Origin of the sequence: Streptomyces sp. NPDC086147, from assembly GCF_040702165.1 — a bacterium.
Lineage (GTDB): Bacteria > Actinomycetota > Actinomycetes > Streptomycetales > Streptomycetaceae > Streptomyces.
In genome coordinates this window covers 521,347-569,823 of the sequence record NZ_JBFBJO010000004.1, presented here as the reverse complement: position 1 = coordinate 569,823, position 48,477 = coordinate 521,347, and the positions used below count along the sequence as shown (strand labels likewise).

The 48,477-nt window shown below is 75.1% G+C and carries 38 protein-coding genes, 2 pseudogenes and 2 riboswitches (1 of these 42 only partly in view); of the genes and pseudogenes, 9 read left to right on the top strand and 31 right to left on the bottom strand.

The genetic code is table 11. The annotated features are described in order from the left end of the window. Positions 1 to 62: 62 nt before the first annotated feature. The 14 genes from AB0398_RS13210 to AB0398_RS13145 all read right to left on the bottom strand — a co-directional run bounded on the left by AB0398_RS13210 (position 63) and on the right by AB0398_RS13145 (position 16,720). The gene (locus tag AB0398_RS13210) at positions 63 to 2,024 is read right to left on the bottom strand and encodes an acyl-CoA dehydrogenase family protein (protein WP_366374493.1); all 1,962 of its coding nucleotides are present in this window, start codon (positions 2,022 to 2,024) and stop codon (positions 63 to 65) included. A gap of 66 nt (positions 2,025 to 2,090) precedes the next feature. Then, positions 2,091 to 2,456, bottom strand: coding sequence for a DUF1801 domain-containing protein (locus AB0398_RS13205; RefSeq protein WP_366374491.1), 366 nt, complete (start codon positions 2,454 to 2,456; stop codon positions 2,091 to 2,093). 93 nt (positions 2,457 to 2,549) lie between these two features. Continuing rightward, on the bottom strand, positions 2,550 to 3,035 hold the full coding sequence (locus tag AB0398_RS13200) for a VTT domain-containing protein (protein ID WP_366374489.1): 486 nt from the start codon (positions 3,033 to 3,035) through the stop codon (positions 2,550 to 2,552). Positions 3,036 to 3,408: 373 nt separating this feature from the next. Further along, positions 3,409 to 5,202: an ABC transporter ATP-binding protein gene (locus AB0398_RS13195; protein ID WP_366374487.1), complete on the bottom strand. Its 1,794-nt coding sequence runs from the start codon at positions 5,200 to 5,202 to the stop codon at positions 3,409 to 3,411. Continuing rightward, complete coding sequence (locus AB0398_RS13190) at positions 5,199 to 6,938, bottom strand: ATP-binding cassette domain-containing protein (RefSeq protein ID WP_366374485.1); 1,740 nt, start codon at positions 6,936 to 6,938, stop codon at positions 5,199 to 5,201. The genes AB0398_RS13195 and AB0398_RS13190 overlap by 4 nt, the downstream gene beginning before the upstream one ends. A 164-nt stretch (positions 6,939 to 7,102) precedes the next feature. Continuing rightward, positions 7,103 to 8,332, bottom strand: coding sequence for a SagB/ThcOx family dehydrogenase (locus tag AB0398_RS13185; RefSeq protein ID WP_366374483.1), 1,230 nt, complete (start codon positions 8,330 to 8,332; stop codon positions 7,103 to 7,105). Between the two features lie 101 nt (positions 8,333 to 8,433). Further along, entirely contained in the window at positions 8,434 to 9,813 is a 1,380-nt protein-coding gene (locus AB0398_RS13180; protein ID WP_366374481.1) for a YcaO-like family protein, read from the bottom strand. Continuing rightward, a complete protein-coding gene (locus AB0398_RS13175; protein ID WP_366374479.1) occupies positions 9,810 to 11,327 on the bottom strand; it encodes a CocE/NonD family hydrolase in 1,518 nt (505 codons plus the stop codon). The genes AB0398_RS13180 and AB0398_RS13175 overlap by 4 nt, the downstream gene beginning before the upstream one ends. Next, on the bottom strand, positions 11,324 to 12,310 hold the full coding sequence (locus AB0398_RS13170; protein ID WP_366374477.1) for a hypothetical protein: 987 nt from the start codon (positions 12,308 to 12,310) through the stop codon (positions 11,324 to 11,326). The genes AB0398_RS13175 and AB0398_RS13170 overlap by 4 nt, the downstream gene beginning before the upstream one ends. A gap of 91 nt (positions 12,311 to 12,401) precedes the next feature. After that, the gene (gene amiA / locus AB0398_RS13165; protein ID WP_243900507.1) at positions 12,402 to 12,515 is read right to left on the bottom strand and encodes a streptamidine family RiPP; all 114 of its coding nucleotides are present in this window, start codon (positions 12,513 to 12,515) and stop codon (positions 12,402 to 12,404) included. Between the two features lie 56 nt (positions 12,516 to 12,571). Further along, positions 12,572 to 13,399: an ABC transporter ATP-binding protein gene (locus AB0398_RS13160; RefSeq protein WP_366374475.1), complete on the bottom strand. Its 828-nt coding sequence runs from the start codon at positions 13,397 to 13,399 to the stop codon at positions 12,572 to 12,574. A gap of 20 nt (positions 13,400 to 13,419) precedes the next feature. Continuing rightward, positions 13,420 to 14,427 carry an iron ABC transporter permease gene (locus AB0398_RS13155; protein WP_366374473.1) on the bottom strand — a complete coding sequence of 336 codons (1,008 nt, stop codon included), beginning with the start codon at positions 14,425 to 14,427 and terminating at the stop codon, positions 13,420 to 13,422. Between the two features lie 125 nt (positions 14,428 to 14,552). Next, complete coding sequence (locus AB0398_RS13150) at positions 14,553 to 15,587, bottom strand: iron ABC transporter permease (RefSeq protein WP_366374550.1); 1,035 nt, start codon at positions 15,585 to 15,587, stop codon at positions 14,553 to 14,555. A 128-nt stretch (positions 15,588 to 15,715) separates the two neighbouring features. Continuing rightward, the gene (locus tag AB0398_RS13145) at positions 15,716 to 16,720 is read right to left on the bottom strand and encodes an ABC transporter substrate-binding protein (protein WP_366374471.1); all 1,005 of its coding nucleotides are present in this window, start codon (positions 16,718 to 16,720) and stop codon (positions 15,716 to 15,718) included. A gap of 87 nt (positions 16,721 to 16,807) precedes the next feature. On the opposite strand from AB0398_RS13145, the gene AB0398_RS13140 reads away from it, so the two are divergent. Next, complete coding sequence (locus AB0398_RS13140; RefSeq protein WP_366374469.1) at positions 16,808 to 18,001, top strand: hypothetical protein; 1,194 nt, start codon at positions 16,808 to 16,810, stop codon at positions 17,999 to 18,001. A 36-nt stretch (positions 18,002 to 18,037) separates the two neighbouring features. On the opposite strand, the gene AB0398_RS13135 is transcribed toward AB0398_RS13140, so the two are convergent. Next, the gene (locus AB0398_RS13135) at positions 18,038 to 18,520 is read right to left on the bottom strand and encodes a hypothetical protein (protein ID WP_366374467.1); all 483 of its coding nucleotides are present in this window, start codon (positions 18,518 to 18,520) and stop codon (positions 18,038 to 18,040) included. A gap of 30 nt (positions 18,521 to 18,550) precedes the next feature. Next, the gene (locus AB0398_RS13130) at positions 18,551 to 18,769 is read right to left on the bottom strand and encodes a hypothetical protein (protein WP_366374465.1); all 219 of its coding nucleotides are present in this window, start codon (positions 18,767 to 18,769) and stop codon (positions 18,551 to 18,553) included. 253 nt (positions 18,770 to 19,022) lie between these two features. On the opposite strand from AB0398_RS13130, the gene AB0398_RS13125 reads away from it, so the two are divergent. Further along, positions 19,023 to 20,249, top strand: coding sequence for a metallophosphoesterase (locus AB0398_RS13125; RefSeq protein WP_366374463.1), 1,227 nt, complete (start codon positions 19,023 to 19,025; stop codon positions 20,247 to 20,249). A 60-nt stretch (positions 20,250 to 20,309) separates the two neighbouring features. Here the strand turns inward: AB0398_RS13125 and AB0398_RS13120 are convergent, their stop codons facing one another. Genes AB0398_RS13120 through AB0398_RS13110 form a run of 3 tightly spaced genes read right to left on the bottom strand, consistent with a single transcriptional unit; the run spans position 20,310 to position 24,076 of the window. Further along, positions 20,310 to 21,956, bottom strand: a complete 1,647-nt coding sequence (locus AB0398_RS13120; RefSeq protein ID WP_366374548.1) for a tetratricopeptide repeat protein — start codon at positions 21,954 to 21,956, stop codon at positions 20,310 to 20,312. A 45-nt stretch (positions 21,957 to 22,001) separates the two neighbouring features. Continuing rightward, positions 22,002 to 23,570: a tetratricopeptide repeat protein gene (locus tag AB0398_RS13115; protein WP_366374462.1), complete on the bottom strand. Its 1,569-nt coding sequence runs from the start codon at positions 23,568 to 23,570 to the stop codon at positions 22,002 to 22,004. Positions 23,571 to 23,587: 17 nt separating this feature from the next. Beyond that, the gene (locus tag AB0398_RS13110; RefSeq protein WP_366374460.1) at positions 23,588 to 24,076 is read right to left on the bottom strand and encodes a hypothetical protein; all 489 of its coding nucleotides are present in this window, start codon (positions 24,074 to 24,076) and stop codon (positions 23,588 to 23,590) included. A gap of 278 nt (positions 24,077 to 24,354) precedes the next feature. After that, positions 24,355 to 24,510: riboswitch (cobalamin riboswitch) on the top strand. Between the two features lie 72 nt (positions 24,511 to 24,582). Between AB0398_RS13110 and AB0398_RS13105 the strand changes: the two genes are divergently transcribed. Beyond that, complete coding sequence (locus tag AB0398_RS13105; RefSeq protein ID WP_366374458.1) at positions 24,583 to 25,035, top strand: acyl-CoA thioesterase; 453 nt, start codon at positions 24,583 to 24,585, stop codon at positions 25,033 to 25,035. Positions 25,036 to 25,082: 47 nt separating this feature from the next. Here the strand turns inward: AB0398_RS13105 and AB0398_RS13100 are convergent, their stop codons facing one another. The 4 genes and pseudogenes from AB0398_RS13100 to AB0398_RS13085 all read right to left on the bottom strand — a co-directional run bounded on the left by AB0398_RS13100 (position 25,083) and on the right by AB0398_RS13085 (position 29,380). Next, complete coding sequence (locus AB0398_RS13100) at positions 25,083 to 25,928, bottom strand: ECF transporter S component (RefSeq protein WP_366374457.1); 846 nt, start codon at positions 25,926 to 25,928, stop codon at positions 25,083 to 25,085. Further along, a pseudogene (locus AB0398_RS13095) lies at positions 25,925 to 27,597 on the bottom strand (ATP-binding cassette domain-containing protein). Before AB0398_RS13095 ends, AB0398_RS13100 begins: the two are co-directional and overlap by 4 nt. Continuing rightward, positions 27,594 to 28,556 (bottom strand): annotated as a pseudogene (locus tag AB0398_RS13090) (energy-coupling factor transporter transmembrane component T); the annotation flags it as partial. The pseudogenes AB0398_RS13090 and AB0398_RS13095, both read right to left, overlap by 4 nt. After that, positions 28,540 to 28,676: riboswitch (cobalamin riboswitch) on the bottom strand. (Overlaps the previous pseudogene by 17 nt.) A gap of 110 nt (positions 28,677 to 28,786) precedes the next feature. Continuing rightward, positions 28,787 to 29,380, bottom strand: coding sequence for an MBL fold metallo-hydrolase (locus AB0398_RS13085; protein WP_366374455.1), 594 nt, complete (start codon positions 29,378 to 29,380; stop codon positions 28,787 to 28,789). Positions 29,381 to 29,462: 82 nt separating this feature from the next. On the opposite strand from AB0398_RS13085, the gene AB0398_RS13080 reads away from it, so the two are divergent. From AB0398_RS13080 to AB0398_RS13065, 4 genes are all read left to right on the top strand, one after another. Next, complete coding sequence (locus tag AB0398_RS13080) at positions 29,463 to 30,419, top strand: helix-turn-helix domain-containing protein (protein WP_366374454.1); 957 nt, start codon at positions 29,463 to 29,465, stop codon at positions 30,417 to 30,419. 187 nt (positions 30,420 to 30,606) lie between these two features. Next, a complete protein-coding gene (locus tag AB0398_RS13075; protein ID WP_366374453.1) occupies positions 30,607 to 32,022 on the top strand; it encodes an NAD-dependent succinate-semialdehyde dehydrogenase in 1,416 nt (471 codons plus the stop codon). 172 nt (positions 32,023 to 32,194) lie between these two features. Beyond that, positions 32,195 to 34,036 (top strand): GAF domain-containing SpoIIE family protein phosphatase, encoded by a 1,842-nt coding sequence (locus tag AB0398_RS13070; protein ID WP_366374452.1) that lies wholly within the window; start codon positions 32,195 to 32,197, stop codon positions 34,034 to 34,036. After that, the gene (locus AB0398_RS13065; protein WP_366374451.1) at positions 34,033 to 34,494 is read left to right on the top strand and encodes a response regulator; all 462 of its coding nucleotides are present in this window, start codon (positions 34,033 to 34,035) and stop codon (positions 34,492 to 34,494) included. Before AB0398_RS13070 ends, AB0398_RS13065 begins: the two co-directional genes overlap by 4 nt. Here AB0398_RS13065 and AB0398_RS13060 read toward each other — a convergent pair. The 3 genes from AB0398_RS13060 to AB0398_RS13050 all read right to left on the bottom strand — a co-directional run bounded on the left by AB0398_RS13060 (position 34,455) and on the right by AB0398_RS13050 (position 39,522). Continuing rightward, positions 34,455 to 36,785, bottom strand: a complete 2,331-nt coding sequence (locus tag AB0398_RS13060) for an ATP-binding protein (RefSeq protein WP_366374449.1) — start codon at positions 36,783 to 36,785, stop codon at positions 34,455 to 34,457. The two genes, AB0398_RS13065 and AB0398_RS13060, sit on opposite strands and share 40 nt — an antisense overlap. 81 nt (positions 36,786 to 36,866) lie before the next feature. Continuing rightward, positions 36,867 to 37,760: a YegS/Rv2252/BmrU family lipid kinase gene (locus AB0398_RS13055; protein ID WP_366374448.1), complete on the bottom strand. Its 894-nt coding sequence runs from the start codon at positions 37,758 to 37,760 to the stop codon at positions 36,867 to 36,869. A 166-nt stretch (positions 37,761 to 37,926) separates the two neighbouring features. After that, the gene (locus AB0398_RS13050; RefSeq protein ID WP_366374447.1) at positions 37,927 to 39,522 is read right to left on the bottom strand and encodes an FAD-binding oxidoreductase; all 1,596 of its coding nucleotides are present in this window, start codon (positions 39,520 to 39,522) and stop codon (positions 37,927 to 37,929) included. A gap of 152 nt (positions 39,523 to 39,674) precedes the next feature. Between AB0398_RS13050 and AB0398_RS13045 the strand changes: the two genes are divergently transcribed. Together AB0398_RS13045 and AB0398_RS13040 are read left to right on the top strand one after the other, a co-directional pair. Further along, complete coding sequence (locus AB0398_RS13045; RefSeq protein WP_366374546.1) at positions 39,675 to 40,235, top strand: TetR/AcrR family transcriptional regulator; 561 nt, start codon at positions 39,675 to 39,677, stop codon at positions 40,233 to 40,235. Further along, entirely contained in the window at positions 40,232 to 41,791 is a 1,560-nt protein-coding gene (locus tag AB0398_RS13040; RefSeq protein ID WP_366374445.1) for a glycerol-3-phosphate dehydrogenase/oxidase, read from the top strand. The genes AB0398_RS13045 and AB0398_RS13040 overlap by 4 nt, the downstream gene beginning before the upstream one ends. A gap of 87 nt (positions 41,792 to 41,878) precedes the next feature. Here AB0398_RS13040 and AB0398_RS13035 read toward each other — a convergent pair whose 3' ends face one another. The 5 genes from AB0398_RS13035 to AB0398_RS13015 form a co-directional block, all read right to left on the bottom strand. Beyond that, positions 41,879 to 42,550, bottom strand: a complete 672-nt coding sequence (locus AB0398_RS13035) for a potassium-transporting ATPase subunit C (protein ID WP_366374443.1) — start codon at positions 42,548 to 42,550, stop codon at positions 41,879 to 41,881. A gap of 6 nt (positions 42,551 to 42,556) precedes the next feature. After that, on the bottom strand, positions 42,557 to 44,698 hold the full coding sequence (kdpB, locus tag AB0398_RS13030; RefSeq protein ID WP_366374442.1) for a potassium-transporting ATPase subunit KdpB: 2,142 nt from the start codon (positions 44,696 to 44,698) through the stop codon (positions 42,557 to 42,559). Next, a complete protein-coding gene (gene kdpA / locus AB0398_RS13025) occupies positions 44,695 to 46,359 on the bottom strand; it encodes a potassium-transporting ATPase subunit KdpA (protein WP_366374440.1) in 1,665 nt (554 codons plus the stop codon). The genes kdpB and kdpA overlap by 4 nt, the downstream gene beginning before the upstream one ends. 8 nt (positions 46,360 to 46,367) lie before the next feature. Then, positions 46,368 to 46,457 (bottom strand): K(+)-transporting ATPase subunit F, encoded by a 90-nt coding sequence (gene kdpF, locus AB0398_RS13020; protein ID WP_063885358.1) that lies wholly within the window; start codon positions 46,455 to 46,457, stop codon positions 46,368 to 46,370. A 271-nt stretch (positions 46,458 to 46,728) separates the two neighbouring features. Beyond that, positions 46,729 to 48,477: the 3' portion of a SpoIIE family protein phosphatase gene (locus AB0398_RS13015; RefSeq protein ID WP_366374438.1), read on the bottom strand. Its footprint extends 384 nt past the window's final position; only the last 1,749 of its 2,133 coding nucleotides appear in the window; its start codon lies beyond the right edge, outside the window; the stop codon is at positions 46,729 to 46,731.

Here is a 48,477-nt window from a genome sequence, read left to right as displayed (position 1 = left end):
CCGGCCCGGCCCGACGACGCGGTGCGACACGGCCGGCCGTGTCGCACCGCGTCGTCGGGCCGTCAGCCCACCAGGTCCGGCGCGCGCAGCATCTCCGGCGGGACGCGCCAGGCGTCGACGAGGTCGACCGCGAGGGGGCGGACCTTGCGGCAGAGGTCGTTCACCTCACGGGTGATCGCCTTGGAGCGCTGGACGGTGAGCCGGCCGTGCTCCATGAACCAGGCCCGGTCCGCCTCGATCGTCGAGAGGGCGAACAGGTCGCACAGCAGGCCGAGCGCGTCCTTGTTGCCGCCCTCGGGCATCGCCCGCACCCCGTCGACGAACGCTTCGAGGACGAGGCGTTCGACGTGCGCGTGGGCGAGTGCGATGACGTGGTCCTGGACCTGCGAGAAGACGGCGCCGGGGTCCTGCTTGCGGTCGATGCCGTGCTTGAGCCGCCGGGCGACGCCCGCGAGCATGTGCTCCTCGCGGTAGCGGACCATCGCGAGCTGGTACTCCGGGTCGAGCAGTCCGGCCTCCCGGTCCCACTCGTCGCCGCCGGGCAGCAGGTCGCGGACCCGTTCGAGCAGTTTGTGGGCCGAGGTGCGCTCCATGACCGTCTCGACGGCGAGGCCGGTGACGTAGCGGACCATGCCGAGCTGGTCGAGGTCCTCGAACTCGCTCGCGTGGTCGGTGAGCAGGCCCTTGGCCACGAGCTGGAGCAGGACGTGGTTGTCGCCCTCGAAGGTGGTGAAGACGTCGCTGTCGGCCTTGAGGGCGGCGAACCGGTTGACGGCGAGGTAGCCGGCGCCGCCGCACGCCTCGCGGCACTCCTGGACGGTCCAGGTGGCGTGCCAGGTGCCGAGCGCCTTGGTGCCGGCGGCCCGTGACTCCAGGCGGCGGCGTGCCTGCGGGTCGTCCCCGGTGCCGGAGAAGACGTCGTGGAGCTGTGCGCGGACGACGTCCTGCGCGAAGTGCAGCGCGTACGTGCGCGCGACGAGCGGCAGCAGCCGGCGCTGGTGGAGCCCGTAGTCGAGGAGGAGCTGCTCCTCCGAGCCCGGTGACGCCTCGAACTGCCTGCGCCGTACGGAGTACTTCACGGCGATCGCCAGGGCGACCTTGGCGATGCCGACCCCGGCGCCGCCGATGCTGACCCGGCCCTGCACCAGGGTGCCGAGCATGGTGAAGAAGCGCCGGTTCGGGTTCTCGATCGGGCTGGTGTAGACGCCCTCGGGGCTGACGTCGGCGAACCGGTCGAGCAGCGCCTCGCGCGGCACCCGCACGCCGTCGAACCAGATGCGGCCGTTGTCGACGCCGTTGAGGCCCATCTTGCGTCCGTCGTCCTCGATGCGGACGCCGGGCGCGGTCTCGCCGCCCACCCGGACGGGCACGACGAAGGCGTGCACGCCCTCGGACGTGCCGCCCACCTCCAGCTGGGCGAAGACGACGGCCAGTTCGGCGTGGCGGGCCGCGTTGCCGATGTAGTCCTTGCGCGCCGCGTCGTCGGGGGTGGTGATGACGAACTCCCGGGTCTCGGCGTCGTACCTGGCGACGGTGCCGAGCGCCTGGACGTTGGAGCCGTGTCCGCTCTCCGTCATCGCGAAGGACCCCATGAGCCGCCCGGCGATCAGGTCCGGCAGGTAGGCCTCGTGGTGGCGCTCGGTGCCCAGGTGCAGGATCGCGCCGCCGAAGAGCCCGAACTGCACGCCGCTCTTCACCAGGACCGACAGGTCGCCGAAGGCGAGCGTCTCGAACGCGGCGATCGAGGCCCCGACGTCCCCTCCCCCGCCGTACTCGGCCGGGAAGCCCATGCCGGTCTGTCCCGTCGCCGCCATCTCGACCACGATCTCGCGCACCCGTTCGCGGAACGCGTCGACGCCGAGCTCGTCGGCGTCGTCGAGGACGGAGGCGTGGGTCACCAGGTTGGTCCGGACGAGGTCGCGGATCCCGGCGTACTCGCCGTCGAGCGCCTCGGCCAGTGCCGGGACGTCGATCTCGGGCTGTGTGTAGCCGCTCTCGGAGGGGGATGCGTTGTCGGTGGCCATGCCCCTTCGCTACCCCGCCCCGGGACGATCAAGCGGGGCACCCGGTGGCGCGGGTGCCGGACGGTGTCAGCGGCTCTCGCCGGGCCGGGCGGCGGTGGCCCTGAGCAGGTCCCGCAGCAGGGCGTGGTCGACGCTCTCCGGCTTGCGGAACCGCAGGCAGCCCTTGCCCATGTCCTGACCGGCCAGCCGCTCCTCGAAGGCCTCGCGGACGTCGCCGCGCATCAGGTAGAAGGAGAGGTACTGCTTCTGGGCGGCGAACGCGATCTCGCAGACGCCGTCCCGCTCGTACGCGGGCATCCCGTACGCCATGACCTCGTCGAAGCCCGTCAGCTCTTCGAGGCACAGCCGCCGCACCTCGGCCAGCGCGGCCGCGCGCTCCCCGGACAGCCCGCTCATGTACCCGTCGACGTCGCGGGCCTCGCTGTGCGCCATTCCACGAGGCTATGCCGTGGCCGGGTCCCGCATCAACGGGGAGAGGTCAACGGGGGACCTCGGCGTCCGGCGGCGGTACGGGTGGTTCCGGGCTCAGGCTCCTTCGGGCGCGGCCTCGTCGGTGGCTTGGGCGGCGGCGCGGCGCCTGCGGTACAGCACCGCGCCGCACGCCGCGAGGAGGAGCGCGGCGACCGCGGCGGCCCCGAGGGCCGGCCGCTCGGCGAACAGCCTCGCCAGCACTTCGAGCACCCCGAGCCCGGCCGTCGCGTAGATCAGGGCCCAGGCCGCTCCCCCGACGAACAGCGCGGGGAGGTAGCGCGGCAGGGGCATCCGCATGCTGCCCGCGAGGAAGTTGGCGGCGGTCTGGAAGCCGACGGTCAGGAAGGAGACGGCGACCACCGGAGCGCCCCAGCGCTGGATCGCCCGCTCCGCGCGCAGGAACTTGGCCGAGGAGATCCGTCCGGCGAGCCTGCTGCGCCGGGCACCGGCGCCGGTGAGCCACCCGAGGGTGAAGGTGCCTCCGGCGCGCAGGAGGACGATGACGTACAGGGCGCCGGCCGTGAGCGCGATCTTATCCACGGCGCCCCTTCCCGGACGCCGGGCCGGGACCCGTACGCCCCTGGTCCGCCGGACGGGCCCCGGGGCGGGCGTGCTCCGCCGACCGTTCCGAAGGGCCCGTCCCGGCGTGCCCGTGACGGGTGCGCGCCCGGTCTCCGCTTCTCACCTGAGGTCCGCCTCTGCCCGTTCCGTCTCCGCGTTCCCGCCGTGGCGGCCCGGGGTCCGGGCCCGGCGCCGGGCCGGGCTCCCCGGAACAGCCAGGTTAACCGAACGCCCGTACGCCGGACACACGCATCCGGATGCCGGAAGGGCAGCCTCCCCACCGCCGCCCGGGATCATGCCCGCGCGGCCCGTGTGCCGCACGGCCCGCGACGCGTCCGGGGCACCGCCCTCCTCAGGAGGGCAGGCGGGCGAGGCTGCGGTGGAGGGCGCCGTCGGGGCGGGCGATGAGCTCGTCCCAGGTGCCCTCCTCGGCGATGCGCCCGGCTTCCAGGACAGCGATGCGGTCGGCCCTGCGGATGGTGGCGCGGCGGTGGGCGATGACGACGGTGGTGCGCCCCTCCCGGTGGAGCGCGGCCGCGATCCGGGCGTCGCTCGCGTTGTCCAGGTGGGCGGTGGACTCGTCCAGGACCAGGACGCGCGGCCGGGCCAGGAGCGCCCGGGCGAGGGCGACGCGGGCCCGCTGGCCCCCGGAGAGGGTGGCGCCGCGCTCGCCGACCGGGGTGTCCAGCGGCGCGATCCGGTCGACGCCGCACAGGCGGGCCGTCTCGGCGAGGAGGTCCTCGTCGGCCTCGGGGGCGGCGAGCCGCAGGTTCTCGGCGAGGGTGCCGTGGAAGAGGGGCGCCTCCTGGCCGACCAGCGCGACGGCGCGCCGGAGCTCGGCGTCGGCCAGCTCGCGCAGGTCGACGGCGTCCCCGTCGGCCGGTATCAGCTGCACCTCTCCCACGGTGGGGTCCCAGAAGCGGGCCAGGAGGTGGGCGCAGGTCGACTTCCCGGCGCCCGAGGCACCGACCAGGGCGAGCGTCTCCCCCGCGCGGACGGTCAGCTCGACGCCGTCGAGGACGGGGCCGCCGCCGTAGTCGAACCCGACTCCGCGCAGCCGGACGCCCAGCGGGCCGGGCGGGAGCGGGCGGGGCACGGCGGGCGGCGGGGCGAGCGCGGGGGCCTCGACCGCCGCTCCGACGCGGGCGGCGGCGGCGCGCAGGGACATGGCCCGGCTCAGCGAACGGGCCGATTCCGCGACGGGGCCGAGGACGGCCAGAGAGAGCGCCGTCGCCGCCGGGGCCCAGGCGCCGTGCAGCCGTCCCGAGGCCATGGACTGGGCGGCCACGGCGACCACGCCGAGGACCGCCGCCACGACGAGGAGGTCGCGGACCGCGGCGGCACTGGCCTCCCACGCGGCCTCGGCGCGCTGGGCGTCGCCCAGCCGCCGCCCGCCCTCCGCCAGCCGGCGCCGCCGCCCGGGGAGCGCGCCGAAGGCGAGCAGCTCGCGCAGTCCGTCGACGGTCTCCACCGTGTCGGCCGACAGCTCCGCGAGGGCCGCCCGGGTGCGGGCGCCGCGCGCCGCGCTCCCGCGCGCCTCGGCGAAGGGGGCCGCGGCGAGCAGGGCCGCGACCGGCAGCACGGCCGCGAGGAGCCACGGCTCCACCGCGGCGAGGACCGCCGTGCCGCCGGTGAGGACCGTCCCCGCCGCCAGGAGCTGGGCGGTGGTGTGGGCGTAGAAGAACTCCAGCGCCTCCACGTCGGCCGTGGCGGTGGCCGCGAGGTCCCCGCTGCGCCGTCCGGCGACGCGGGCGGGCGCGCTGCGGGCGAGCCCGTCGAAGACGCGTACGCGCAGGGCGGCGAGGACCCGGTAGGCCAGGTCGTGCGAGAGGTCCATCTCGCGCCAGGTCGCCAGGGCCCGTACGAGGACCAGGGCGACGAGCGCGGCGACGGTGCCGGGCGACGGGGCCTGCGCCGCGATGACGGCCGTTCCCACGGTGTGCGCCGCGAGCGTCACGAGGGCGACGAGGGAGCCCTGTTCGAGCAGGGCGGCGGCGCAGGTGCGGGCCGTCATGGCGCGGTGCCCGGCGAGGGCGGGGAGGAGGGCGCGGAGGGCCCCGGGGGCGGGTACGTCCGCCTCGGGGGCGGGAGCGGTTCCGGTGGTGGGGGCCCCGGCGGTGGCGGCGGTTTCCGTGGTGCTGCTCATGCGGCGCGTTCTCCTCGGTGGGTGTGGCCGGCCTCGACGAGTCGCGTGTAGACGCCGCCGGCCTCGACCAGGCCGGTGTGGTCGCCGACGGCGTCCACCCGTCCCGCGTCGAGGACGACGATCCGGTCGGCGTGGCGGACGGCGGAGAGCCGGTGGGCGACGACCAGGACGGTGCGGTCGCCGGCGGCGTCGAGGAGTTCGCGGACGATGCCGGCCTCCCGGCGTTCGTCGACCGAGCTGGTCGCCTCGTCCAGGACGAGGACCGGGGCGTCCGCGAGCAGGGCCCGCGCGAGGGCGAGCCGCTGCCGCTGTCCGCCGGAGAGGGTGGCGCCGCGTTCGCCGAGGACGGTGGCGTAGCCGTCGGGGAGGGCGGCGATCTCGTCGTGGACGCCGGCGGTGCGCGCCGCCGCCGCAAGCTCGTCGTCCGTGGCGCCGGGGCGGGCCGTGCGCAGGTTGTCGGCGATGGTGGTGTGGAAGAGGTACGTCTCCTGCGACACCACGGCGACGCCCCGCCGGAGCGCGTCGAGGGAGTACGCGGCGGCGGGGCGCCCGCCGAGGGTGACGCGGCCCCCGTCCGGGTCGTGGTGGCGCAGGAGCAGGGCGAGGAGGGTGGACTTGCCCGCGCCGGACGGGCCGACGACCGCGGTGGTGCGTCCCGCCGGTGCGGTGAAGGAGACGCCGTGGAGGGCGGGCGCCGTCGCGCCGCCGTAGGTGAACCGGACGTCCTCGAAGCGCAGCTCAGGGGGTGCCGGCCAGTCCGCGGGGGCCGTCCCGGTGTCGCGGACGCCCGGCTCGGCGGTGCGCAGTGCCGCGATCCCGTCCGCCGCCGACACCCCGAGGTAGCCGGCGTGCCACTCACGGGCCAGGTCGCGGACCGGCCGGAAGCACTCGGAGGCGAGGAGCAGCACCAGATAGGTGCCGGTCGCCGTGGTGGACCCGCCGAGGGCCGCGTGGCAGGCGAGGAGCGCCGCGGCGGCGGTGCCGCCCTGGATCGCGAGGTCCGTGATGCCGGTGTCGGCCAGGGAGACGCGGAGTTTGGCGACGGTCGCCCGGTGCAGGGCCGCCGAGCGCTCCTCCAGGCGGGCGCGGGTGCGGCCGACCGCGCCGGCGGCGCGCAGCGCCGGCATGCCCTGCAGGGCTTCCAGGTAGTCGGCGCCCAGTCCCTCGTACGTGTCCCAGTGCTCCTTGCCCCGGGCGGCCAGGAGGTGGTCCCAGGCGCGCGGGCCGCACAGGGCGAGCAGCAGGGCGGGGACCAGGCCGAGCAGCGCCGGTGGTTCCACGACGGCCAGGACGGCGAGCACCAGGGGCGGCACGGTCAGGGTGACGAGGAGCTGGGGCAGGTAGCGCGAGACGTAGGCGTCGACGCCCTCCACCCCGTCGACGAGGGTCGTACGGACGGCTCCGGCGCGCGCGGTGGTCAGATGCGCGGGCCCCAGGCGTCCCAGGCGGTCGAGGAGTTCGTCCCGCAGCGCCACCCTGACCCGCGCTCCGGCGCGGGTGGCGGTGCTCCGCTGCCACGTGCCGAGCCCGGCGCGGGCGGCGACGGCGGCGAGCACCGCGGCGAGGAGCCAGGGGAGCCGTTCGGCGCGGCCGCGGGCCAGGTCGGCGAGGGCGAGCGCGAGCAGGGCCGCCTGGGCGAGGTGGGTGAGGGCGACGGCGCCCTGCAGGAGGGTGGCGGCGAGCAGGGGGCGGCGTGCGCGCCGGGCGGCGCGGCGCAGTTCGGGGTGGACGATCACGGGGTGTTCTCCTCGTCGGCGTGACGGGTGCCGGGGGTGTCTGACGCATGGGCGCGGGAGAGGGAGCGGCGTCCGGTGCGTGCGATCGCGAGGCGCCGGAGTGCCCTCGTGGCGGAGCCGCGTGGGCGGTTCGGCAACGCGGCCGGGGCCCCGTGCCCGAAGGGTTACGGGGGCGTGCGTGACGGGCGCCGCGACGCCGCGGGCATGTGTCGGACACCCCCGAGGGCCAGGGCGTGGACGATCCAGTCCCGGCCGGGGGCGGCGCCGAGCGCGGCGCCGAGGTCGGCCCGCTGCCAGGAGCCCACGGGCCGGGCGGCCAGGCCGTGCTGTCGGGCGGTGAGGTGGGCGAGGTGGACGGCGAACCCGGCCCGCAGGTGGGTGCGGCGGATGTGCGGCGCGTCGGCGTCCTCGGGGCAGCCGCGGGCGAGCAGGACGGCGCCCGCGTCGGCGATCCACGCCTGGCCCGCCGCCCAGGCCGCGAGCGTCGGGCGGGCCTCGCCCGCCGCGCACCGGCGCGGCGCCGTACCGTCGGGGGCCAGGTCCACGAGGCCGGGCTCCGGCGGGCCCACGGCGGCGCACCACCGCAGGTCGTCGCCGCCCGCGGCGACCGCGGCGGCGAGGACCGCGCGCAGCGCGTCCGGGGACGGAGGTCCCGTCAACGGTGGCGGGGCGCTGCGGCGGGTCAGCAGTTCTTCGTGGGTGGGTGTGCGCGACGACGACCGGGAGGACGAGGAACCGGCCGGGCCGGGCGGGGCGATGCGTACGGCCGCCAACGGGTGCCCGGCGGCTCCGTCCAGGACGGGTTCGGGCTCTCCCGCGCCCGTCGCGCGGGCCGCGAGGAACAGCGCGGCGGCGGCGTGCCCGGTGTCGAGGAGCAGGAGCGGCCGGGCGCGGTGGCCGTAGTGGGAGGCGGTGCGCCGGGCGGTGACGGAGAGTTCGGCGGTCACGCCCGGCGGCGTGCCGTCGGGCTGCCGGCCGAGGCGGTGGACGCGGTGGCGCAGCGGGTCGTAGCCGTAGCGGCCGGGCGGCAGGGAGCAGCCGGTGCCCACGACGAGTTCGGTGTCCACCGGGTGCAGCGCGCCGGCGGAGGCGGTCGGGCGCAGCCGCCCGGAGGCGTCCGAGGCCGCCAGGGAGAGGCGCAGCAGGGTCCCCAGGTCGAGTTCCGCCGGGCCGGGGTCCGGAATCGGGCGCGATGGCCCCGGCCAGGCGGGAACGGCCGGACCGGCGGACGTGTCGGGGCCGGGGGCCAGGGAGGAGCGAGCGAGGGCGAGTTCGGCGGCGAGGTCCTCGGGGCGCCCCTCACCGGGGTGCCGCCCGTCGGCCGGACGGTCGGCGTCGGTCCGAGGGTGTGCCCCGTCCGCCGGACGGCCGACGCGGAGGTGCTTCCCCTCCATGAGGGCTTCGGCACAGGCGTGTTCCCCGCCCGTCGGGCGGTCGCCGCACGGATGTTCCCCGCCCGCCGGGCGGTCGGCGCGAAGGCGTTCCACGGTGTTCCTCACATGTGCGGCGGAGGCGCGAGGGTGAAGTCCTCGGGCGCTTCCGGTGCGGTCGTGCGCCAGCCGCGCCGGACGGCCGCTTCGGCGAGGCGCGGGCAGCCGAAGTAGCCGAAGGCGGCGGGGGCGTTGGGGAGGAGGCCGGAGACGAGGACCCGGGCCACCCGCAGGGACGTCTCGGCCACGTCCTCCGTGGTCAGGTCGAACGTCATGAGGCGGTGGCCGCCCGCGCGCAGCGCGGCGTCCAGCCGTTCGCGGCCGCCGGGCTCGACGGCGTCGACGGAGACGGTCCCGAGGGCGGGTTCGGTGAACCGCCTCGCCTCGCCCGCCATCCGCCCGTCCAGCCACACCTGCACGTGCGCGCCCAGGTCCCGCACGTGCTCGAACCGCTCGCCGCACGCGTCCAGGTACCGGCCGTCGGCGCGGTGGTCCAGATAGAGCCCGCGGGCCAGCAGGCCGGCCTCGACGGCCTGGAAGACCCAGCCGTCGGGGCCGGTCAGGCCCTGGGTGAAGACCCAGGTGTGGACGGCTTCGAGGACCGCCTTGCGGGCGGCCTCGGCCGGGTCGTACTTGCAGGCGAACCCGGCCGCGTACAGGCCGAGGCGCGGGTCGTGGACGAGGGCGGCCATGCACGGGGCGAACTCCGAGGGCATCTCGACGAGGTGGACGTCGAGCGCGGATCCGGCCAGGTCGTCCAGGAGGCCGGGCACAGTGGCCGGGTCGATGCCGCGGGCCGGTCCGTCGAGGTGCCACCACAGTTCCAGGGCGTCGCGCTCGACGGTCTCCAGGAGGCCGCGTTCGACGGCGTCGTCGAAGCCCTGCCCGGTGGCGATGCCCGCGTAGTTGAGGTGGTGGGTGCGGGGCAGGGCGCGCAGGTCGCCCTGGCGCCAGTTGAGGTGGGTGAGGGCGACGGGCGCCCAGACCTCCGTCGTGCGCCCGTCGGGCAGCGGTTCGGTGCCGCGTGTCCACAGGGACGGGGTGTCGGCGGTGAGGGGGCGGTACGGGAACTTCTCCCGGGCGTACTGCCACGGCGCGTAGGCGGGCAGGTCGCCGGGGCCGTAGAGCCGCAGGCCCTTCTCGACCAGTTCGGCGGCGGTGGCGCGCAGGGGTGCGTCGGGGTGGCCGGGCGGGGGCACGCGGTTGCCGCAGTACCGCTCCACGCCCTCGGCTATCGCCGCGACGCGTGCCTGTTCGGGGTCGCCGAAGGTGGTGCCGAGGGAGACCCGGTCGGCCGGCCACAGGCCGAGTCTGCGGGCGTCGGACACCTCGGCGGTGAGCGCGGTGTAGCGGGGCGGGGTGCCCGGGGGGTGTTCGACGGGCTTGACCTTGCGGACGATGCCGCAGAGGGGGTCGACGAGTGTGTCCAGCGGCAGCGCCGTCATCGCGGGATCTCCTGGGAGGGGTCGGTGGGGGTGGGGCGGGAGGCGAGGACGTGCAGGGTCAGCGTCACGCCCTCGGGGTCGACCTCCCGCCGGGAGGGGAGCAGTCGGCGGGCCGTGACCGGGTCGTCGCCGGTGTGGGGGTTGCGGGCGTGCGCGGGGAAGTGGTGTCCGGCGATCTCCAGGCGCAGCCGCACGCCGGCGCGCAGCCGGCGCGCGATCCGGCCGAGGTCGATGGTGAACTCTTCCGCCCGGTCCGCCCGGTCCGCCCGGTCCGCCCGGTCCGCCCGGTCCGCTCTCCGCTCGCGGCGCAGGACGCCGACGGCGAGCCGTTCGGCGGTCCCTTCCGGGGCGAGGGCGACGAGCCGGGCGATCCAGTCGGCGGACGGGGTGTCGGCGGTGGCCCGCAGTCCCACCCGTACGGGCCCCACGGCGTCGAGCGGGCGCGGCAGCGGCGGCGTGGCCAGCAGGCAGCGGGCGGGTTCCCCGTCGGCGGGCACCCGGAGGTCGTCGGAGCGTACGGGACGGTCGGGGTCGGCGGTGAAGACGGAGCCGCGCAGCAGCCGCAGGCCGTACGCGCGCGGTTCGCCCTCCGTGTCCGCGGGCAGCCACACGTCGCCCCCGCCCAGCGCCAGCGCGCCGCGGCGGCCGGGGGCGAGCCCGCCGGTCAGGGCTCGGCGGGCCCAGCTCACGTACAGGTCGCCGAGGTTCACCCGGTGGGCGGGGCCGGCGTCGGGGCCGGGCACGGAGGTGAGGCCGTGGCCCCAGGGGCCGAGGAGCAGGCGGGCCGAGGGCCCGCCCCAGGCGCGCCACAGGGCGACGGTGTCCTCGGTGAAGTGGTCGTGGTGCCCGCCGACCGCGAGCAGGGGCATGCCGGCGTCCACGGCCCGCGCCGCGAGGCGGCCGCGCTCCTGGTGCCGCCACAGCCCCGCCCAGGAGGGCAGGCTCCGGCCCAGCCGGTCGGGGAGGCCGGTGAGCGGCAGGTGGGCGAGCAGGCCGGGGTCGGCCGCCAGGGCCGCGCCCAGCGCGCCCTCGTCGGAGTCGCGCCGGTCGCCGTGGGCGGCCCACCACCCGGCGCGGGACAGCAGCCTCTCCGTCCCCGAGGGCTCGCGCGCCGTCTCGGCGGCGCCGAGCGCGGGCACGGCCGCGACGACGGCGTCCGGCCGTGCCTCCCGGTCCGCTTCGAGGGCGAGGACGAGGGCGCAGTGGGCGCCGTAGGAGCTGCCGACGGCGACGTACCGTCCGTCGCTCCACGGCTGCCGCCGGAGCCACCGCGCCGTCGCCGTCCCGTCGGCGGCCTCGTTCTCGTACGGGCGCCACTCCCCCGCCGAGGCGAACCGGCCCCGTACGTCCTGGACGACGGCGGCGAAGCCCCGGCGGGCCCAGCCGTGCGCCTCGGCCCGGTGCCGGGTGCGGTCGTAGGGGGTGCGGACGAGGACGGCGGGGAAGGGGCCGGGACCGTCGGGGAGCCGTACGTCCGTGGCGAGGCCGTCGACGTGCGCCCGAAGGGACGTCATCCGTCCTTCTCCGGCAGGGGTGCGACGGCGAGCGTCGATGTGGCGGCGGGCGTCGATACGACAGCAAGCGTGGATGCGACGGCGGGCGTCGGTACGGCAGCGGGAACCGGTACGGCGGCAGGCGTCGGTGCGACGGCCGGCACCGGGAGGACCGGGTGTTCGGTGACGGTCAGCGTGCGCAGGTCCACCTGCCGGAGCCGGCGCCGCGCCGGGACGCCCGTCGCGCCCGTCCCGTCCGGGGCTCCGGTGGCCCAGCGGGCGAGGTCGTCGGCGAGGAGGGCCGCGAGCAGCGCGGCGGCGGGGACGGAGAGCGGGACCGGTCCGCCGGACGTGCGGGGTCCGCTCCAGTAGGCGGCCAGTTCGCGGTGGGCCGGGGTGGCGGCGAGCCGGCGGGCCCGGACGTGCGCCGCCGTGACGTCTCCGGGAACGGCGGCGAGCGGTTCGACGTACGCCCGCAGGCCCTCGCGGTGGCAGCGGAGCCAGGCGGTCCCGTGCTCGGGAAGCCGGTCGGCGGCGTCCCAGAGCCCGTCGGGCACGGGTCCGTCGAGGCACCACACGACGGCGGCGGGGTCCCCGTCGAGCAGCTCCTCCGTTCCCGGCGGCGACGCGGCGCTCGCGGCGGACGTCGTGCGAGGGGTGAGGGGCGTCGTCCGGGGAGCGGCCCCCAGGGCGGTCAGGTGGGCGGCCAGCGGGCCGGTCAGTGCCGGGTCGCCGAGGAGCCGGACGTCCCGGCGCGCGGCGGGCCACCGCGGGGGCCGTGCCGCGTCCGCCAGGTAGCCGGCCTCCTCGAAGCCCCGGACCACGCGGCGCAGTTCCTCGTCCGCCGGAGTCCCGGGGGCGCCCGAGAGCAGGGCGAGCAGGGCGTCCTCGTCCGCGCGTCCCGTCCTGACGGTGAGGAACTCTCCCTCGGCCGTGCGGACGGCGAGGCCCCGTCCGGGTACGGCGACGACTTCGACACCGGGTGCGAGCCGGTTGCGGGACACGGCGATCTCCTGACTGCAGGGCTTGTCATGGGCGTGGGCCCGCCCGCGATGCGGCGGGCGGGCCCACGGTCGAGGGTGGTGAGGCCCTCGCTTACTCCTCGGTGTCCTCGAAGGGGTTCTCGACGAGCGCGTTGGAGTGGGAGGCCGAGTCGTGGGCCAGCTGACCCGGGTCGGCGATCGGGGCGAAGATCTGCTCGTTGTCCATGAACTCTCCTTGTTTGTAAGGGAGATGTGGCGTTCGGTCGAGCGCCGTGACCGACACTAATCGAAATGATTTTCATTTTCTACATTGGGCAGGGGGTGATCTGGGTAACACACCGGCCAGCCCCCCTCCGGGTCCCTGCCGACGCGGCCGGCCACCTTCAGCACGTCCGCGAGCAGCCCCGGCGTGACGACCTCCTTCGGCGCCCCGTCGGCCACCACGAGCCCTTCGCGCAGGGCGACGACCCGCTCGGCGAACCGGGCGGCGTGGGCCAGGTCGTGCAGCACCATCACCACGGTGAGCCCGCGCTCCTCGCGCAGGCGGACCACCGTCCTGAGCACGTCGAGCTGGTGGTGCAGGTCCAGATAGGTGGTGGGTTCGTCGAGCAGCAGGACGCGGGTGTCCTGGGCGAGCGCCATCGCGAGCCGCACCCGCTGCCGCTCGCCCCCGGACAGCGCGTCGACGTCCCGGTCGGCCCACCGCTCCACGCCGACGTCGCGCAGCGCCCGGCGCACGACGGGGTCGTCCCCCTCCCGCAGCATGCCCAGCGGGCCGCGGGCCGCGTACCGCCCCTGGCGCACCAGGTGGCGGACCGTCATCCCCGGCACGGCGGGCGCGGACTGGTGCAGCAGCGCCACCCGCGTCGCCGTGGCGCGCCGGGAGAGCCCGGCCAGGTCCTCCCCGCCGAGCAGCACGCGCCCGCGGTCCGGCCGGAGCAGCCCCGCGGCCAGCCGCAGCAGGGTCGACTTACCGCAGCCGTTGAGCCCGATGAGGGCGGTCAGTTCGCCCGGTCGTACGGTCAGGTCGACGCCCCGCAGCACGGGTCGTGCGGGGTAGCCGAAGTGGACCCCCTCGACGTGTATCCCCATGGTCCGGGTCAGGGTCATGCTCTCTCCTCCGTCGGCTTTCAGAACGTACGGCCCGGTGCGCGGCGCACCACGACCAGCAGCAGGACGGCACCAAGGCAGGCGGTGAGCGCTCCGACCGGCAGGGTGAGCCGGTCGGCGTCCAGGGTCAGGGCGAGCAGCCGCGAGGAGAGCTGCGCGACGGCGTCCGCCCCGCAGACCACGACCGCGCCCGTCAGGGCGGCGCCGGGGAGGCTCGTCCGCAGGTCGGCGCCGAAGACGGCCACGGCCAGGTGCGGTACGAGCAGCCCCACGAAGCCCAGTGCCCCGACGGCGGCCACCGCGCCGGCCGTCAGCGCCACCGCGCACACCAGGGCGAGGGTGCGGGCCCGGCGGGCGGAGAGGCCTGCGGCCAGGGCGATGTCGTCGCCGCAGCGCAGCAGGGTCAGGGGCCCGGCGAGCAGCCAGGCCGCGGCACCCCAGGCCAGCGCCCAGGGCCAGAGGAGGTGCCAGTGCTCCCACACCCGGCCCTCCGTGGTGCCCACCAGCCACTGCACGACGCTGCCGAGTTCGCCCGGCTCCACGAGCAGCACCATGGCGGTGAGTCCGCCCAGCACCGCCGACACCAGCACTCCGTGCACGGCGGTACGGGCCGGGTCGCCGTCCCCGCGGCCGGCGAGCAGCCAGAGCAGCAGCGCCCCGGCGCACCCTCCCGCGCAGGCCGCGAGCACCACGGCCAGAGGCGAGTCCCATCCGGCGAGCCCCAGGGCCGTCGCGGTGACGGCCCCGAGGACCGCCCCCGGTGTCACACCGGTCACCTCGGGACCGGCGAGGGGGTTGCGCAGCGCGGACTGCAGGACGAGGCCGGCCACGGCGAGGCAGGCGCCCGCGCCGAGGGCCACCAGCGTGCGGGGAAGCCTCAGTTGGAGGAGGATGTGGCGTTCCGTCGCGTCGCCGCCACCGCCCAGTACGTCCCAGACCGCGCCCGGGGACATGCCGCGCCCGGCCACCAGCTCCGCCGCCGCGCACACCACGGCCAGGGCGGCGAGCACCGCGAAACGCCGGGTCACCGCGCGTCCTCCGTTCCGGCGCGAGGCGCCCCCTCGGCGACGACGGGGAACGGCGTCCGCGGCTCGCCCGGCGGCGCTCGTACTCGTTCCCGCACTCGTACTCGTACTCGTATCCACGCTCTCGTTCACGCTCTCGCTCGCATTCGCGCTCTCGCTCGTGCCCGTGCTCTCGCTCGTGCTCGTGCGAAGGCTTCCTTCGTCGGCGCGCGTCCGGTCGTCCGGCCGCGGCGGCCCGACCGCATCAGGGCGACGCCGGCCGGTACTCCCAGGAGGGCGGTCCAGGCACCGGCCGGCGTCTCCACGGGCGCGAGTGCCAGCCGGGCGGGGACGTCGGCGACCGCCACCACGACGGCGCCCCACGCGGCGGACCAGGGCAGCCAGCGCACCGCTCCCGAGCCGGGGGCGAACCACCGGGCCAGGTGCGGGGCGAGGAAGCCGACCCACGCGACGGGCCCGCACACGGCCGTGACCGGTGCGATCAGGACGACGGCGACGGCCAGCGCGGCCGGCCGTGCCCGCCGGGCGCGCACGCCCAGCGCCTCCGCGTCCTCGTCGCCGAGCCGCATCACCGAGAGCACCGGCGCGCACAGGACGAGGGCGGGCAGCGCGACGAGCAGCCACGGCCACAGGCCCGCGACGTCGTCCCAGGTCCGGGCGGAGAGGGAGCCCAGCAGATAGCGGTAGATGAGCTGGAGGTCGAGCTGGTCGGCCATGACCATCAGGACGAGCAGCGCGGACTGGAGGGCGGCCGCGACCGCGGCGCCGGTCAGCAGCACCGCCGACGGGCTGCGCCCGAGGCCCGCGGCGAGCAGGGTGAGGACGCCGCCGAGCGCGGCTCCGCAGAGGGCGAGCAGCGGTTGGGCCACGGCGGGCAGGGGCAGGGCCAGCACCAGCGGGGCGGCCACTCCGAGCGCCGCGCCCGACGAGACGCCCAGCATCTCCGGCACCGCCAGGGGGTTGCGGAGGGCCTCTTGGAGCACGAGTCCCGCCGCGCCCAGACAGGCTCCAGCGATCAGCGCCAACACCAGGCGGGGGACCCGGAGTTCGGTGACCACGATCCCGGCGAGCGTGGCGTCCCCGTCCAGCAGCGCGGCGGGGAGCCGGTGCGGCGGGACCTGCGGGGTGCCGAGGCAGAGGGAGCAGAGCGCCGCCGCGACCAGTGCCGTGACCACCAGGAGGGGCTGCCACAGCCGCGCGCGGGGCGCGGTCCGCGGTCCGGCGCCCGCCGTGCCGGCTCCGGCGCGGTCCACCGTACGGTCCGGCGGGGCGGGCGCCGGGGAGGGCGTCCTCACCGCAGTGCGGCCGTGGCCTCGTCGAGGACGATGCCCAGCGAACGGGTGCCGCGTCCCTTGGCCCACACCTCCGGGTCCACCTCGTGGACGTGGCCGTTCCGGACCGCCGGGATCTTGCTCCAGAGGGGGTTCTTCGCCAGTTTCTCCGACAGCTTGCCGTTCGCGTCGCCGAAGCTCATCGTCTCGACGAACAGCACGTCGACGTCCCGGGCGAGGATCTCTTCGAGGCTGTAACTGCCCTCCACGCCGCGTGACTTCCACGGGTAGTCGGCGATCGCGGGGAACAGGCTGGCGGTCACGTCGCCCTCGGGAGTCGCGACGCCGAAGTTCTCGTCGCTTCCGTATATGACGAGGGCGGTCTTGTCGCTCGGGGCCTTCCGCGCCTCGGCGAGCTTGGTCCGGAAGGCCTTCTCGGCCTTCTCCCCCTCGGCGGTGCGGCCGGTGAGGGCGGCGGCGTCGCGCAGGTATCCGACGCTGTCCTCCCAGGTCTCGGGCTGCATGGGCCAGAACGTGGTGGCGCCCTTCAGGGCGGGGGCGAGCTTGCCGTGGGTGTCCCCCAGACCGATCACGAGGTCCGGCTCGTGGGAGAGGATCGCCTCCACCTCCGGCGCGATGAATCCGCCCGGGACGACGGCGACCTTTCCGGCCCTCTCCTTCCCCAGGAAACCGGGGTGGGCCAGCAGGGCGCTGTTGGTGGCCGTCGGGACGATGCCGAGCTCGGTCAGGATGTCGTCGCAGAGCGCGAAGAGGCAGACGATGCGCTCCGGCTTCTTCTTCGGGGCGACCTCGACGCCGTTCACGTCGGTCAACTCGGTCGTCGCCCTGATGGGTTCGACGGTGACGGCACCCCCGGCCCCCGCGGCGGACCCGGACTTCTCGTGGAACGGTCCGGCCTTGTCGCTCGCGGGCCCGCCGGCCGACGAGCCGCAGCCGACCAGGACGGAGCCCACCACTGCCGCGGTGAGCCAACTACGGACGAATCTCGACAGTGCGTGCGGCATCGACGCCCTCGCTTCTTCTTCGGAAACCTGGAACGCACCGAACATACATGATAATCGTTTTCACTAAACAGACCATCGGAGGACCCCATGACCGCTGCCGCACTGCTCGTCTCCGACCACGTGGACGGGGCCGTGTACGCGCTGTCCGTGCCGGACGGCACGGTCACGGGGCGCCTCGCCGGACGCCATCTGTCCGAGCACGCGGGGTTCCTGGCGCTGCCGGGGGGACGGGTGGCCTGCGTCGACGACCGCCGGGGAGAGCTCCTGGTGCTCGATCCCTTCGGCGAGGAACTGGTGGAACGCGCGATCCCGGTGGCCGTCCCGGCCGAGCACCTGGCCTGCGACCCGTCCGGACGCCGACTGGCCGTCACCACCGGTCTGGGGAAGAACGGCGAGCCGTGGTCGGACCTGCTGACGGTCGTCGACCTGGCCACCGGGGAGACCGCCCGGGTGCGCACGCGCGTCGGCGAACCGGGCGTGACGGTACTGGGCGGCGGCGACCCGCTCGTCGTCCTGCGGCACCGGGAGCCCGGCGCGCTGGCCGTCCACCGGTTCGCGGACCTGCTGGCCGCGCCGCCGGGCTGCCCGGCGGTCGCGCCGCACGCGCTGCTGCCGCTGCCGGACGACGGGCACGGCGACGCCCAGGACCCGCAGGCGGGGCGGGTGTTCGCGGCGACGGGCGCGGGGGTGCACACGACCCGGAGGAAGGGCGACGGGCTGGTGGCCGGGCCGGTGATCCCCTGGGAATCGCCCGCCCGGGGCTGGTACCTCCGCCTCGACACCCGCCGGCGGGCCCTCTGGAGCACGCTGCGCGGCGGCGACCCGGACCCGCTGCGATGGCCGGACTGGACCAACCACGCGTGGCGCCACGACCTGGGGACGGGCCGTACGGTCCTCACCGGACTCGGCCCCGGCCTGGTCTTCCGGCTGGCCCTCGCCCGCGACCGCACCGCCTTCACCCGCGTCCACCCCGACGGCGACGAACTGGTGCTCCTGGGCGACGACGGCGCCCTTCGCCGCGTCCCCCTCCCGGCCATGTCCGGCGCTCCGAGGCGCGGCGGCACGCCCTGGGAGGGCGTCCAGCGCCGCGCGGTGGCCGCCTCACCGGGCGCCGACTGGGTGGCCGTGACCCGGGGCGGCCACGGGGAGGTGCACCTCGTCGACGCCCGGACGGGCCGGGAGACGGCCCGCCCGCGACTGGACACGCCGCTGCACCACGGCGGTCACGCGGCGCTGTTCACCCGGGACGACGGCGCCGACGGCGACCCCTTGGGCCGCTGAAGGAAACCCTCCGGGGGCCGCGCCCCGGCGAAGCGGCTACCGGTACGCGGGTTCGGCCCGCGCCATCCACTCCTCCAGCTGCTCGCGGGTGGTGCCGGGGTCGGCGACCAGCGCGCCCAGGTCGTCGCCCTCCACGACGGTGGTCGCCACGGCCGGACACCGGCGGCAGCCGTCCACCCCGGTCTGCGCCCACCACTTGCAGTGGGCCCGCAGATGGCACCGCGGCACGTTCCGGTCCTCGTCCGCCGGCGTGGCCGCCACCCGCTCCACCAGGGTGCAGTCGTTGCCCCTGCGGTGCAGGCACTCGCTGACGCAGTGCGACGCGAAGCGCAGGACCCGGGTCGGCTCGACGTCCTTCGGGACGACCGGGAGGACGTCCCGGGCCGGCACGGGATCGGCGAGGTACACGACCTCGCCGTCCCGCCCGGAGCGGACGCCCAGCACCACCGCCTCCGGCGCGTCGGGTCTGCCGCTCGGGCACCAGGTCCTGCTCATCTCGGAACGGTCCGCGGTGCTCATCTCCACCTCCTCGTCGGTCCGTCGCGTCCGCTACACGATCTGTCCGGCGCAGACCGGAAGACAGTCGGCGGCGAGGCGCTCCTGCGCGACGGCCTCGGTGAGGTGCGCCCGCAACTGCGCCGAGCTGATCTGCTGCGGCTTGGGCGACGACGGCTGCGCGGCCGCCGTACCCGATCCGCCGAGAAGGAGCGCGGCTGCGGCGGCTGCCGCCGCGGCGCCGCCGACGGCGGAACGACCCGAGTACGTCATGACGAAACCTCCTGGGTGTGCCCTTGTGGAAAGGGGGTGTACGAGGACGGTAGGGCGCCCCCGCTCCCCCCGGCGGCAGTTCCGGCGGCTGTTCGGCGGTGGCTTCGGGACGGGTTCCGGCACGGAAGGAGCGCGGCACCGGACGCCCCGCCCCGTCCGACGGGACCCGGCCCCCGGCGGACGGTCCTCCCCGCGACGGCGGACAATGGGTTCTCCGAGAGACTCCGCCGGACGGACCCCCAGGAGGGCGAGCGTGACCGAGACCAGCGACACCCGATCCGCCGACGGCGAGGCGCATCAGGCGCCGCGGAGCCGGCTGCAACGCCTGATGCGGTACGTCCCCCTGATCGCGCCCGTTCTGCTGTGGACCGTGCCGTGCTGGATCCTCCTGCACACCGGTCAGCACTGGCCCTCCCCCGTCGCGGCGGTCGGCACCGCGCTGTCCGTCCTGGGCCTGATCGGCATGCCGCTCGCGATGACGCGCGGCCACGGCCGGCGCCAGCAGGACCGGGCGGCGATCATCGGAGACACGCTGCTGGGCGGCGTCTGGGTCCTGTTCACCTGGTCCGTCCTGCTCGGCGTCCTGCTGCGGCCCGCCCTGGCCGTGGCCGGTGTCGGCGACGGCCAGGACCGGGCCCGCGTCGTCACCTGGGCCGTCCTCGGCACGACCGCCGTCCTGCTCGCCTGGGGGTACGCCGAGGCCCGGCGGGTGCCGCGCGTGCGCCGGCTCGACGTGGAACTCCCCCGGCTGGGAGCCGGGCTGGACGGCACCCGGGTCGCCCTGATCACCGACACCCACTACGGCCCGCTCGACCGGGCCCGCTGGTCGGCACGGGTCTGCGAGACGGTGAACGCCCTGGAGGCCGACCTGGTCTGCCACACCGGAGACATCGCGGACGGCACGGCCGAACGCCGCCGCGCCCAGGCCGCCCCGCTGGGTACGGTGCGGGCGACCCGGGCCCTGGTCTACGTGACCGGCAACCACGAGTACTACAGCGAGGCCCAGGGCTGGGTCGACCTGATGGGCGAGCTGGGCTGGGAGCCGCTGCGCAACCGCCACCTGCTGCTCGAACGCGGCGGCGACACCCTCGTGGTCGCCGGCGTCGACGACGTCACCGCCGAGTCCTCCGGCCTCGCGGGCCACCGCGCCCACCTCGACGGGGCCCTCCGGGGCGCCGACCCCGATCTGCCCGTCCTCCTCCTCGCCCACCAGCCCGCGTTCGTCGACCGGGCGGCGGCCGCCGGCGTCGACCTCCAGCTCTCCGGCCACACCCACGGCGGCCAGATCTGGCCCTTCCACCATCTGGTCCGCCTGGACCAGCCGGCCGTCGCCGGTCTCAGCCGCCACGGCGCGCGCACCCTCCTCTACACCAGCCGGGGCACCGGCTTCTGGGGCCCGCCCTTCCGCGTCTTCGCCCCCAGCGAGATCACCCTGCTCGTGCTCCGCGCGCCCGGCGGGCCCGCCGCTCCACGGCCCTGACCCGGCGCTCCGGGCGGACGGTCCTCCCCGGGGGTCCCGGCAAGGCGCGGGACGTGTCGCTCAGCGTCCGCGCCCGGCCCGCTTGGCGGACATCAGGCGCTCGCGCGCTTCTCGCGTCAAGGGGTGGTTCTCGCCGAGGGTGCGACGGCACGTGAGGAAGGTCCGCTTGTAGAGACCCCGGGCCCGGCGCCGCAGTCCGACCGCCAGGCACATGCCGGCCAGGCTCAACTGGGTGGCGAGGGTGTCGGGATGGTCCTCGCCCAGGAACGTCCGCTGCCGCTCGAACGTGTCCCCGAGCAGCGGGAGGGCACGGCCGAAGTCACCGGAGGAGGCCTGGACGACCGCCAGGTTGTGGCGGGCGACGAGGGTGTGCGCGTGGTCGTCCCCGAGGGCGCGGGCGCACGCGGCGGCGTTCTCCTCGTGGAGGAGTACGGCCCGGGGGAGGTCACCCGCGTCCCCGTACGTACCGGCGAGATTGTTACGGACGGCCAACGTCTCGCGGTGGTGGGGGCCGTGCGCCTGCTCCTGCCCGTGGAGCGCCTGCTCGAAGAGGGGCGCGGCCCGGTCGGGCCGGCCCGCGAGCCGGTGGGTGTACGCGAGCATGCCGAGAGCGGCGAGGGTGTCCTCGTGGTGCGCGCCGAGGACCCGGGACCGCGTGCGGAACGTCCTCTCGTACAGCGGGACGGCCCGGTCGAAGTCGCCCGCCTCGCGGTGGGTGTCGGCGAGGTGCCTGAGACTGGTGAGGGTGTCGGGATGGTCCTCGCCCAGGACGCGTTCCCGCACCCGGAGGACCTCTTCGAAAAGAGGGAGGGCCCGCTCGGGAGCGCCCGCCGTGAGATGGGCCACCGCCAGGTTGTGGCGGACGGTGAGCGAGCCGGGGTCGTCCTCGTCCAGCCGACGGTCGCGGACGGCCCGCTCGAACAGTGGAACGGCCCGGTCCGCGTCGCCGACGGCCAGGAGCCCGTAGCCGATGTCGGCGCCGCGGGTGTCGGGACGCCCCTCCTCCCCGGCCGCCGCCCCACCGGGACCGGTGCGGTCCGCGCGGAACGCCGCCGGGCTCCCGTCACCGGCCGACGGATCCGGTCGTGGAGCGGCGAGGCGCAGCGCCCGGTCCGGGTCGCCGGCCGCCCGGCAGGCGAGGGCGAGGACGACGCGGGTCGCACGGGTCGTGCCGTGCTCCTCGCCGAACACGCGCTCCATGACCGGCAGCACCTGGTCCAACAGTGCGACGGCCCGGCCGGGTTCACCGGCCGCCCGGCACGCATCCGCCAGATTGCCCCGTGCGAGGAGGGTGTCGGGGTGCTCCTCGCCCAGCACGCGTTCCATGTCCCCGAGGATCCCCTCGAAGCGGCGGACGGTCTCGCGCGGGTCCTCCGACGCCTTGCGCGCGGCCGCCAGGTTGTTCCGCGTCACCAGGGCGAGATGGTGGTCCCCGCCGAACGCGCGGACGCAGGCGTCGAGGTTCTCCTCGTACAGGCGGACGGCCTCGTCGTGTCGTCCCGCCGCCTGCCACGTACGGGCGAGGGTGTTGCGCGCGGTGAGGGCGGAGAGGTCCTCGCCGTCCTCGGACGAGTCGGGGAACGAGCCGTACGCGGACGCGGGGTCTTCCCCGAGCAGGGCGAGCGCCTTGTCCTCGTCGCCCACGGCCCGGTAGGCGTCGGCGAGGTTGTTGCGGCTGGCGAGGGTGAGCCGGTGCGTCGCCCCCAGGACGCGTTCCTCGTCGCGCAGGACCCGCTCGTACAGGAGGATGGCCTATTTGATGTGCCCCGCCGCATCGTGGGCGTGCGCCAGGTTGTGGCGGCAGGCGAGCGTGTGGATGTCGTCGTGGCCGAGTTCCCGCTCGTGGTGGGCGAGGGACCGGCGGAGGTGCTCGGCGGCCCGGGCCACGAGTCCCTGGCTGATGAGGAACACGCCGGTGTGGTCGAGGAGCCGCGCCGTGGTTCCGGTGTCGGCGGACCGCGGCGTGTGGTCGGCCAGCGCGTCCATGTGCGGGAGCAGGGTGCGGCCGGTCGGCCAGGTGGCGGGATCCTGCCAGTCGGTCGGCCGGACGACGGCCTCCAGCGCGGCGGTCGCGCGCCCCCGGGCCTCGGTGATGAGGCCGGGCGCGCGGTGCGGGTCGTCGGTGTCGGAGGTCCGCGCGACGGACTGGACCAGCCGGTGGACGGAGAGGGCGCGCGCCTCGGGATCGACGGTGATCATGCTGTACGCGTTGAGGACGCCGATCGCGTCGACGACCCCGGCCGGCGCGTCCTCGTCGTCCAGGAGGCCGGTGGGGATGCCGTCGGGCGCGTACCAGGCCAGGGTGCGCAGCATGTCGGCGGCCTGCGGTCGCCGTTCGCGGATGTCGTCCAGCGTGACGCGCCAGATGCGGGCGATGGTGCGTTCGTGGACGGTGAAGCCCTCGCCGCCCCGCTGGTACAGCGGGCCGGGGTTCTGCCGGAGCAGGCCCAGGTAGGCGGCCGGGGTCAGCAGGGGGTTCTGGGCGAGATAGGCGGCGGCCTGTTCGACGGCCAGGGGGAGATGGCCCAGGTCCGCGCAGAGTTCGGCCGCTCCGGACAGGTCCCGGCCGCCGCCGACGGTCGCGATGCGGGTGAGCAGGGCCAGCGATTCGTCCGGTCGCAGGACGTCGAGCCGGATGACCTCGCCGGCGTCGTGCCACACCGTGGCGAGCCTGCTGGTGACGAGAAAACGCCCGTGGGGCAGGCGGGCCAGGAGCGGGGCGATGTCCGCGACGTGGTTGACGTTGTCCAGGACGAGCAGCCAGCCGCTGTGCGTGGCCAGCCACTGCATCCCGTTCTCGGCCAGGGCTTCCACCGTCAGCGCCTTGGAGACGGCGGGCTGCAGGGCGGTGGCGAGGGCGGCCAGGCCCCGTTCCACGCCCGCCGCGCTGTCGGCGGACATCCACCGGACGGGCGCGAGACGGTGCTTGCGGGCCCGGGTGGCCGCCCAGTGCGCGACCAGCGTGCTCTTGCCGACCCCGCCGAGTCCGTGCACGGCCTGGAGCCCCACGCCGCCGTTCCTCTTCATGGCGGCGTCGAGGCGTTCGAGTTCGGCGGTGCGCCCCACGAAGCGGGTGGTGCGGTACGGCAGGTTGTCCAGTCCGGGACGGGCCTTGACCTCGGACACGGGCCGCACCGCCTCCGGGGGGAGCACCACGCCGGAATGGGCGTGGTAGATGCCCGTGACGGCGATGCCGCCGTGCGTCGCGCTCGCGTTCCCGCTGCCCGTCACCCGCTGTGCGGGGGTGACGCCGTCCTCCGCGCCCCCGGCCGGGGTGTGCGTGCCGGGATCGCGTCCTCTGCCCCATCGCCACCTGGCCATACCGAGGTCCCGGCCGTCTACTCGGTCACGATGCCGCTGATCGCGCTGGACCCCGCGCCGGCGGCCTCCGCGTCCCCGGTGTTCACGGCGCGTGCGGCGCGCCCGTCGCCCGACCGCCTCACCCCGGTCACGGCGCTGCCGCCGTCCCGCGCCAGTGCGTTCCCGGTCGCCAGGGCCGTGTCGGCCTCCGGGTCGGCGACGAGGGCCGACAGGGCGCGCAGGTCCCGGGCTGCCCGCTCCCGGTCCCCCGCGTCGAGGGATTCGAGCAGGTTCTCGAACCGTTCCTGCCACACCCCTTCCTGGCGCGACAGCTCCCGGTCCGGGTCCGTGGCGGCGCCCGGCTCAAGCGCCCGGGCCGTCCGGTCCAGCCTTTCCAGTTCGGCCCGCCCCCGCTCCGCGTCACCGCGGCCGAACAGTTCGGCGACCCGCTGCCGCACCGCGTGCCAGGCGTCGGTGCCGGCGGCCTGGACCACCGCCCCGCCGCCCGCCGCGGCCAACGCGGTCAAAGCCTCGGTCAGCAAAGTCCCCACCCGCCCCTCACGTCGCCCCGCCTCTTCTCCCCGGCAACGTACAGGCCCGCCGCCGCGTACGGGGTTCGGTTCAAGCCAGTCGGAGCCTTCCACCGAGGCTCCTCGGCGCGGGCCCCGTCCCGGATCAGGGGCGTCGGGCCGGGGAGACGTACTCCCCGCCCGGCCGGCGGCGACGCGCAGGACGGCCCCGTCGGGGTGCCGCGTAGGCTGGTCGCGCAGCTGGTTCGCCCCCGTCCGCCAGGCGGGAGGCGTCGTAAGAGGGAACCCGGTGGGAATCCGGGACTGCCCCGCAGCGGTGAGCGGGAACGACCGCCGTCATACGCACTGGGCCCGGAGAGGGCCTGGGAAGCGACGGCCAGTAGGAGTCCTCCGGACGAGTCCGGTGGGCGTGCCCGCGAGTCCGAAGACCTGCCCGCTGCCCGCGCGCCCACACCCCGTGCGCGCGGAACAGCACCCGCCGCGACTCGCGAAGGAGAGTTGACGTGGCCGATCCCACCGTCACCAGCCCCGTTCCCGCCGCCCGTCCCACCAAGACGCCGGACGACTCCCGGGTCGTCCTCGCCCACATCATGAGCGAGCACGACACCAATCTCTACGGCACCATCCACGGCGGCGTGATGATGAAGCTCATCGACGACGCCGCGGCGGCCGCCGCCGGGCGGCACGCCGACGGCCCGGCCGTCACCGTCTCCGTCGACCGGATGACCTTCCTCGCCCCCGTGCGGGCCGGAGACCTGCTCAGCGTCGAGGCGGGCCTCGAACGGGCCGGGCGGACGTCGATGACCGTCGGGGTCCGGGTGACCTCCGAGCGCTGGAACAGCACCGGCCCCGCCACCGAGGTGGCCACCGCCTTCCTGACCTTCGTCGCCATCGACGCCGACGGCACCCCGCGCCCCGTCCCCGTCCTCGACGTACCGCTGCCCGGCCTGTCCTGACCGGGCGGCGGCTCTCCGGGACCGCCGGCACCGCCGACGCGTGAGGCCTACGCCCGTTCGGCCCGCGGCTCCGGTGCGTCCTCCTCCTTCCGGAGGGGCCGGGAGGAGAAGCGGACCGGGGCCTGGAAGCGGGCCTTGCGGGCGGCGCGGCGGAAGACGGTGAGGACGGCCGGTCCCGCGAGGACGACGCAGACGAAGTTGGTGACGGCGCGGCCCGTGTCCCAGCCGAGGGAGGTGGCCAGGTCGAAGGCCAGGTACCGCTGGAACTGCTCGGTGAACGGGAGCCCGGGGAGGTAGGCGATGGAGCTGTTCGGATCGAGCGAGAACGGCCAGAAGGAGAGGTTGAGGAGGAAGCCGAAGAGGTAGCCGGAGAGCGAGCCGTACACCGCGAGCAGGGCGACCTCGCGGCGCCCCGTGGCCTTCGGGAGGAACCCGGCGAGCATGCCGACGAAGGCGCAGCCGAACATCTGGTACGGCATCCAGGGGCCGACGCCGCCGGTGATGAGCGCCGAGGCGAACAGGGACGTGCAGCCCAGGGTGAAGCCGAAGCCGGGGCCGTAGACCCGGCCCGCGAGCACGAGGATGAAGAACACCGTCTCGATGCCGGCCGTGCCCGCGCCGAGGGGACGGATGGCGGCGTTGACCGCGGAGAGGACCCCCAGCATGGCCAGCGCCTTGGAGTCGATGCCGCCTTCGGCGATCTCGGAGATCACCACGCAGAGCACGATCACCAGGAGCACGCCGAAGATCAGCGGCGGGGCGTAGTTCGAGTCGAACTTCCCGGGTGCGACGAGGAACGGCCAGAAGAACGCGACGACGCCGAGGAAGGCCGCCATGGCGATGACGACTCCGGCCCGGGCGCGGATGCGGATGGCGGCGGTGGACGTGCTCATGAGGCCGGGCCCGTTCCGTCGATGTCGGCGTCGGCGTCGGCGTCGAGTACGGCCGTCAGCTGGTCCACCGTGAGGAAGGGCAGGGGCGCCAGGATCTTCGCGGTCTGGGGGGCGAAGACCGGCGAGGCGACGATGACCTCGGTGGTGGGGCCGTCGGCGACGACGTCGCCCTCCGCCATGACGACGACCCGGTCGGCCGCGCGGGCGACGAACTCCACGTCGTGGGTGGAGACGACGACGGAGCGGCCCTCGGCGGCGAGGGCGTCCACGATGCCGATCAGCTCGCCCTTGGCCCGGTAGTCGAGACCGCGCGTGGGCTCGTCGAGGAGCAGCACCCGTGGCGCGGCGGCGAGTTGGATCGCCAGGACGAGGGCCAGCTTCTGTCCCTCGGACAGGTCGCGCGGATGGGTGGTGTCGGGGATGCCGGGCGCAAGGCGGTCCAGGAGGGCGCGGGCCGGGACGCCGTCGGCCGCGACCCCGGACTCGGCGTCGGCCTGGTCGAGTTCCTGCTTGACGCTCTCCAGGTAGAGCAGGTCCGTGGGGGTCTGCGGCACCAGGCCGACGAGCCGCCGGGCCTCGGCCGCCGGGAGCTTCCGGGGGTCCCGCTTCCCCGGCCCGTCCGGTCCCCCGACGGAGACGGAGCCGGCCTTGCGGGGCCCGGAGCCCTGGAGGGCCCAGAGCAGGGAGGACTTCCCGGAGCCGTTGCGGCCCATCAGGGCCGTGATCTCGCCGCCGCGCAGGTCGAGGTCGACCTCGCGGACCGCCGGCACGCCCTGGTACGTCACGGTGACGCCGCGGGCGGTGAGGAGGGTGGGGCGGTCGGTGTCGGGGGCGGGCCGCGCGGGCGGAGGGGTGACGCCGCTCAGCCGGGTGTGCAGGGGGGCCGCGGCCCGCCGGGCGTCGCGGATGGAGAGCGGGAGCGGGGACCAGCCGGCGGCGCGGCCGAGTTCGACGACGGGTGGGGCGATGGACGTCGTGCGGAAGACCTCGGCGGGCGGCCCGGAGACCACCCGTCCGTCGCCGGGCAGGTGGAGGACCCGGTCGGCGTACTGCACCACCCGCTCCAGGCGGTGTTCGGCGAGGAGCACGGTGACGCCGAGGTCGTGGACGAGCCGGGTGACGGCGGCGAGCACCTCCTCGGCGGCGGTCGGGTCGAGCGCGGAGGTCGGCTCGTCGAGGACGGGGATCCGGGGGTGGGCGGTGAGGACGGAGCCGATGGCGACGCGCTGCTGCTGCCCGCCGGAGAGCTCGTGCAGGGCGCGGTGGCGCAGGTCGGCCAGGCCGAGCAGGTCGAGGGTCTCCTCCACTCGCTTGCGCATGGTCGCCGGGGGACCGCCAGCTGTTCCATGGTGTAGGCGAGTTCCTCCTCGACGGTGTCGGTGACGAAGCCGTCGAGGGGGTCCTGCCCGACGACGCCCACGACGTCGGCGAGTTCGCGGGGCGGGTGCTCGGCGGTGTCCCGGCCGTCGACCGTCACCCGGCCGTACAGGGTGCCGCCGGTGAAGTGCGGGACGAGGCCGTTGACCGCGCCGAGGAGGGTCGACTTGCCGACGCCGGTGTGGCCGACGACGAGGCAGAGTTCGCCCTCCTCCACGGTCAGGTCGACGTCCCGCAGGACGGGTTCGGCCATGTCCTCGTACCGGACCGTGACCTGGTCGAAGGTGATCACTCGGTTTCCTTGGTGCGCTGTGCCGGGACGGCCGGGCGGACGGGCTGGCTCGGGGGCGGGGACAGGAATCCCGCGGTTCCCGCCAGGAGGATCGCGGCGGCCGGCACCAGGGGCAGGGTGGGCCAGCTCAGCGGGTAGATGGAGGGGTTGAGTTCGGCGGCGTCGAAGCCGGCGTTGCTGAAGAGGAGGACGGCCGAGAGGACCCCGCAGCCGGCGACGGCCCACTCGGCGGCCTTCCAGGGGTCGGGCCGGTAGGTGGTGCGGGTGACGCGGCGCCCGCCGAGGCGGAGTCCGGCCACGCACAGCAGGCCGCCGGCCGCGAGCGCCGGGAAGCCGAGGAGGGTGGGGGCGGTGGCGTCGAGGAGTCCGTACGCCCCGGCGCACAGGCCGCACATGCCGAGCAGCATGAGGGCGCCGGTCGTGCGCCGGGAGCGGCGGGTGGCCGTTCCGGCGCGCCCGTAGCCGCGGGAGTCCATGGCGGCCGCGAGGCGCAGGGAGCGTTCGAGGGCGTCCTCCAGGACGGGGACGACGATGCCGCGCAGGGCGCGCAGGCCCTTGGAGCGTCCGGCGCGCAGCCGCCGCGCCCGGTGCACGCGCTGGACGCTCTGGACCAGTTGGGGCGCGACGCTGATGGAGACGGTGACGGCCACGCCGAGTTCGTAGAGGGCGCCCGGCAGCACGCGCAGGGCCCGTTTGGGGTTGGCGAGGGTGTTGGCGGCGCCGATGCAGCAGAGCATGCAGGCCAGCCGCAGTCCGTCGGTGGCGGCCGAGAGCAGCGCCTCCAGGGAGACCGGGCCGCCGATCTGGATGCCCGCGTACCAGTCGGGCGTGGGGATGTGCGGCAGGGAGAAGAGGAAGTGGTCGCGGGGCGTGATGCCGGTGGCGAAGATCGCCCGGAAGGTCACCCGGATCGCCACGACGGTGAGGGCGAGGTAGAGGTAGTACGTGAAGCCGCGCGCCGGGTGGTCCGACTCGGGGCGCGGAAGCGCCCCACACGGTTGCAGGTCAGCGCCGGACTCCTACCGGCTTCCCAGGTCGCGCGACCATTCAGTTGTCCGCCTGGCCGAGCCGGGCAGACGAACAGTACGGTCGCATCACCGCTGTGGCCAGGGGCAGTTGGCGGCCCGGGACCGGTCCGGCCCCGGGGCTCTCCCTCGGCCGGGTCCTCGCGCGCCCGTACGGACGGTCCTCAGCGCGGCGTGTTCTCGTCGCCCTCGAACGGGGCTCCGTGGCCGGGCACGATCAGGTCCGCGGCGGCCAGCACCCGGAGCCGGGAGGTGCGCAGCAGTTTGCGGTCGGGGGCCACCGGATCGTCCGCCGGGCCCTCCGCGTGCCACCACAGGTCTCCGGCGAAGGCGACCACGCCCGACTCCGTGCCGGCGAGCAGGGTGATGTCCTCGGCGCTGTGGCCCGGGGTGCGTATCAGCCGCAGCGACGGGGTGAGTTCGTAGCCCTCCGCGTCCCGGTTCTTCCACTGGTGGCCGCGGTACTCCACCTTGTGGTCGTGCACCCGGGCCTGGCCGAAGAGGCCCACGTTCATGGTGTTGTCCGGGTGGTGGTGGCTGAGCACCACGTCGGTGATGTCGTCGGGGCCGAGCCCCAGCTCCGCGAGCGGGGCGAGGATCCGGTCGGGGCTCGCCACCATGCCCGGGTCGAAGATCACGTGCCGGCCGGCGTCGGAGACGTAGGAGACGGTGGCGGCGACTCCGGGGCCGGTGGAGCCGACGTATCCGGTGGTCAGGACGGTGTATACGGCGCTACGGCCGAGCGGTGCGTCTGTCATGCCCTCAATGTTCGTGGAGGGGAAGGCCGTTCACGAGTGGCACGTCTGCCGTTGATCGCAGGATTCGTGCCACACTGCGCGCATGCCTCCCTTCACGACCGTCGCCGCGTACGCCCCGCCCGGTGTCGGCATGCTCGCCGTCGGCATCGTCGCCGAGGTCTTCGGCCCGCACGGCGAGGGGCTGCCCGGCTTCGACTTCGCCCTGTGCGCCGACCGGCCCGGACCGGTCCCCACCGACGTCGGGGTGCCGCTCGACGTCGCGCACGGCCTGGACCGGCTCGCCTCGGCCGACCTGGTGATCGCCCTGCCGTGGGCCGGTTTCCGCACGCCGCCCGCTCCCCCGGTGCTCGACGCGCTGAAGGCCGCGCACGGGCGCGGCGCGCTGGTCGCGGCCCACTGCGTCGGGACCTTCGCGCTCGCCGCCGCCGGACTGCTCGACGGCCGGCGGGCCACCACCCACTGGCGGTTCGCCGCGCTGCTCGCCCACCGCTACCCCGAGGTCGCCGTCGAGCCCGGCGCCCTCTACGTAGACGAGGGGAGCGTCGTCACCGGCGCGGGAGCCGCCGCGGGCTTCGACCTCTGTCTGCACCTGCTGCGGCGGGAGCACGGGGCCGCGAGGGCCAACGGCGTCGCGCGGGACGTGGTGCTGCCCTCCCACCGCGACGGCGGGCAGGCGCAGTACCTGGCCGCCCCCGTCCCCGAGGACTGCCGTGACGAGCGCCTCGCCGAGGTGCTCGCGTGGGCCCGCGAGAACCTCCACCGGCCGCTTCCCGTCGCGGAGCTGGCCGGGCGCGCCCTGATGAGCAAGCGCTCCTTCGCCCGCCGCTTCGCCGCCGCGACCGGCACCACCCCCCACGCCTGGGTGCGGAGCCTGCGGCTGAGCGGCGCCGAGGAGCTTCTGGAGACCACGGACCTGCCGGTCGAGGAGATCGCCCGCCGCGTCGGGTACGGGAGCGCGACCGTCCTGCGCGAGCAGTTCGTGCGCCGCCGGGGAGTGCCGCCCCGCGCCTACCGCCGCGCCTTCACGAACACGCCGTGACGGAGCGGGCCGGGAGAGCCACGACGTCCCTCCGTGATCACCTCCTCGGAAAACGGAGAGTCTTTAATCCGTTTTGCGTTGTTTTCCGGTCCCGCTTCCGGGTACCGGGGCGGAGGTGAAGGAACGTGGCGTTCCGCATGGACCGCCACATCCCCCGTACCCCGATACGTCCCGTACTGGAGCTTCCATGTCGGAGCAGCGCAAGAGCCCGTTCGCCACCGTCAGCCCGTACACCGGGGAGACCCTCGCGGAGTTTCCGGTGATCGAGGGCGAGGAGGTCGACTCCGTCCTCGAAACCGCGGGTCATGCCTTCGAGGCGTGGCGGAGGCGGCCGATCGGGGATCGCGCCGCGGTGATCGGACGCGCGGCCGGCCTGATGAGGGAGCGCAAGGAGCCGCTGGCCCGCCTCCTCACCGAGGAGATGGGCAAGCTGATCGCGGAGGCCCGCGGCGAGGTGGACCTCGCGGCCTCGATCCTGTCGTACTACGCCGAACACGGACCCGGCTTCGCGGCGAACGAGCCGCTGGAGGTCGAGGAGGGAGAGGCGTACCTCGTCGACGAGCCGCTGGGCGTCCTCCTCGGCGTGATGCCGTGGAACTTCCCGTACTACCAGGTGGTGCGCTTCGCCGGGCCGAACCTGGTCCTCGGCAACACCGTCCTGGTCAAGCACGCCGGGATCTGCCCGCAGTCGGCGCTGGCCCTGGAGAAGCTGTTCCACGACGCGGGGGCGCCCGAGGGCGTGTACACCAACCTGTTCGTGAGCCACGACGAGATCTCGCGCGTCATCGACGACCCGGTCGTACGGGGGGTGTCGCTGACCGGCAGCGAGCGCGCGGGGGCCCAGGTCGCCGAGCGGGCCGGTCGCAACATGAAGCCGAGCCTGCTGGAACTGGGCGGCAGCGACGCCTTCATCGTCCTGGACGGCGAGAACCTGGAACGGACGGTCGGCGCCGCGGTGGCCGGCCGGATGGCGAACACCGGGCAGAGCTGCGTGGCGTCGAAGCGGTTCATCGTCCTCGACGAGGTCTACGACGACTTCGTCGCGGGGATGCGCCGCGCGTTCGAGGCATTGGTGCCCGGCGACCCGGCGGACGGGGCGACCACCCTCGGCCCCCTCTCGTCGAAGCAGGCGGCCGCCGGCCTGGCCGAGCAGATCCGCGAGACGGTGGACCAGGGGGCCGAGCTCGTCACCGGCGGCCACCGGATCGACCGCCCGGGCGCCTTCGTCGAACCGACGATTCTCACCGGCGTCAAGCCGGGCATGCGCGCCTACGCGGAGGAGCTCTTCGGCCCCGCCGCCGTGATCCACCGGGTGGCCGACGAGGACGAGGCGATCGCCCTCGCCAACGACAGCCAGTACGGTCTCGGCGGCTCCGTCTTCTGCGCGGACACGGAGCGCGGCCGCCGGGTCGCCGAGCGGGTGGAGACCGGCATGGTCTGGGTCAACCACCCGACCTCCACCCGGCCCGACCTGCCCTTCGGCGGCATCAAGCGCTCCGGTTACGGACGCGAGCTGTCCGCGCTCGGCATGCGGGAGTTCGTCAACCGCAAGCTGGTGCGCGTCCTGCCCGCCGACGCGGAGCTGGGCGGCATCGCCGGCTGAGCCCCCGGGTCCGGCGGTCCGGGCCCCGGCCGTATCGCGGCCTCCGCGACCGGCGGGCCGACGGCGGCGACGTACGCTGGGACGTGCGGCCCGACCGGAGACTCCCGTCATCCGGCCCCGGGGCGCCGGAACGGGAGTTCCGGCCGGTACAGCCGACATGAGCGAGGAGAGCGTGAGGCGAGTCGAGGGCGCGACCGGTACGGACCCCGAGGCCTGGTCCGCCGGCCTGCACCGCATGTGGCTGGCCGCGCAGGACGCCCAGGACATCACGGACATGGCCCGGCACGTCTACTCCCTGATGCTGGCGGAGCGGGGCGTGGTCGCCGTCGCGGGGAGCCGCTGGGACGGCCGCAGCCTGCGGTACGTGCGGCGGCTGACGGCCGACGGCGCCGCCGCGGCAGCGACCACGACCCCTCTTCCCGGCAGCGTGCGGACCGTGCCCGCCCGGCTGCCCGCCAGGGGCGGGGAGGACGCCGGGAACCGCGCGCCGGTGCACCTGTACGAGCACGACCTGACCACGGACGACGAGGGTTTCGCGCCCGAGGCGGCCCTGCTGGCCGAGGCGGGGGCGCGCCGGGCCCTGGAGGCCCGCTTCTCGCTCGGGGGCGACGACTGGGCGGCCTTCTCGCTGGGGCTGGGCGGGAGAGAGGAGGCCGATCCCTTCCTGCCGACGCGGCTGCTCCAGCTCAGCGAGGTCCTGGTGGCCGGCAACCGGCGGGTCCTCGAACACAGGGCCGCGGAGCGCCGCCGGGTGGAGGAGGCATTCCTCGCCGAGGCGTCCCTGCAGATGGACGCCAGCCTCGACGCGCGGGAGACGCTGGAGCGCGTCGCCCGGCTCGCCGTCCCGGCGGTGGCGGAGGCCTGCGTGGTGCACCTGTGCCGGCCGGGCAACCTGCTGTCCCCGGTGGCCACCGTGCACGTGGCGGCGGCCGTGCAGCCCTGGCTGCGCGGCGTGGCCGCGGACGACCCGTGGCTGGACGGGGCCCTGCGGGCCGCGGCGGGCCTGCCGCACGGCACCCTGCTCACGGGCGAGGCCCTGGGGACGTCCGTGTTCGGACCGCACGGCGACGGGCCGGGCCGGGCCGTGCGGGCCGTGAGCATCAGTCCGCTGCGGGCCCGCGGGAAGCTGCTCGGCACGCTGACGTTCGTCTACCACCGTCCCGAGCGGGAGATCGTCGATCTGCGGGTGCTCGACGACCTGGCCGGCCGGGCGGCGCTGGCCATCGACACCACCACCGCCTACGAGCAGCGCCGCCGCAACACCGAGCAGCTCCAGCGGCACCTGCTGCCGGGCACCCTGCCCGACTGGCCCGGCGTCGGGCTGACCGCGGCCTACGAGGTGGCCGACGACTCCCTGGAGGTGGGCGGCGACTTCTACGACGCCGTGGTGCGCCGGGACGGCGCGCTGGCCCTCTTCGTCGGGGACGTGTGCGGCCGGGGCGCCGAGGCCGCGGCGCTGGCCGGCCTGGCCCGGCACACCCTGCGCGTCCTGCTGGAGGACAAGGCGCCGCCGGGCGAGGCGCTGAGCCGTCTCAACGGCGTGCTGACCGGCCAGCAGGCCGCCCGGTTCGTCACCGCGTTCGTCGGCGTGCTCACCCCGGACGGCGACGGGTACGCCGTCGAGGCGGCCTCGGCCGGGCATCCGCGTCCGCTGATCCGCCGCGCGGACGGGCGGGTCGAGGAGGTCCGGGCGTCCGGGATGCTGCTGGGGGTGGTGCCGGACGCCCTGTACGAGCCGGGCAGGACCGTGCTGGGGCCGGGCGACGCGCTGGTGATGTTCACCGACGGCCTGTCGGAGGCGCGCTCGGCGGACGGGACGATGTTCGAGGACGTACTGCCCGGGGCGGTCCGGGAGAGCTGTGGCGACGGGAGCGACGCCGCCGGGCTGATAGCCCGCGCGACCGCCTTCCGGGCCCTGGGCGACGACGACACCGCGGTGCTGGTCGCCCGGGTGGCGCGGGAACGGGTGGCGGAGCAACAGGTGGCGGAGGAACGAGTGGAGGACGCGCGATGAGCGGCGTGCCGGAGACGACGGACCAGCGGCGCACGGCCCCCGACCGGATCCTGGTCGTGGAGGACAGTCCGGAGGACGCCGAGGCGATCGGGCGCGCGCTGCGCCGCACCCATCCCGACCTGGTCCTGGAGTTCACCGACCGCGGGGAGGGCCTGGTGGAAGCGCTGCTCGCCCGCGAGGACCTTCCCGGGCTGATCCTGCTGGACCTCAACATGCCCGGCATCGGCGGGCACGCGGTGCTGGAGCGGATCCGCTCCCGGCCGGAGCTGGGCGCGGTGACGGTGGTGGTCTTCACCTCCTCCACCGCCCCCGCCGAGGTCGACGCCTGCTACGCGGCGGGGGCGGACAGCTACGTCTACAAGCCGGTCAACTTCGCGCTCTTCCAGACGGTCCTGAAGGGCGCCGTCGACTACTGGCGTCAGGCCGGGTCCGGCTCGGAGCTCCCGAGCGTGAAGTAGAACGCCGTCCCGCCGCCGGGGACGGCGTCCAGCCAGATGCGGCCCCCGTGCCGTTCGACGATCCGCTTGACCAGGGCGAGGCCGACTCCCGTCCCCCCGCCGTGCTCGGCCGGTCCGTGGAGGCGGCGGAACAGGTCGAAGACGTCGTCGCGCCGGTCCGCCGGGATGCCGATGCCGTTGTCCCTGACGACGACGACCTGCTCCGGTCCCGCGGGCGTCCCCGGGGCGTCCCCGGCGGGCGGGACCGGGTGGCGCTCCACGGTGACCTCGACCCGGCGCTCCCCGTCGGGCCGGGCGTACTTGGCCGCGTTGACCAGCAGGTTGACCAGGATCTCGTCCAGCCGGTCGGCGTCCGCCCGGACCCGGGGCAGCGTCCCGCGGACCACGGTCACCCGCTGCTCGGCCAGCCGGGGCCCGGCCACCTCCAGGGCCGCGTCCAGGGCGCTGCCGAGCTCCACCTCGCGCACCCGCAGCCCGGCGCGGCCGAGCCGGGCGTAGTGCAGCAGCGAGTTGAGCAGCTCGTCCATGCGTCCGGCGAGCCGCTGCATGGTCCGCAGCCGGTGCAGCGTGACCTCGTCGAGCCCGTCCCCGGCGTCCTCCATGGCGAACGTCGCCGCGTTGGAGATGCCGCGCAGCGGCTCCTTGAGGTCGTGGGCGGCGGCGTGGGCGAAGGAGTCGAGGTCGACGTTGCGCATCCGCAGCTCGTCGTTGATCGCGTCCAGGACCTCGGCGTGCCGCAGGACCAGACCCGTGAGGAGCCGCCACAGCTCCTTGGCCGCCACCCGGTCGCGGACGGTCCAGGGCAGGCTCCGGCCGCGCACGGTGGCCCGGAAGACGGCTCCCGAGCCGCGCGGCGTCAGGCGCTCGCCGCGCGGCCCGACCCGTACCGGCACCGAGGGGTCGGCCGCCCACTGCCGGGGCATCGGGCGCTCCGGGCGGCGCCAGGCGACGTACTCCCCCACCCCGGACAGCGGCACCATCAGCACTCCGGCCGGTCCTCCGTCCGCCGCCTCCGCGCCGCCGCCCGGTCCGTCCTCCTCGGCCAGCCGGTCGGTGCACCAGGGCACGCCCGGCGTCAGCGCCCGGGCCCGCTCCTCCAGCGCCCGGAGCAGGCCGGGCGCGAACGGCTCGCCCGCGCCCAGGGTGCGTTCGGCCCGCCGGAGCACCACCCCGTCCGCGTCGAGGAGCTCCATGAGCGGGCCGCCGCCGTCGCCGAGGCCCTCTTCGAGGCGTTCCCGTTCGAGCGCCTCGGCCACCGCCGCGGAGCGGGCGGTGGACTCCACGTGCGCGTCCGCGCGCTCGCGCTCCTCGATCGCGGACAGCTGGAGCGAGAACGCGGCGCCGAACATCTCGCACGCCGAGCGCACTTCCGGGGTGATCCGCGCGGGCTCCGCCCCGTGGCAGGCGATCAGCCCCCACAGGCGCCCCTCGCGCAGCACCGACACCGACATGGAGGAGCGCACGCCGATGTTGCGCAGGTACTCCAGGTGGAACCCGGAGACGGTGCGCAGCGCGGCCTGCGACAGGTCCAGGGGCTCGCCGGTGGCCTCCCGCACGGGCGGGTGCAGTCCGACGGCGACGTCGTCCACGTCCCCGATCACCCGGATCCAGTTCTCCCGGTACAGCCGCCGGGCCTGCGGCGGGATGTCGGTCGCCGGGAACCACAGTCCCAGCCACGGTTCCCAGCCCTCCCGGACGTCCTCGGCGACCACTTCGCCCGGACCGTCCTCGCCGTCGAAGCGGTAGGCGACCACCCGGTCGAAGCCGGTCAGCGCCCGTACCTCGCGCACCGCCACCCGGCAGCAGTCCTCAGTGTCCTCCGCCGACCGCAGCCGGGCCAGCGCCCGGCGCACCCCCTGGTAGAACCCGCGCGCCTCGGGGCCGTCGGCGCCGCGCGGCTCGAACTCCATGATCAGCAGCCCGTCCCGGCGGTGGGCGGACACGTCGAACCGGCGGCCCGGGGCCGTCACGTCGTCCGAGAGGGCGAGCGCGGCGGGCACCCCGCCCTCGTCGCCGGCCGCCTCCACCGCCTCCTCGAAGGCGGCGGCGGACACCAGGCGCGTCACCGGCCCGCCGACCAGGTCCACCGCCTCCACGCCGAGGAGGTCTCCCGTGTTGCGCGCGGCGACCTCGACCACGCCGGTCTCCGGGTCGACCGCCACCAGCGAGCCGCAGGACTGCACGCCGCCGAGCAGATGGATCGGTTCGCGTACGCACCGCGTGAGGTCGAAGCCCCCTTCCGCGGCCCCTTCGGCCTCCTGAGCCCGCCGCGACAGCCATCGCTGGTCCACTGGTTCACCGCTCTCCCGGGACCCGGCCGGAACCTCCGGCCCCGGACCCGGTCCCATCCTCCCCCGTTCGCCGCCGGCGGCTCACCTCGAAGGAGGCGCCAGGACGTGGAGCGCTCCCGGCCGCACCCGGGCCGTCACCGGCAGGGTCGCGTCGACCTCGCCGTCGGCACCGTACGGAAGCGCCCGGTCCGCCTCGATGCGTATCTCCCGGCCGCGCAGGATCTCCACCTGCGGACGCCGCACGTGCGCCCCGGTCTTCAGTTCGTTCATCGTCGCGAAGAAGTGGTGCTTGGGGGCGTCGCCGATGACGACGACGTCCAGGAGTCCGTCGTCGAGCCGGGCGCCGGGGGCGACGTTCCTGCCGAAGCCGTAGAAGCCGGAGTTCGCCGCCACGACGGTGTAGCCGGTGCGCTCGTGCGTCACGCCGTCGACGGTGACGCGGTAGGCCGCGGGCTTCCACGTGAGGACGGCCCGCAGGCCGCCCGCGTAGTACGACGCCGCTCCGCGCAGCAGTCGCGAGGCGTTCGCGTGGTGGTTGGCCACCGCGTCGACGCCCGCGTACACGCTCCCCAGGACGGAGATCCGCGCGTGCGCGGCGGACTCCACCTCGATCGTGTCCACCGGGCGCGGGTCGCCGTCGAGCAGCACCCGTGCGAGGTCCGGGGCGTCCGCGGGCAGGCCGAGGGCGCGGGCGAAGTCGTTGCCCCGGCCGGCGGGGACCAGGCCGAAGACCGTGTCCGTGCCGCTGAGCGCGCCGCCGACGCAGCCGGCCATCCCGTCGCCGCCGACCGCGAGCACCACGTGCCCCCGCCCGCCCGCTTCCCGGGCGATCTCCCGCGCGTGTTCCAGGCTCCGGCTGTACACGGTGTCGAGCCGCGCACCCGCTTCCCGCAACAGCCGGGCCAGCGGGAGCAGGGCCGCCGTGCCGCTGGATCCCCCTGCGGTGGGGTTGACGACGGCGGTGAACTGTCGCATGGGTCAGGCCTCCGAGCGGGAGAGAGGGGAGCGACGGGCGGGGCGACGGGCGGTCGGCTCCCGGGGCACCGTACGCGGACGCGGTCGGTGGCGGGAGTCCCCGGGGCCGCCGGTCCGTCCGCCGGTCCGCGGGGTGCGTCGTCCGCGGACCGGCGGGGAACGGGGTTCAGCGGACGGGGACGAGAACGCCGGGGCTGAGGACGCCGGAGGGGTCGACCTCGGCCTTGACGGCCTGGAGCATGCGGACGCCCAGGGGACCGATCTCGCGGGCGTACCAGTCGCGGTGGTCGGTGCCGACGCCGTGGTGGTGGCTGATCGTGCCGCCCGCCGCCAGGATCGCGTCGTTCGCGGCGTGCTTCACGGGCTCCCAGTGGGCGACCGGGTCCTCGCCCTGCGCCGAGACGACGGTGAAGTACAGCGAGGCGCCGTTCTCGTAGGTGTGGGAGACGTGGCACATGACGAGCGGCGGGGTGCCGGCCTCGGTGAGGGCGTTCGTCAGGGCGTCGCGGACCGCCGTGTAGAGGCCGGGCAGCGCGGACCAGAAGGCCGCGGTCTCCAGGGTCTCGGCGAAGGCGCCGGCGTCGAGCAGCGCGTCGCGCAGGTACGGGGCGTCGTAGCGGCCGTGCGCCCAGCGGTCGCCGGGCTCCTCGCCGACGTACTCGCCGCCGGCGTCGAGCAGGATCTCGCGGGCGGCGGCGCGGCGAGCCCCGGTCTCGGCCTCGGTGCCCTCGTAGCCGGCGATGGCCATGCAGCCTCCGCCCTGCGGGACGCCGGAGGCGCCGATGGCGTCCGGCTGGGCGAGCCCGACGAAGGTCTCGGTCTCGTCGGAGAGGCGCAGCACGGTGGGGCGCGGGCCGTCCTGCGCGAGGCGGCGGAGGGCGGCGGTGCCCGCCTCGAAGGAGGCGAAGCGCCAGCCCTCGTAGACGCGCCTGCGGGGCAGGGGGCGGATGCGCACGGTGACGGCCGTGATGACGCCGAGGCTGCCCTCGGAGCCGAGGATCAGCTGGCGCAGGTCGGGACCGGCGGCCGAGCGGGGCGCGCGTCCGGTCTCCAGGGTGCCCTCGGGGGTGGCGACGGTGAGCGCGAGGACCATCTCGTCGAAGCGGCCGTATCCGGCCGAGGCCTGGCCGCTGGAACGGGCGGCGGCGAAGCCTCCGACGGACGCCCACTCGAAGGACTGCGGGAAGTGCCCAAGGGTCCAGCCCTTCGCGTTCAGGAGTTCCTCGACGCGCGGGCCGCGCAGTCCGGGTTCGAGGACGGCGGTGCGGGAGACCTCGTCCACGCTCACGAGCCGGTCGAGGCGGCGCAGGTCGAGGGCGACGAAGGGCCGCTTCGTCTCGGGCGCCAGGCCGCCGACGACGGAGGTGCCGCCCCCGAACGGGACGGCCGACAGGCCGTGCGCTGCGCAGACGCGCAGGACGGCGACCACCTCGTCGTGGCCGTCCGGGAGGACGACGGCGGCGGGGACGTCGTCGACCTCGCCCGCGCGGATGCGCAGGAGGTCGGGGGTGGACTTGCCCCGGGTGTGCCGGACGCGGCTCTCGGCGTCCTCCCGCAGGGCGTCCCCGGCGGCGAGCGCCCCGGCGAGCGCGGTGCGCGCCTCGTCGGTGAGGGGGGAGGGCGGGAGGTCGAGGGCGTCGAGGGTCGCCGGTCCGCTCGGGCGGGGGGTGACGCCGAGCAGGTCGCGCAGCAGGCCCGTCACCGCGTCGGGCAGGGGGGCCGCCTTGGCCGGGTCGCCCCAGCCGCTCCACAACATGTCCACTTCGAGGGTTTCCTCTCGGTCTGTTCCACGGACGGTGCTGCCGCTCGGCCCGTACTGGCATTACACTGTGACAGATGACGCCCATTCGTCACAACCACTCGGACCCCACGGAACCCGGCCGGCCGGAGCGCAGGCGCTCGGACACCGACCTCGTGCTGGACGCGGCACGCGACTGCGTCCTGGCCGTCGGCGTGCGCCGGACGACCCTGACCGACGTCGCCCGGCGCGCGGGCGTGTCCCGGATGACGCTGTACCGCCGGTGGCCCGACGTCCGCAGCCTCGTCGGCGACCTGATGACCCGTGAGTGGACCGCCGTGGCGGCCGGAGCCATGCCGGCCGACTTCGACGACCGGCCCGTCCGGGCGCGGATCGTGGACGGACTCGTCGCGGGCGCCGCCGCGTTCCGGGCCCATCCGCTCTTCCACAAGATCCTCGACGTGGACCCCGAACTGCTGCTGCCCTACGTCCTCGACCGCAGGGGAGCCAGCCAGGAGGCCTTCCTCGGGCTGCTCGTCGCCGCGATCGGGGCGGGCCACGAGGACGGGTCCGTGCGCCGGGCGCCGGTGGACCTCCAGGCCCGGTCCCTGCTGCTCGTCGTGCAGTCCTTCACGCTCTCGCTGCGCACCATGACCGACGAGACCGATCCCGAACTGAACCAGGACGCCTTCCTGGGCGAACTGCGCACCCTGCTGGAGAGGACCCTCACCCCATGACCTCCACGAGCGGCCCCGCCCTGCCCGGTTCCTCCCTGAGCGCCGAACGCCGCGGCCGCGAACTCGGCGCGCTCGCCGACGGCGCCGAGGTCGACGTCCTCGTCGTCGGGCTCGGCGCGACCGGCGCGGGCGCCGCGCTCGACGCGGCCACGCGCGGACTCGACGTCGCCGCGATCGACGCGCACGACCTCGCGTTCGGCACCTCGCGCTGGAGCTCGAAGCTGATCCACGGCGGACTGCGCTACCTCGCCACCGGGCAGCTGGACGTCGCCCACGAGAGCGCCGTCGAACGCGGCGTGCTGATGGAGCGGACGGCGCCCCACCTGGTCCGCGCCCAGCCGTTCGTCCTCCCCCTCACCCCGCTCGTCAGCCGCGGTCAGGCCGCGCTCGCCCGGGCCGGCTTCCTCGCGGGCGACGCGCTGCGGGCCTCGGCCCGCACGTCACGCCGCACGCTGCCCGCCCCGCGCACCCTGTCCGCGGTCGAGACCCGCCACCTCGCTCCGGCCCTGCGCCCGACCGGCCTGCGCGGCGGCCTGCTGTCCTGGGACGGCCAGCTCACCGACGACGCGCGCCTGGTGACCGCGATCGCCCGCACCGCGGCGGCCCACGGCGCGCGGATCCTCACCCGCGTCCGCGCGCTCGAACTCACCGGCGACGGCGCGCTGGTCCGCGACGAGACGAGCGGCGAGGAGCTGCGCGTCCGCGCCCGCGTGGTCGTCAACGCGGCCGGGGTGTGGGCGGGCGGCCTCGTCGACGACGTCCGGCTGCGGCCCTCCCGCGGCACCCACCTCGTCCTACGCGACCAGGACCTCGGCCGGCTCTCCGCGGGGCTGCACATCCCGATCCCGGGCGAGGCCAACCGCTTCGTCCTGGTCCTCCCCCAGGGCGACGGCCGGGTGTACGTGGGACTCACCGACGAACCCGTCGACGGCGAGGTCCCCGACGTGCCGGACGTCCCCGAGACCGACATCGGCTTCCTCCTCGACGTCCTCGGCTCCGCCCTCGACGTCACCCTCCGCCGCGGGGACGTCGTCGGCGCCTTCGCCGGTCTGCGCCCGCTCCTGGACACGCGCGACGCGGGAGGCCGTACCGCCGACATCTCCCGCAGGCACGCGATCCTCACCTCGCCCGACGGGGTCGTGACCGTCGTCGGCGGCAAGCTGACGACCTACCGGCGGATGGCGCAGGACGCCCTCGACGCCGCCGTGGCCGCCCGCGGCCTGGCCGCGGGCCCCTGCCGCACCGCCTCGGTGCCCTTGGTGGGCGCCGCCCGGCCGCAGACCCTCGCCGGCCTCGACGTCCCGGCGCGGCTCGTGCGCCGCTACGGCACCGAGGCCACCGCCGTGCACGCGCTCGGGCTCCGGGAACCGGACCTGGCCCGTCCCGTCGTCCCCGGCCACCCGGTCACGCGCGCCGAACTCCTGTGGGCGGTCCGCCACGAGGGCGCGCTCGACGCCTCCGACCTCCTCGACCGCCGCACCCGCATCGGCCTCGTGACCGAGGACCGGGCGGTGGCGGTGGCGGCGGCGGACGAGGCGCTGACGCGGACGGCGTGACGACGGCCGGCCGGGGGCGGACGTTCGTGGGGCTCCGGGCGCCGTGCGCGGCCCGGAGCCCCCGACAGGCGCGCCCGGGTGGGGCCGTCAGCCCCCGGCCACCAGGGCCTTGAGCGCGATGTTGAGCCTCAGGACGTTGACCCGGGGCTCGCCGACGAAGCCGAGGACGCGGTCGTCGGTGTGGTCCGCGACCAGCGCGTCCACGGCAGCGACGGGCAGGTGGTTCCTCGCCGCGACGCGGTGGACCTGGAGCCCGGCGTACTCCGGGGAGATGTGCGGGTCCAGGCCGGAGCCGGAGGAGGTGACCGCGTCGGGCGGCACGTCCGAGGGCTTCACCGTGTAGCCCTTCACCGAGTTGTCCTCGACCACGGCCGCCTTGGCTTCCCTGACCCAGGTGATCAGGTCCTCGTTGTCGCCGGAGCGGTTGGTGGCGCCGGAGAGGACGATCGAGTACCGGGTGTTGACGCTGTTGGTGCCCAGGCCGTTGGAGGGGCGGGGCTGGAACCACTTCAGGTCCGGGGCCGGCGTCTCCTCGCCCTCCTTCAGCGGCAGGTTGTAGGTCTGGCCGATCAGTTCCGAGCCGACGACCTTGCCGCTCGCGTCCTCGATCTGCGAGCCGTCGGCCTTGCCGGGGAAGGCGACTTGGGCGGCGCCGGTGACGGCGAGCGGGTAGAGCACACCGGTGATCACGGTCAGGACGAGCAGGGCGCGCAGTCCCGCCCAGAGCACTCGGCCCGTGTTCACTGCTGAGTTGTTCATCGTGGATCAGCCGATTCCGGGGATGAGGGAGAGGAGCATGTCGATGAGCTTGATGCCGGCGAACGGGGCGACCAGGCCGCCGAGTCCGTAGACGCCGAGGTTGCGGCGGAGCATCGCGTCGGCGCCGGAGGGCCGGTAGCGCACGCCCTTGAGGGCGAGCGGGACGAGGGCGACGATGACCAGCGCGTTGAAGATCACGGCGGAGAGGATCGCGGACTCGGGCGAGGCCAGCCCCATGACGTTGAGCCTGTCCAGGCTCGGATAGGCGACGGCGAACATCGCGGGGATGATCGCGAAGTACTTCGCGACGTCGTTGGCGATCGAGAAGGTGGTCAGGGCGCCCCGGGTGATGAGGAGCTGCTTGCCGATCGCGACGATCTCGATGAGCTTGGTGGGATCGGAGTCGAGGTCGACCATGTTGCCGGCCTCCTTCGCGGCCGACGTGCCCGTGTTCATCGCCACGCCCACGTCCGCCTGCGCGAGCGCCGGGGCGTCGTTGGTGCCGTCGCCGGTCATCGCGACCAGCTTCCCGCCCGCCTGCTCCCGCCTGATGAGGGCCATCTTGTCCTCGGGGGTGGCCTCGGCGAGGAAGTCGTCGACGCCGGCCTCCTCGGCGACGGCCTTCGCGGTCAGCGGGTTGTCGCCGGTGATCATGACCGTACGGATGCCCATGCGGCGCAGCTCGTCGAACCGCTCCCGCATGCCCTCCTTGACCACGTCCTTGAGGTGGACCACGCCCAGGACCCGCGCGCCCGCGCCGTCCTCCACGGCCACGAGCAGCGGCGTGCCGCCGGCTTCGGCGATCCGGTCCGCGAGCGCCCGCGCGTCCCCGGCGACGCGTCCGCCCCGCTCCTCCACCCAGGCCGCGACCGAACCGGCCGCGCCCTTGCGGACCTTGCGCCCGTCCACGTCCACGCCCGACATGCGGGTCCGGGCGGTGAAGGCGATCCACTCGGCGCGAGCGAGTTCGTCCCGGTGGCGTCCGTGCGGGCCGTACTCCTCCTGGGCGAGGGCGACGATCGAGCGGCCCTCGGGCGTCTCGTCGGCGAGGGAGGAGAGCCGGGCGGCGTCGGCGAGTTCCGCGGCCGTCGTCCCGTGTACGGGCAGGAACCCGGCGGCCTGGCGGTTGCCGAGGGTGATCGTGCCGGTCTTGTCGAGGAGCAGGGTGCTGACGTCGCCGGCGGCCTCGACCGCGCGGCCCGACATCGCGAGGACGTTGCGCTGGACGAGCCGGTCCATGCCCGCGATGCCGATCGCGGAGAGCAGGGCGCCGATGGTGGTCGGGATCAGGCAGACCAGCAGGGCCGTCAGGACGATCAGTGAGGTCTGTTCGTCGGCGCCGGCGTAGACCGCGAAGGGCTTGAGGGTCACCACCGCGAGCAGGAACACGATCGTCAGGGAGGCGAGGAGGATGTCGAGGGCGGTCTCGTTCGGCGTCTTCTGCCGCGCCGCGCCCTCGACCAGACCGATCATGCGGTCGATGAACGTCTCGCCGGGCTTCGCGGTGATCCTGACGACGATCCGGTCGGAGAGCACCTTCGTGCCGCCGGTGACGGCCGAGCGGTCGCCGCCGGACTCGCGGACGACCGGGGCGGACTCGCCGGTGATCGCCGACTCGTCGACGCTCGCGACGCCCTCGGCGACGTCGCCGTCGCCCGGGATCACGTCGCCCGCCTCGCAGACCACCAGGTCGCCGACGCGCAGGTCGGTGCCGGGCACCCGCTCCTCGCCCGTCCCGGTGACGCGGCGGGCGACGGTGCCGGTCCTGGCCTTGCGCAGGGTGTCGGCCTGCGCCTTGCCCCGGCCCTCGGCCACCGCCTCCGCCAGGTTGGCGAAGACCGTGGTCAGCCACAGCCAGGCGGTGATCGCCCAGCCGAACCAGTCCGTGGGGTCCGTGGCCGCCAGGACGGTGGTCACCACCGAGCCGACCAGGACCACGAACATGACCGGTGTCCTGATCATCACCCGGGGGTCGAGCTTGCGCAGCGCGTCGGGCAGGGAGGCGATCAGCTGCCCGGGGTCGAAGAGGCCGCCGCCGACCCTGCCCGGCACCGGCCGGTGACCGGTGGGGGCGTCGTGCCGGGGAGCCGTCGCGGACGAGGCCGTGGGAGCCATGGTGTTCTGCTGCTTCTTCACGTCGATGGTCATGCCGCGAGCCCTTCGGCGAGCGGTCCGAGCGCGAGCGCCGGGAAATAGGTGAGACCGGTGATGATCATGATGGTGCCGACCAGGAGGCCGCTGAACAGCGGCTTCTCCGTACGGAGGGTGCCCGCCGTCTCCGGGACCGGCTTCTGCTCGGCGAGCGAACCGGCCAGGGCCAGGACGAACACCATCGGCAGGAACCGGCCGAGGAGCATCGCGATGCCGAGGGTGGTGTTGAACCACTGCGTGTCGGCGTTGAGGCCCGCGAACGCGGAGCCGTTGTTGTTGGCGCCGGAGGTGAAGGCGTAGAGGATCTCGGAGAAGCCGTGGGCGCCGGAGTTGGTCATCGAGTGCGCCGGGGTGTCCAGGACGAACGAGGCCGCCGTGAAGCAGAGCACGAGCGCCGGGGTGACCAGGATGTAGCAGGCGGCGAACGTGATCTGGCGGGTGCCGATCTTCTTCCCCAGGTACTCAGGGGTGCGGCCGACCATCAGGCCCGCGAGGAACACGGCGATGACCGCCATGATCAGCATGCCGTAGAGGCCGGAGCCGACGCCGCCGGGCGCGATCTCGCCGAGCTGCATGCCCAGCATGGTGATGCCGCCGCCGAAACCGGTGTACGAGGAGTGGAAGGAGTTCACGGCGCCGGTCGACGTCAGCGTCGTGGCGACCGCGAACAGCGACGAGCCGGCGATCCCGAACCGGGTCTCCTTGCCCTCCATCGCCCCGCCGGCCAGCTCGAACGCCGGTCCCCTGCCCGCGAACTCGGTCCACATCATCAGGGCGGTGAACCCGAGCCAGATGACGGCCATCGTGCCGAGGATCGCGTACCCCTGCCTGAGGGAGCCGACCATGCGGCCGAAGGTGCGGGTCAGCGCGAAGGGGATGAGCAGGATCAGATAGATCTCGAAGAGGTTGGAGAGGGCGTTCGGATTCTCGAAGGGGTGGGCGGAGTTGGCGTTGAAGTAGCCGCCGCCGTTGGTGCCCAGCTCCTTGATGACCTCCTGCGAGGCCACCGCCCCGCCGTTCCACTGCTGCGTCCCGCCCATGAACTGCCCGACCTCATGGATCCCGGAGAAGTTCTGGATCGCGCCGCACGCCACCAGCACGAGCGCGCCGGCCACGGAGATCGGCAGCAGGATCCGGACGACGCCGCGGACCAGGTCGGCCCAGAAGTTGCCCAGCTCACCCGTACGCGAGCGGGCGAAGCCCCGTACCAGGGCGACCGCCACGGCCATGCCTACCGCCGCCGAGACGAAGTTCTGCACCGCGAGGCCGCCGGTCTGCACGACGTGGCCCATGGCCTGCTCGCCGTAGTACGACTGCCAGTTGGTGTTGGCCACGAAGGACGCGGCCGTGTTGAACGCCTGGTCCGGGTCGATCGACACGAAGCCGAGCGAACCGGGCAGCGACCCCTGCACGCGCTGGAGCAGGTACAGGAACAGCACGCTCACGGCGGAGAAGGCGAGCACCCCGCGCAGATAGGCGGGCCAGCGCATCTCCACCGACGGGTTCGCGCCGATCGCCCGGTAGATCCACCTCTCGGGCCGGTGGTGCTTCTCCGAGGAGTACACCTTCGCCATGTGGTCGCCCAGCGGCCGGTACGACAGAGCGAGGGCGACGACCAGCGCCAGGAGCTGGAGCACACCGGCAAGAACAGGACTCATCTCTTGACTCAGAACCTCTCCGGCTTGAGGAGGGCGAGGACGAGATAGCCCAGGAGGGCGGCGGCGACCAGCAGACCGACGACGTTCTCGACAGTCACAGCTTCGCCACCCCCTTGGCGATGAACGCCACCAGCGCGAAGACCGCGACCGTGGTGACGACGAAGGCCAGATCGGCCATCGTGAACTCCCGTTGAAGAAGGAAAGCGGATTCTCGGACGAGATGAGGAAACGCCCTTTTCAGCCGCCCGCCGCCTTCTTTGACGACGCCCTTACGCCGCTGCCGCCCCTTTTGACGCGTCCTCTACGCGAAGCCGCTCCCGCGAGGGTCCGTTCCCCTCGCCCGGGGGCGCCGGCCCCGTTCCGGAGTCGTCACGCGGGGAGCGCGACGGTGCGCAGCAGGAGCATGGCGATGTCGTCGGTGTAGAGGGCGGTGGGCCGGGCGTGGTGAAGGAGGAGGTCCATCAGGTGGTCGAGGGGGTGCCCGTCGTGTTCGGCCAGGAGGTGGGCGAGGTCGCCGGCGGTCCGTTCGGGGTCGGTGCCGGGGGTTTCCACCAGGCCGTCGGTGTAGAGGGCGAGGGTGGTCCCGGGGAGCAGGGGCAGGACGGTGAGCGGGCGGGCCGCGTCGGGGTCGATGCCGAGCAGGGGGCCCGGGTCGAGCCGGACGACGCCGGGCGGCAGGGCCGGCCCGTACAGGAGCGGGGGCGGATGGCCGGCACTCGACAGGACCGCCTCTCGGCGGGCGAGGTCGATGTGGACGTAGAGGCAGGAGACGAGCAGGTCGCTCTCCAGGTCGGTCAGAACGCGGTCGGTCCGGGCGAGGACCTGGTCGGGCGGGGCGCCCGCGATGGCGTGGATGGCCGTGCGGACCTGCCCCATGAGGGCGGCCGCCGCCACGTTGTGGCCCTGGACGTCGCCGATGACCGCCGCCGCGGTGGTGGCGTCGATGCGGACGACGTCGTAGAAATCGCCGCCGACGTCCATGCCGTGGCTGGCGGGCAGGTACCGGGCGGCGGTCTCCAGGCCCGGCAGGGCGGGGACGCTGCGCGGCAGGAGGGCCTGCTGGAGGCCGTGGGCGAGGTCCCGGGCGGTGTCGTAGAGGCGGGCGCGGTCCAGGGCCTGCGCGATCAGACCGGCCAGGGAGGTCAGGACGGCGCGTTCGTCGGTGCTGAAGGCGCGCGGCCGGTCGTAGGAGAGGATGCAGCACCCGACGGGACGGCCGGAGACGATGAGCGGCAGGAAGGCCCAGGCCTGTTTGCCGCTGATCCGCGAGGCCCGCGGGTAGTCGCGGACCATCTCGTCGGGGTCGGCGAAGAAGGACGGGACGCCGCTGGTGAGGACGCGTCCCGCGGGGGTCAGGTCGGTGTCCAGGGGCAGGCCGTCGAGGCGGTCGACGACCTCCTGGTCGTAGCCGTGGTGGCCGGTGATCCTCAGGCGTCCGGCGTCGGCGGCGGACAGGACCAGGCCGTCGGCGCCGAACGCGGGCATGATCTGGTGGGCGACGAGCTCGACGACGTCACGGACGGCGACGGTCTCGGTCAGGGCGGCCGCGAGGTGGACCAGTTGGTACAGCCTCCCGGTCTGTGCGACGTCCGGGGGCGGGGCGCCGGCGGGCCGCGGCTCCCGGCCGGTCCCGGGCCGGCCGCCGTCGGGGTCGGGCGCCCGGGCGATGCGCACGCTGATGCCGCCGGCGTCCGGGTAAAGCTGGAGGCGCAGCGGTACGTCCGGGGGGCGGAGGGCGTCGAAGGCGACCGGGTCGCGGCTGATGACGGCGGTGCGGTAGTGGTCCTCGACGGCCGCGCGGTCCAGCCAGGGCAGGGCCTGCCAGGGGCGGGTGCCGAGCAGTCGGCCGGCCTCGCGGCCGAGCAGCGACGCCGCCTCGGCGTCCAGGAAGGTGATCCTGCCCTCCAGGTCCAGGGCGAGGGCGCCTTCGGGCAGGCGCTCGACGTAGTCGACGGCCGCCTGCAGGAAGTGCCCTCCGCCGGGACGGTCGCCCGCGTCGGCCGGGATGAGACGGGGCCGGTCGGGGAGGTCCGGCGGGACGTCGACCTCGTCGAGGACGCGGGCGACGCGCCGGGCGGCGGAGCTGATGTGGCTCCGCTCGCGGCGGGTGGCGTCGGC

Excerpts from the sequence above, each read along its gene's own strand:
- AB0398_RS13210 (WP_366374493.1), bottom strand. The coding sequence starts at position 2,024 with ATGGCCACCGACAACGCATCCCCCTCCGAGAGCGGCTACACACAGCCC.
- AB0398_RS13205 (WP_366374491.1), bottom strand. The coding sequence starts at position 2,456 with ATGGCGCACAGCGAGGCCCGCGACGTCGACGGGTACATGAGCGGGCTG.
- AB0398_RS13195 (WP_366374487.1), bottom strand. The coding sequence starts at position 5,202 with ATGAGCAGCACCACGGAAACCGCCGCCACCGCCGGGGCCCCCACCACC.
- AB0398_RS13185 (WP_366374483.1), bottom strand. The coding sequence starts at position 8,332 with ATGGAGGGGAAGCACCTCCGCGTCGGCCGTCCGGCGGACGGGGCACAC.
- AB0398_RS13180 (WP_366374481.1), bottom strand. The coding sequence starts at position 9,813 with ATGACGGCGCTGCCGCTGGACACACTCGTCGACCCCCTCTGCGGCATC.
- AB0398_RS13175 (WP_366374479.1), bottom strand. The coding sequence starts at position 11,327 with ATGACGTCCCTTCGGGCGCACGTCGACGGCCTCGCCACGGACGTACGG.
- amiA (WP_243900507.1), bottom strand. The coding sequence starts at position 12,515 with ATGGACAACGAGCAGATCTTCGCCCCGATCGCCGACCCGGGTCAGCTG.
- AB0398_RS13160 (WP_366374475.1), bottom strand. The coding sequence starts at position 13,399 with ATGACCCTGACCCGGACCATGGGGATACACGTCGAGGGGGTCCACTTC.
- AB0398_RS13145 (WP_366374471.1), bottom strand. The coding sequence starts at position 16,720 with ATGCCGCACGCACTGTCGAGATTCGTCCGTAGTTGGCTCACCGCGGCA.
- AB0398_RS13140 (WP_366374469.1), top strand. The coding sequence starts at position 16,808 with ATGACCGCTGCCGCACTGCTCGTCTCCGACCACGTGGACGGGGCCGTG.
- AB0398_RS13135 (WP_366374467.1), bottom strand. The coding sequence starts at position 18,520 with ATGAGCACCGCGGACCGTTCCGAGATGAGCAGGACCTGGTGCCCGAGC.
- AB0398_RS13130 (WP_366374465.1), bottom strand. The coding sequence starts at position 18,769 with ATGACGTACTCGGGTCGTTCCGCCGTCGGCGGCGCCGCGGCGGCAGCC.
- AB0398_RS13115 (WP_366374462.1), bottom strand. The coding sequence starts at position 23,570 with ATGGCCAGGTGGCGATGGGGCAGAGGACGCGATCCCGGCACGCACACC.
- AB0398_RS13100 (WP_366374457.1), bottom strand. The coding sequence starts at position 25,928 with ATGAGCACGTCCACCGCCGCCATCCGCATCCGCGCCCGGGCCGGAGTC.
- AB0398_RS13085 (WP_366374455.1), bottom strand. The coding sequence starts at position 29,380 with ATGACAGACGCACCGCTCGGCCGTAGCGCCGTATACACCGTCCTGACC.
- AB0398_RS13080 (WP_366374454.1), top strand. The coding sequence starts at position 29,463 with ATGCCTCCCTTCACGACCGTCGCCGCGTACGCCCCGCCCGGTGTCGGC.
- AB0398_RS13075 (WP_366374453.1), top strand. The coding sequence starts at position 30,607 with ATGTCGGAGCAGCGCAAGAGCCCGTTCGCCACCGTCAGCCCGTACACC.
- AB0398_RS13065 (WP_366374451.1), top strand. The coding sequence starts at position 34,033 with ATGAGCGGCGTGCCGGAGACGACGGACCAGCGGCGCACGGCCCCCGAC.
- AB0398_RS13055 (WP_366374448.1), bottom strand. The coding sequence starts at position 37,760 with ATGCGACAGTTCACCGCCGTCGTCAACCCCACCGCAGGGGGATCCAGC.
- AB0398_RS13040 (WP_366374445.1), top strand. The coding sequence starts at position 40,232 with ATGACCTCCACGAGCGGCCCCGCCCTGCCCGGTTCCTCCCTGAGCGCC.
- AB0398_RS13035 (WP_366374443.1), bottom strand. The coding sequence starts at position 42,550 with ATGAACAACTCAGCAGTGAACACGGGCCGAGTGCTCTGGGCGGGACTG.
- kdpB (WP_366374442.1), bottom strand. The coding sequence starts at position 44,698 with ATGACCATCGACGTGAAGAAGCAGCAGAACACCATGGCTCCCACGGCC.
- kdpA (WP_366374440.1), bottom strand. The coding sequence starts at position 46,359 with ATGAGTCCTGTTCTTGCCGGTGTGCTCCAGCTCCTGGCGCTGGTCGTC.